This window comes from Azospirillum sp. UENF 111221, from assembly GCF_058780625.1.
Window position 1 is genome coordinate 232,859 of the sequence record NZ_JBSNCH010000003.1, and the last position, 57,671, is coordinate 290,529.

The 57,671-nt window shown below is 68.0% G+C and carries 40 protein-coding genes and 4 pseudogenes (2 of these 44 running past the window's edge); 28 read left to right on the top strand and 16 right to left on the bottom strand.

Features of this window, described 5'->3' with window-relative positions; all coding sequences use genetic code 11:
* The 5 genes from ACWPN3_RS09535 to ACWPN3_RS09555 form a co-directional block, all read left to right on the top strand.
* Positions 1-361: the end of a TRAP transporter substrate-binding protein gene (locus ACWPN3_RS09535; protein WP_109095742.1), read on the top strand. The gene continues 746 nt to the left of window position 1, outside the view; 361 of the gene's 1,107 nt are visible here — the last part of the coding sequence; its start codon lies beyond the left edge, outside the window; its stop codon occupies positions 359-361.
* A gap of 362 nt (positions 362-723) precedes the next feature.
* Positions 724-1,833 (top strand): ABC transporter ATP-binding protein, encoded by a 1,110-nt coding sequence (locus tag ACWPN3_RS09540; protein WP_109095743.1) that lies wholly within the window; start codon positions 724-726, stop codon positions 1,831-1,833.
* A gap of 67 nt (positions 1,834-1,900) precedes the next feature.
* Positions 1,901-2,947, top strand: a complete 1,047-nt coding sequence (locus tag ACWPN3_RS09545; RefSeq protein ID WP_109095744.1) for an ABC transporter substrate-binding protein — start codon at positions 1,901-1,903, stop codon at positions 2,945-2,947.
* 312 nt (positions 2,948-3,259) lie between these two features.
* Positions 3,260-4,510 carry an ABC transporter permease gene (locus ACWPN3_RS09550; RefSeq protein WP_109450921.1) on the top strand — a complete coding sequence of 417 codons (1,251 nt, stop codon included), beginning with the start codon at positions 3,260-3,262 and terminating at the stop codon, positions 4,508-4,510.
* The gene (locus ACWPN3_RS09555; protein ID WP_492243109.1) at positions 4,507-5,337 is read left to right on the top strand and encodes an ABC transporter permease; all 831 of its coding nucleotides are present in this window, start codon (positions 4,507-4,509) and stop codon (positions 5,335-5,337) included. The genes ACWPN3_RS09550 and ACWPN3_RS09555 overlap by 4 nt, the downstream gene beginning before the upstream one ends.
* A gap of 45 nt (positions 5,338-5,382) precedes the next feature.
* On the opposite strand, the pseudogene ACWPN3_RS09560 reads toward ACWPN3_RS09555, so the two are convergent.
* Positions 5,383-5,947, bottom strand: a pseudogene (locus tag ACWPN3_RS09560) (cupin domain-containing protein).
* Positions 5,948-6,167: 220 nt separating this feature from the next.
* Between ACWPN3_RS09560 and ACWPN3_RS09565 the strand changes: the two are divergent.
* The 3 genes and pseudogenes from ACWPN3_RS09565 (at position 6,168) to ACWPN3_RS09575 (ending at position 10,234) form a co-directional block, all read left to right on the top strand.
* A pseudogene (locus ACWPN3_RS09565) lies at positions 6,168-7,630 on the top strand (NAD-dependent succinate-semialdehyde dehydrogenase).
* 23 nt (positions 7,631-7,653) lie between these two features.
* Positions 7,654-8,943 carry a 4-aminobutyrate--2-oxoglutarate transaminase gene (gene gabT / locus ACWPN3_RS09570; protein WP_492243110.1) on the top strand — a complete coding sequence of 430 codons (1,290 nt, stop codon included), beginning with the start codon at positions 7,654-7,656 and terminating at the stop codon, positions 8,941-8,943.
* Positions 8,944-9,031: 88 nt separating this feature from the next.
* Positions 9,032-10,234, top strand: a complete 1,203-nt coding sequence (locus ACWPN3_RS09575) for a CaiB/BaiF CoA transferase family protein (protein WP_492261296.1) — start codon at positions 9,032-9,034, stop codon at positions 10,232-10,234.
* Positions 10,235-10,279: 45 nt separating this feature from the next.
* Here ACWPN3_RS09575 and ACWPN3_RS09580 read toward each other — a convergent pair whose 3' ends face one another.
* Positions 10,280-11,320, bottom strand: a complete 1,041-nt coding sequence (locus ACWPN3_RS09580; protein WP_492243112.1) for a zinc-dependent alcohol dehydrogenase family protein — start codon at positions 11,318-11,320, stop codon at positions 10,280-10,282.
* A gap of 135 nt (positions 11,321-11,455) precedes the next feature.
* On the opposite strand from ACWPN3_RS09580, the gene ACWPN3_RS09585 reads away from it, so the two are divergent.
* Positions 11,456-11,923, top strand: a complete 468-nt coding sequence (locus tag ACWPN3_RS09585; protein WP_109453195.1) for an Lrp/AsnC family transcriptional regulator — start codon at positions 11,456-11,458, stop codon at positions 11,921-11,923.
* 80 nt (positions 11,924-12,003) lie between these two features.
* On the opposite strand, the gene ACWPN3_RS09590 is transcribed toward ACWPN3_RS09585, so the two are convergent.
* Entirely contained in the window at positions 12,004-13,620 is a 1,617-nt protein-coding gene (locus tag ACWPN3_RS09590; RefSeq protein WP_492261297.1) for a methyl-accepting chemotaxis protein, read from the bottom strand.
* A 629-nt stretch (positions 13,621-14,249) separates the two neighbouring features.
* On the opposite strand from ACWPN3_RS09590, the gene ACWPN3_RS09595 reads away from it, so the two are divergent.
* On the top strand, positions 14,250-15,152 hold the full coding sequence (locus ACWPN3_RS09595) for a DMT family transporter (RefSeq protein WP_492243114.1): 903 nt from the start codon (positions 14,250-14,252) through the stop codon (positions 15,150-15,152).
* 9 nt (positions 15,153-15,161) lie between these two features.
* Here the strand turns inward: ACWPN3_RS09595 and ACWPN3_RS09600 are convergent, their stop codons facing one another.
* The 3 genes from ACWPN3_RS09600 to ACWPN3_RS09610 are packed head-to-tail and all read right to left on the bottom strand — an operon-like array spanning position 15,162 to position 18,007.
* Positions 15,162-15,536, bottom strand: coding sequence for a hypothetical protein (locus ACWPN3_RS09600; protein ID WP_109450935.1), 375 nt, complete (start codon positions 15,534-15,536; stop codon positions 15,162-15,164).
* A 49-nt stretch (positions 15,537-15,585) separates the two neighbouring features.
* Positions 15,586-16,809: a hypothetical protein gene (locus ACWPN3_RS09605; RefSeq protein ID WP_492261298.1), complete on the bottom strand. Its 1,224-nt coding sequence runs from the start codon at positions 16,807-16,809 to the stop codon at positions 15,586-15,588.
* Positions 16,697-18,007, bottom strand: coding sequence for a hypothetical protein (locus ACWPN3_RS09610; protein WP_492261299.1), 1,311 nt, complete (start codon positions 18,005-18,007; stop codon positions 16,697-16,699). Before ACWPN3_RS09610 ends, ACWPN3_RS09605 begins: the two co-directional genes overlap by 113 nt.
* Before the next feature lie 219 nt (positions 18,008-18,226).
* On the opposite strand from ACWPN3_RS09610, the gene ACWPN3_RS09615 reads away from it, so the two are divergent.
* The 4 genes from ACWPN3_RS09615 (at position 18,227) to ACWPN3_RS09630 (ending at position 23,129) form a co-directional block, all read left to right on the top strand.
* Positions 18,227-20,119, top strand: a complete 1,893-nt coding sequence (locus tag ACWPN3_RS09615; RefSeq protein WP_492261300.1) for an AsmA family protein — start codon at positions 18,227-18,229, stop codon at positions 20,117-20,119.
* A 203-nt stretch (positions 20,120-20,322) separates the two neighbouring features.
* A complete protein-coding gene (locus tag ACWPN3_RS09620; protein ID WP_109450944.1) occupies positions 20,323-22,098 on the top strand; it encodes an SLC13 family permease in 1,776 nt (591 codons plus the stop codon).
* 117 nt (positions 22,099-22,215) lie between these two features.
* A complete protein-coding gene (locus ACWPN3_RS09625; protein ID WP_492243117.1) occupies positions 22,216-22,695 on the top strand; it encodes a hypothetical protein in 480 nt (159 codons plus the stop codon).
* Between the two features lie 143 nt (positions 22,696-22,838).
* A complete protein-coding gene (locus ACWPN3_RS09630) occupies positions 22,839-23,129 on the top strand; it encodes a hypothetical protein (RefSeq protein WP_174469996.1) in 291 nt (96 codons plus the stop codon).
* Positions 23,130-23,184: 55 nt separating this feature from the next.
* On the opposite strand, the gene ACWPN3_RS09635 is transcribed toward ACWPN3_RS09630, so the two are convergent.
* Positions 23,185-24,216: a purine-nucleoside phosphorylase gene (locus ACWPN3_RS09635; RefSeq protein ID WP_109450949.1), complete on the bottom strand. Its 1,032-nt coding sequence runs from the start codon at positions 24,214-24,216 to the stop codon at positions 23,185-23,187.
* 193 nt (positions 24,217-24,409) lie between these two features.
* On the opposite strand from ACWPN3_RS09635, the gene ACWPN3_RS09640 reads away from it, so the two are divergent.
* The 3 genes from ACWPN3_RS09640 (at position 24,410) to ACWPN3_RS09650 (ending at position 32,389) form a co-directional block, all read left to right on the top strand.
* Positions 24,410-25,573, top strand: a complete 1,164-nt coding sequence (locus ACWPN3_RS09640) for an aminotransferase (protein WP_109450950.1) — start codon at positions 24,410-24,412, stop codon at positions 25,571-25,573.
* A gap of 230 nt (positions 25,574-25,803) precedes the next feature.
* A complete protein-coding gene (locus tag ACWPN3_RS09645; protein WP_492243118.1) occupies positions 25,804-27,396 on the top strand; it encodes a sensor histidine kinase in 1,593 nt (530 codons plus the stop codon).
* 187 nt (positions 27,397-27,583) lie between these two features.
* Positions 27,584-32,389 carry an alpha-2-macroglobulin family protein gene (locus tag ACWPN3_RS09650; protein WP_492261301.1) on the top strand — a complete coding sequence of 1,602 codons (4,806 nt, stop codon included), beginning with the start codon at positions 27,584-27,586 and terminating at the stop codon, positions 32,387-32,389.
* A 57-nt stretch (positions 32,390-32,446) separates the two neighbouring features.
* Here ACWPN3_RS09650 and ACWPN3_RS09655 read toward each other — a convergent pair whose 3' ends face one another.
* A complete protein-coding gene (locus ACWPN3_RS09655; RefSeq protein ID WP_109450953.1) occupies positions 32,447-32,635 on the bottom strand; it encodes a hypothetical protein in 189 nt (62 codons plus the stop codon).
* Between the two features lie 395 nt (positions 32,636-33,030).
* Here ACWPN3_RS09655 and ACWPN3_RS09660 point away from each other — a divergent pair, with 395 nt between their 5' ends.
* From ACWPN3_RS09660 to ACWPN3_RS09680, 5 genes and pseudogenes are all read left to right on the top strand, one after another.
* Positions 33,031-33,492, top strand: coding sequence for a MerR family transcriptional regulator (locus ACWPN3_RS09660; protein WP_492243195.1), 462 nt, complete (start codon positions 33,031-33,033; stop codon positions 33,490-33,492).
* Positions 33,489-34,626, top strand: a pseudogene (locus tag ACWPN3_RS09665) (thiolase family protein). The gene ACWPN3_RS09660 and the pseudogene ACWPN3_RS09665 overlap by 4 nt, the downstream one beginning before the upstream one ends.
* 26 nt (positions 34,627-34,652) lie before the next feature.
* On the top strand, positions 34,653-36,989 hold the full coding sequence (locus ACWPN3_RS09670; RefSeq protein WP_492261302.1) for a 3-hydroxyacyl-CoA dehydrogenase/enoyl-CoA hydratase family protein: 2,337 nt from the start codon (positions 34,653-34,655) through the stop codon (positions 36,987-36,989).
* A 16-nt stretch (positions 36,990-37,005) separates the two neighbouring features.
* Positions 37,006-38,796 (top strand): acyl-CoA dehydrogenase C-terminal domain-containing protein, encoded by a 1,791-nt coding sequence (locus ACWPN3_RS09675; protein ID WP_492243121.1) that lies wholly within the window; start codon positions 37,006-37,008, stop codon positions 38,794-38,796.
* Between the two features lie 391 nt (positions 38,797-39,187).
* On the top strand, positions 39,188-39,841 hold the full coding sequence (locus ACWPN3_RS09680) for a response regulator (protein WP_109047693.1): 654 nt from the start codon (positions 39,188-39,190) through the stop codon (positions 39,839-39,841).
* 81 nt (positions 39,842-39,922) lie between these two features.
* On the opposite strand, the gene ACWPN3_RS09685 is transcribed toward ACWPN3_RS09680, so the two are convergent.
* The 6 genes and pseudogenes from ACWPN3_RS09685 to mutY form a co-directional block, all read right to left on the bottom strand.
* Entirely contained in the window at positions 39,923-40,357 is a 435-nt protein-coding gene (locus ACWPN3_RS09685; RefSeq protein ID WP_492243122.1) for a CBS domain-containing protein, read from the bottom strand.
* Positions 40,358-40,510: 153 nt separating this feature from the next.
* Positions 40,511-41,218, bottom strand: coding sequence for an OmpW/AlkL family protein (locus ACWPN3_RS09690; protein WP_247873243.1), 708 nt, complete (start codon positions 41,216-41,218; stop codon positions 40,511-40,513).
* 156 nt (positions 41,219-41,374) lie between these two features.
* Positions 41,375-41,845 carry a hypothetical protein gene (locus tag ACWPN3_RS09695; protein ID WP_492261303.1) on the bottom strand — a complete coding sequence of 157 codons (471 nt, stop codon included), beginning with the start codon at positions 41,843-41,845 and terminating at the stop codon, positions 41,375-41,377.
* A gap of 80 nt (positions 41,846-41,925) precedes the next feature.
* On the bottom strand, positions 41,926-43,065 hold the full coding sequence (locus ACWPN3_RS09700) for an NAD(P)/FAD-dependent oxidoreductase (RefSeq protein ID WP_492261304.1): 1,140 nt from the start codon (positions 43,063-43,065) through the stop codon (positions 41,926-41,928).
* A gap of 33 nt (positions 43,066-43,098) precedes the next feature.
* Positions 43,099-43,815 carry a DUF1194 domain-containing protein gene (locus tag ACWPN3_RS09705; protein WP_109450967.1) on the bottom strand — a complete coding sequence of 239 codons (717 nt, stop codon included), beginning with the start codon at positions 43,813-43,815 and terminating at the stop codon, positions 43,099-43,101.
* A gap of 33 nt (positions 43,816-43,848) precedes the next feature.
* Positions 43,849-44,908, bottom strand: a pseudogene (gene mutY, locus ACWPN3_RS09710) (A/G-specific adenine glycosylase).
* A 208-nt stretch (positions 44,909-45,116) separates the two neighbouring features.
* On the opposite strand from mutY, the gene ACWPN3_RS09715 reads away from it, so the two are divergent.
* The 3 genes from ACWPN3_RS09715 to smc all read left to right on the top strand — a co-directional run bounded on the left by ACWPN3_RS09715 (position 45,117) and on the right by smc (position 49,860).
* Positions 45,117-45,590, top strand: coding sequence for a DUF721 domain-containing protein (locus ACWPN3_RS09715; RefSeq protein ID WP_109047699.1), 474 nt, complete (start codon positions 45,117-45,119; stop codon positions 45,588-45,590).
* A gap of 80 nt (positions 45,591-45,670) precedes the next feature.
* Positions 45,671-46,318, top strand: a complete 648-nt coding sequence (locus tag ACWPN3_RS09720) for a DsbA family protein (RefSeq protein ID WP_247873244.1) — start codon at positions 45,671-45,673, stop codon at positions 46,316-46,318.
* A gap of 80 nt (positions 46,319-46,398) precedes the next feature.
* On the top strand, positions 46,399-49,860 hold the full coding sequence (smc, locus tag ACWPN3_RS09725; protein WP_492243124.1) for a chromosome segregation protein SMC: 3,462 nt from the start codon (positions 46,399-46,401) through the stop codon (positions 49,858-49,860).
* 30 nt (positions 49,861-49,890) lie between these two features.
* On the opposite strand, the gene ACWPN3_RS09730 is transcribed toward smc, so the two are convergent.
* Together ACWPN3_RS09730 and ACWPN3_RS09735 are read right to left on the bottom strand one after the other, a co-directional pair.
* Entirely contained in the window at positions 49,891-50,955 is a 1,065-nt protein-coding gene (locus ACWPN3_RS09730; RefSeq protein ID WP_492243125.1) for a hypothetical protein, read from the bottom strand.
* Positions 50,956-51,021: 66 nt separating this feature from the next.
* Positions 51,022-52,302, bottom strand: coding sequence for an NAD(P)/FAD-dependent oxidoreductase (locus ACWPN3_RS09735; protein ID WP_492243126.1), 1,281 nt, complete (start codon positions 52,300-52,302; stop codon positions 51,022-51,024).
* A gap of 167 nt (positions 52,303-52,469) precedes the next feature.
* Between ACWPN3_RS09735 and ACWPN3_RS09740 the strand changes: the two genes are divergently transcribed.
* The 3 genes from ACWPN3_RS09740 to ACWPN3_RS09750 all read left to right on the top strand — a co-directional run.
* Positions 52,470-53,813 (top strand): glutamine synthetase family protein, encoded by a 1,344-nt coding sequence (locus ACWPN3_RS09740; protein WP_108549038.1) that lies wholly within the window; start codon positions 52,470-52,472, stop codon positions 53,811-53,813.
* 644 nt (positions 53,814-54,457) lie between these two features.
* The gene (locus ACWPN3_RS09745; protein WP_492243127.1) at positions 54,458-57,346 is read left to right on the top strand and encodes a UbiA family prenyltransferase; all 2,889 of its coding nucleotides are present in this window, start codon (positions 54,458-54,460) and stop codon (positions 57,344-57,346) included.
* A 41-nt stretch (positions 57,347-57,387) separates the two neighbouring features.
* On the top strand, positions 57,388-57,671 hold the 5' portion of the coding sequence (locus ACWPN3_RS09750) for an EamA family transporter (protein ID WP_109450976.1). It continues 91 nt past the right edge of the window; the window shows 284 of its 375 coding nt (coding positions 1-284); its start codon is at positions 57,388-57,390; the stop codon falls past the right edge of the window.

Below are 57,671 nucleotides of genomic sequence, written 5' to 3' on the forward strand. Positions count from 1 at the left end.
CCCGCTGATGTTCAACATGCAGGCCTGGGAACAGCTGCCGAAATCCTACCAGACCATCCTGGAGCAGGCCTGCTGGGAGGCGAACAGCTGGATGATCGCCAAGTATGACACGCTGAACGCCGCGGCGCTGAAGCGTCTGGTCGGTGCCGGCGCCATCCTGCGTCCCTTCCCGCGCGACATGATGCAGGCCTGCGAGAAGGCGGCGTTCGAATTCTACGACAAGCTGGCCGCCAGCAATCCCCGCTTCAAGAAGGTCTATGACGGCTGGAAGCCGTTCCTGGAGCAGGAGCGCCTGTGGTTCCGCGTCGCCGAGAACGGCTTCGACAGCTTCGTCTACAGCCAGGCGGCGCAGCAGCGCTGACCGCATTGCCCGAAGGCGCCGGCCACCGGTCGGTACCTTCGGGCAACGATATGAAGGCAGGGGCGGGTCGCCTGCGGCGATTTGCCCCTGCCTTCATGGCAAACACTGATTTTCACGCCGCCGTATGTCCGCTATCTCGATCATCGGTCTTCTCAATCGCACGCGGATGGAGCACACTGCCGGTCTAAGCGTGGGCATCGCCTTCGCATTTGCACAAAAAATCGGCAAACTGTTGAATTGATCAAGACATAGTCATTCCTCTTGTCTATTTTCTTAAACGCGTGTTACCGTCAGGGCCACAAAGACGGACCGGGCCGGGGTGGCGTACCCGGCCGCAGGTCGCCTGTGACGGGAGCGGACGGATGGACGGCGGGATGATCGCGACGACAGATACCCTGGTGCGCTTCACCGGGGTGCAGAAGACCTACGATGGCGAGCATCTCGTGGTGAAAAGCCTCGATCTCGACATCCGCAAGGGCGAGTTCCTGACGCTGCTCGGGCCGTCGGGGTCGGGCAAGACCACCACGCTGATGATGCTGGCCGGGTTCGAGGTGCCGACCCATGGCGACATCTTCATCGGCGACCGGCCGATCAAGAACGTGCCGCCGCACAAGCGCGACATCGGCATGGTCTTCCAGAACTACGCCCTGTTTCCCCACCTGACCATCGAGGAAAACGTCGCCTTTCCGCTGTCGGTCCGCGGCATTTCCAAGGCGGAAACCAAGGACCGGGTTCGGGCCGCGCTCGACATGATCAAGCTCGGCAACCTCGCCGGCCGCCGTCCCGGCCAGCTGTCGGGCGGCCAGCAGCAGCGCGTGGCGCTCGCCCGCGCCCTGGTCTTCAACCCGGCGCTTGTGCTGATGGACGAGCCGCTGGGTGCCTTGGACAAGCGCCTGCGCGAGCATATGCAGCTGGAGATCAAGCGCCTGCACGAGACGATGGGCCTGACCGTCGTCTACGTCACCCACGACCAGGGCGAGGCGCTGACGATGTCCGACCGCATCGCGGTCTTCAACGACGGCATCGTCCAGCAGATCGACCGGCCGGATGCGCTGTACGAGCGGCCGGTGAACAGCTTCGTCGCCAACTTCATCGGCGAGAACAATGTTCTGAGCGGGGTTGTCGAAAATATCGAACAGGGCTGGGCGCGGGTCGCGCTGGATGCCGGCGGTTCGGTGGTGGCGCAGGCGGTGAACATCGGCGGCGCCGGCAACCGCACCTCGCTGTCGCTCCGCCCGGAACGCGTGGCGATCGAGACCGGCGACAGCGGCGACAGCACGATGAACCGTCTGCCGGCGACGCTGACCGACCTGATCTATCTCGGCGACCACACGCTGGCGGTGCTGAGCACCCCGGCCAACCCGGAATTCATGGTCAAGCTGCCGGCCGGCTCCTATGCCGGCCTGGCGCCGGGCCAGGACGTCTACATCGCTTTCCGCCCGGAGGACTGCCGGGCGCTCGATCCGGTCTGAGGACGTGGTTCCTCAGCACCAGGGTGCCTTCCAGCAACAACAACCACGACGAATAAGGACGGGGATCATGTCGAAGATTAAGGTGGCTCTCGGTTTCGCTGCGACCTTCACCGCCCTCACGGCCCTGTCATCGGCGGCCAGCGCCCGCGACCTCACCGTCGTGTCGTGGGGCGGCGCCTATCAGGACGTCCAGAAGAAGGTGTATTTCGAGCCGTTCAAGGCCACCGGCACGGCGATGAACGACGAGTCCTGGGACGGCGGCGTCGGCGTCCTGCGCGCCAAGGTCCAGGGCGGCGCCTCGACCTGGGACGTGGTGCAGGTCGAGAGCGAGGAGCTGGCGCTCGGCTGCGACGAGGGCCTGTACGAGAAGATGAACTTCTCCAAGATCGGCGGCGAGGATTCCTATCTGCCGTCGACCGTCAACGCCTGCGGCGTCGGCGCCATCGTCTATGACTTCGTCCTGGGCTACGACAAGGACAAGCTGAAGGACGCGCCGAAGAGCTGGGCCGATTTCTTCGACACCAAGAAGTATCCGGGCAAGCGCGGCCTGCGCCAGGGTGCCAAGACCACGCTTGAAATCGCGCTGATGGCCGACGGCGTGGCGCCGGCCGACGTCTATAAGGTGCTCGGCACCGAGGCCGGCATCGACCGCGCCTTCAAGAAGCTCGACACCATCAAGAACGACATCGTCTGGTGGAAGGCCGGCGCCCAGCCGCCGCAGCTGCTGGCGTCTGGCGAAGTGGCGATGACCTCGGTCTACAACGGCCGCATCGACGCCGCCAACAAGAAGGAAAGCAAGAACTTCGGCATGGTGTGGAACGGCGCGCTCTACACCGTCGACAGCTGGGTCATCCTGAAGGGCAGCCCGAACGTCGATGCCGCCTACAAGTTCCTGAGCTTCGTCGGCAAGCCGGAGAACCAGGCCAAGCTGTCCGAAGGCATCGCCTACGGCACCTCGAACAAGAAGGCCCCGGCGCTGCTGTCCAAGGCGGTCCTGGCCGACCTGCCGACCGCGCCGGACAACATGAAGAGCGCGGTGGAGATCAACACCGACTTCTGGCTGGAGAACATCGACCGCCTGACCGAGCGCTTCAACAAGTGGGCGGCCAAGTAAGCTTTATCTGAGGGCCACCTCATACCCCCTCTCCCCCGCTCACGCGCAAACTTCGTTTGCGCTGACGCGACAGGCGGACCTTTGGTCCGCCGAAAGCGGGGAGAGGGTCGGGGTGAGGGGGATGCACAGCGGCACGCGTCGGGCCGATAAGCGCCTCCCCCACTTAAGTTTTTTTTGGCGGACTATTTCCCGCCCTTCGGTGACCGGACGCCATGCGTCCCCCTCGCCCTCACCCTCTCCCCGGGGGGAGAGGGGATGGTCCCGGCTTTTTGGGGCTCTATGCACCTGCGTCTTTCCAACAGGACAATGCCGATGACAGCCGCATTCGTTGCCGGCGCCGACGTGCCGTTGAAGCGTCGATTGAAACGGGCCGAGCGGGCCCGGCAGTTCCGTGCGCTGGGTCTGGTGCTGCCGCTGCTGGCCTTCCTGCTGTTCACCTTCGTCGTGCCGCTCGCCGGCATGATCTGGAAGTCCGCGGACGACTGGGAGGTGCCGCAGGTGATGCCGCAGACCGTCGCGGCGCTGGAGCATTGGAACGGCCAGGGCCTGCCCGACGAGGCCGCCTTCGCCGCGCTCGCCGCCGACATGCGCACCGCGCGCGAGGCCGGAACGCTGGCCGTCGCGGCCAAGCGGCTGAACTACATCGTCAACGGCTACCGCACGACGCTGCTGTCCACCGCGCGCAAGCTGAAGGAGCAGCCCGCTCCCGGCACCGCGAAGGAGACGCTGATCGGCCTCTCGCCCGCCTGGGGCGAGCGCGAAAGCTGGACGGCGATCAAGAGTGCCAGTGGCCCGGTCACCAGCTATTACCTGCTGGCCGCGGTCGACCTGACCCGCAACACCGACGGCGCCATCGTGGCCGCCCCGCCGGATCAGGCGATCTACCGCGACGTCTTCATCCGCACCTTCACCATCGGCTTCGGCGTCACCGCGCTCTGCCTGATCCTGGGATTCCCGGTCGCCTATCTGCTGGCGAACCTGCCGACCGGCCGGTCGAACCTGCTGATGATCTTCGTGCTGCTGCCCTTCTGGACCTCGCTCCTGGTGCGCACCTGCGCCTGGATCGTGATCCTGCAGAGCGAGGGCATCGTCAACGGCTCGCTGCAATGGCTGGGCGTGATCGACGAGCCGATGCGGCTGATCTACAACCGCTTCGGCGTCTACATGGCGATGACCCATGTGCTGCTGCCCTTCATGATCCTGCCGCTCTACAGCGTCATGCGCGGCATCTCGCCGGCCTACATGCGGGCCGCCGCCTCGCTCGGCGCGCCGCCGGCGACCGCCTTCATGCGCATCTACCTGCCGCAGACCATTCCGGGCATCGGCGCCGGCTGCCTGCTCGTCTTCATCCTGGCCATCGGCTACTACATCACGCCGGCACTGGTCGGCGGGGCGGCCGACCAGATGATTTCGTCCTTCATCGCCTTCTACACCACGGAAACGGTCAACTGGGGCCTCGCCTCGGCGCTGGGTGCGGTTCTGCTGCTCTCCACGCTGGTGCTGGCGGTTGTCTACGGCAAGCTGGCGCTCGGCCGCCAGACGACGGGAGGTCTGAAGAATTGAGCGCGAACCATTCCCCCCAGACCGCCAGCCAGCGTTTCGCCTGGATCGCGACAATCGTCGCCTCCACGCTGGTGTTCATCTTCCTGATGGCGCCGATCCTGGCGATCGTGCCGCTCTCCTTCAGCTCCAGCACCTACCTGACCTATCCGCTGCCCGGCCTGTCGCTGCGCTGGTACGAGGATTTCCTCGGTTCCGCGCGCTGGATGAACGCGCTGAAGAACAGCGTCATCATCGGCGTGGCGTCGTCCATGCTGTCGATGGCGCTGGGCACGCTGGCCTCGCTGGGGCTGGCCCAGTGGAAGAGCAAGTGGAAGCCGCTGGTGCTGGCCATCGTGCTGTCGCCGATGGTGGTCCCGGTCGTCATCACCGCGGTCGGCGTCTATTTCTTCTTCGCGCCGCTGGGGCTGACCGGCAACTATCTCGGCCTGATCCTGGTCCACACCGCGCTGGCGACCCCCTTCGTCGTCATCACCGTGTCGGCGACCTTGCAGAGCTTCGACATGACCTTGGCGAAGGCCGCCGCCTCGCTGGGGGCGCCGCCGCTGCTGACCTTCCGCAAGGTGATCCTGCCGCTGATCCTGCCGGGCCTGGCGTCGGGTGCGCTGTTCGCCTTCGCCACCAGCTTCGACGAGGTGGTGACGGTGCTGTTCCTCGCCGGGCCGGAGCAGCGCACGCTGCCGCGTGAGATGTTCAGCGGCATCCGCGAGAACATCAGCCCCACCATCACCGCGGTGGCGGTGGTGCTGACGGTGATCTCGGTCTGCATGCTGTCGACGCTGGAAATCCTGCGCCGGCGCAACGAGCGGCTGAAGGGGAACGCGGAGTAGGGGAGTCGATGACGGGGAGGAGAATGTACTCTTCCCCGATCCCGCTCACAGATAGGGCGGGGTGCAGGCGCTGATCAGTTCGCACTCGATGTCGCCGACGTTGCGGAAGCGGTGCGGCACGCGGCTGTCGAAGAAATAGGCGTCGCCGGGGCCGAGAAGCTGCTTGCGGTCACCCACCGTCAGCTCGATCTGGCCCTTGATGACGATGCCGCCCTCTTCGAACTCGTGTTGCAGCATGGTGCGGCCGGTGTCAGCGCCAGGGGCGTAGCGTTCGTGAAGGATTTGCAGGTTGCGGCTGCGCAGGTCGCCGACCTGACGGAAGGAAACCTGGCCGACCGTGCCCTTCAGTTCGCCGGCCAGTTCGATCAGCTCGCCGCCCTTGAAGAATCTGCTCGGGCGGCGGCAGGTCATCGGAGGAGAAGAATTCGGCCAGGGTCATCGGGATTCCCTGAAGCACCTTGCGCAGCGACGACACCGACGGGCTGCTGCGGTTCTGCTCGATCAGCGAGATCGTGCCGTTGGTCACTCCGGCTCGCTGGGCGAGCGCCCGCTGGGACAGCCCATGCTGTTCGCGGATCTGCTTCAACCTGGCGCCGACATCGAATTCCATCACCGGACTCCTGCTCCTCACCCGCTCTAGGCAATAGCCCATTCGCGCAACCCCGTCATCAGAATATGAACAGCTAAACAGGGGTTGTTTAATTTATTAAACATGGTAGGCTTCTCTCCAAGGTCCAGGCCCCCGCGCAGGAAATCCTTGATTGCCAAGGAAGTTTTCGCCGGGTGCGGCCGGCCGGTTCCATAAATCCTTCATCCAGGGCGGATCGAACATGCTGTCGCTGAACGACCAGGGCCTTCTCCGAACCAAGGGCTACGTGAACGGTGCGTGGCGCGCGGCCGAACTCCGGGAAGAGCTTCCCGGTCACCAACCCCGCCACCGGCGCCGTCATCGCCGAGGTGTCCGACATGGGCGCCGCCGAGACGCGCGAGGCCATCGACGCCGCCAATGCCGCCCTGCCGGGCTGGAAGGCCAAGACCGCCAAGGAGCGCGCGGCAATCATGCGCCGCTGGTACGAGCTGATCCTGGCGGCGCAGGAGGATCTGGCCCAGCTGATGACCGCCGAGCAGGGCAAGCCGCTGACCGAATCGCGCGGCGAGGTCGTCTATGGCGCGTCCTTCATCGAGTGGTTCGCGGAGGAGGGCAAGCGCGCCTATGGCGACGTGATCCCAAGCTTCGCCGCCAACAAGCGCATCGTCGTACTGAAGGAGGCCATCGGCGTCGTCGCGGCGATCACGCCGTGGAACTTCCCGAACGCCATGATCACCCGCAAGGTGGCTCCGGCGCTGGCCGCCGGCTGCACCGTGGTGGTCAAGCCGGCCGAGGACACCCCGCTGTCCGCCCTGGCGCTGGCCGAACTGGCCGAGCGCGCCGGTTTCCCGGCCGGCGTCTTCAACATCGTCATGGGCAGCGAGCCGGCCGCCATCGGCAACGAGCTGACCCACCAGCCCCATCGTCCGCAAGGTCAGCTTCACCGGCTCGACCGAGGTCGGCAAGCTGCTGATGCGCCAAGCCGCCAGCACGGTCAAGAAGGTGTCGCTGGAGCTGGGCGGCAACGCCCCCTTCATCGTCTTCGACGACGCCGACCTGGACGAGGCGGTCAAGGGCGCCATGGCGTCGAAGTACCGCAATGCCGGCCAGACCTGCGTCTGCGCCAACCGCCTGCTGGTCCAGGCCGGCGTCTATGACGCCTTCGCCGCCAAGCTGGCCGAGGCGGTCAAGGCGCTGAAGGTCGGCGACGGCACCGAGCCGGGCGTCACCCAGGGTCCGCTGATCAACGCCGACGCCATCGCCAAGGTCGAAGAGCTGATGGGCGATGCGCTGGAGAAGGGCGCCACCGTCGCTCTCGGTGGCAAGCGCCACGCGCTGGGCGGCACCTTCTTCGAGCCGACCATCCTGACCGGCATCACCACCGAGATGCGCGTCGCCCGCGAGGAGATCTTCGGCCCGGTCGCCCCGCTGTTCAAGTTCGAGACGGAAGAGGACGCCATCCGCATGGCGAACGACACCGAGTTCGGGCTTGCCGCCTATTTCTACAGCCGCGATATCGGCCGCGTCTGGCGCGTGGCGGAAAAGCTGGAATACGGCATCGTCGGCATCAACGAGGGCATCATCTCGACCGAGGTGGCCCCCTTCGGCGGCGTCAAGGAGTCCGGCATCGGCCGCGAAGGCTCCAAGTACGGCCTCGATGATTTCATGGAAGTCAAATATCTCTGCGTCGGCCTCGGCGCCTGACTGTCGTCAAAGGAAAACAGACCATGAGCACCAACCAGTCCTTCGTCGCCCGTCGCGAGGCCGCCGTCTCCCGCGGCATTTCCGCCGGCATGCCCTTCTACATCGACCGCGCCGAGAACGCCGAGATGTGGGACATTGAGGGCAAGCGCTTCATCGACTTCGCCGGCGGCATCGCCGTGCTGAACACCGGCCATCGCCACCCGAAGGTGATGGAGGCGGTGAAGGCCCAGCTCGACCGCTTCACCCACACCTGCGCGATGGTCACGCCCTATGACAGCTTCGTCGAGCTGGCGGAGAAGCTGAACGCGCTGGTCCCCGGCTCGACGCCGAAGAAGACCGCCTTCTTCACCACCGGCGCCGAGGCGGTCGAGAACGCCGTCAAGGTCGCCCGCGCCGCCACCGGCCGTCCGGGCGTGGTCGCCTTCTCCGGCGGCTTCCACGGCCGCACGCTGCTGACCATGGGCCTGACCGGCAAGGTCGTTCCCTACAAGGTCGGCTTCGGTCCGTTCCCGGCCGAGATCTTCCATGTGCCGTTCCCCAACGCCTACCGCGGCATCAGCGAGGCGGAGAGCCTGAAGGCGCTGGACACCCTGTTCAAGTCCGACGTCGATCCGGCCCGCGTCGCCGCGATCATCATCGAGCCGGTGCAGGGCGAGGGCGGCTTCAACATCGCCAGCCCGTCCTTCCTCCAGTCGCTGCGCGCGGTCTGCGACAAGCACGGCATCGTCATGATCGTCGACGAGATCCAGACCGGCTTCGCCCGCACCGGCAAGATGTTCGCCTTCGAGCATGCCGGGATCGAGCCGGACCTCGTCACCATGGCGAAGAGCCTGGCCGGCGGCTTCCCGCTGTCGGCGCTGACCGGCAAGGCGGCGCTGATGGATGCCCCGATCCCCGGCGGCCTGGGCGGCACCTATGCCGGCAGCCCGCTGGCGACCACCGCAGCACTGGCCGTCATCAACGTCATCGAGGAAGAGAAGCTGGTCGAGCGCAGCGAGCAGCTCGGCGAGCGCATCGCCGGCCGCTTCCGCACCATGGCCCAGCGCAACAGCCTGTCGGTGATCGGCGATGTCCGCAACCTGGGCGCCATGGTCGCCATGGAGCTGGTGACCGACCGCGAGACCAAGGAGCCGGCCGCCGACCTGACCAAGGCGCTGGTCGCCAAGGCAGCGGAAAAGGGCCTGATCCTGCTGTCCTGCGGCACCTACGCCAATGTCATTCGCATCCTGGTCCCACTGACCGCCTCGGACGCCCTGGTCGATGAAGGCCTGGACATCATCGAGCGGTCGCTGGAAGAACTGGTGTCGGCGTAATAACCTCCCCCTCCCGCTCCTCTATCCCTCTTGGGGTGGAGGAGCGGGAGGGACGTGGGGACCAGAAATAATTCAGGAGGAAGACACCTTGGCCGGACCCTTGTCGCACATCCGGGTGCTGGAGCTGTCGCGCGTGCTGGCCGGGCCGTGGTCGGCGCAGACGCTGGCCGATCTCGGCGCCGACGTGATCAAGGTGGAACGGCCGGGGGCCGGCGACGATACCCGCGCCTGGGGTCCGCCCTGGGCCGGCGGCCAGTCGGCCTATTTCCTCTCGACCAACCGCGGCAAGCGGTCGATCACCATCGACTTCGAGCGGCCGGAAGGGCAGGAGCTTGTCCGCAAGCTGGCCGCCCAGGCCGATGTGGTCATCGAGAATTTCAAGGTCGGCGGGCTGGTCGAATCCGGCCTCGACTATGACAGCCTGAAGGCGGTCAACCCGCGGCTGGTCTATTGCTCGATCACCGGCTTCGGCCAGACCGGGCCGTACCGCAACCGCGCCGGCTACGATTTCATGATCCAGGGCATGGGCGGGCTGATGAGCATCACCGGCCAGCCCGACGGCGAGCCGGGCGGCGGTCCGGTCAAGGTCGGCGTCGCGGTGACTGACATCTTCACCGGACTCTACGCCACCATCGGCATCATGGGCGCGCTTGCCCACCGCGACCGCACCGGCGAGGGGCAACAGGTCGATCTGGCCCTGCTCGACGTGCAGGTGGCGGTGCTGGCCAACCAGGCGATGAACTGCCTGGTCGGCGGCAAGGCGCCGCAGCGGCTCGGCAACGCCCATCCGAATATCGTGCCCTATCAGGCCTTCGCCACCCGCGACGGCTACATCATCCTGGCGGTCGGCAACGACGGCCAGTTCGCCAAGTTCTGCGCGGTCGCCGGCCGCCCCGATCTGGCGAAGGACGAACGCTACGCCACCAACCCGGCCCGCGTCGCCAACCGCAAGGAGTTGGTGGCCCTGCTGGAGGAGTTGATCCGTACCCGCGACAGCCACGACTGGCTGGACGCGCTGGAGCAGGTCGGCGTGCCCTGCGGCCCGATCAACGATCTGGCGGCGGTCTTCGAGGATCCGCAGGTCAAGGCCCGCAACATCCACCAGGATCTGCCGCACCCGACCCAGGGCAGCGTGCCGACGGTGGCGAGCCCGATCCGCTACAGCGGCACCCCGCTGGTCCACGACACCGCCCCGCCGACGCTGGGCCAGCACACCGACACGGTGCTCGCCGAAGCCCTCGGGCTGGGCGAGGCCGACATCGCCGCCCTGCGCGGGAAGGGCGTGATCTGACAGCCGGAGATGAGGCCGGAAAGCGGGAGCTTTCCGGCTTTGTCGTCAGAACTCCGTCACGACGGTGACGCCGGTGCCCTCGAAACTGTCCATGGTCATCAGGGCATCGATGGACTGTTCCAGCGTGATCGTCCGGCCGATCAGCTTCTCCAGCGCCAGCTTGCCGGACCGCATCATCTCCAGCATCGCATCGTAGCGGTGGGCCTGCATGCCGTGGCTGCCGAGGATTTCCAGCTCGTTGGCGATGACGCGGCTCATCGGAATGGCCGGCGTGCTGTTCTCGGCCAGCATCAGCCCGACCTGCACATGCTTGCCCCGCTTGCGCAGGTTGGCGATCGAGTTGAAGCAGGTGGTCGGATGGCCCAACGCGTCGAGCGAGACATGGGCGCCGCCGCGGGTGGTCTCGATCACCGCTTCGGCGACTTCCGCGACCTCCGACGCGTTCACCGTGGCGACGGCGCCGAGCGCGCGGGCCAGGGCGAGCTTTTCCTCCGAAATGTCGACGGCGACGACGTTGGCGCCCACCGCATTGGCGATCATGATCGCCGACAGGCCGACGCCGCCGCAGCCATGGACGGCGACCCATTGGCCGGCTGACGCCTTGCCCTGGTCGATGACGGCGCGGAACGAGGTGACGAAGCGGCAGCCCAGGCTGGCCGCCGTGGTGAAGTCCATGCTCTCCGGCAGTTCCACCAGATTGATGTCCGCCTGATGCAGGCCGACATACTGGGCGAAGGATCCCCAATGGGTGAAGCCGGGCTGGAACTGCCGGTCGCAAACCTGATGGTTGCCGGAGTGACATTCGGGACAGGCGCCGCAGCCGCCGACGAACGGGACCGTCACCCGGTCCCCGACCTTCCATTTCGTCACGTCCCTGCCGACCGCCTCGACGATGCCGGCCAGCTCGTGGCCGGGGACATGGGGAAGCTGGATGTCGGTGTCGTGGCCGACCCAGCCGTGCCAGTCGCTGCGGCAGACGCCGGTCGCCATCACCTTGACGACGACGCCATGCGGCTCCGGCGTCGGATCGGGCACGGTCATGATGTGCGGCGGGGCGGAAAATGCCTCGTAGACCACGGCTTTCATCGGGGGACTCCGTCTGGACGCTCCCCGCAGTCTACGCCGGGCCTGCTGAAATTGGCTTTCAATTGAAGAGAGGTCGGACCGGAGATATGAAAGAATTTTTCTTCTGATGGCTTGATTGCGAAGGAGTCCTTCAGCATGGACGCGCTGGACAAAATGGATGCCGCGATTGTCGACCGGCTGCAACAGGATGGCCGGCTGTCCAATGCCAGGCTTTCCGAACAGCTGGCGCTCAGCGAGGCGTCCTGCTGGCGGCGTCAGAAGCGCCTGGAGGAAAGCGGGGTGATCAAGGGCTATCAGGCGATTCTCGACCGCCGCAAGCTCGGCTTCGGCGTCATGGCCTTCGTGCAGATCGTCTGCACCCAGCATGGGGAGGACGTGACCGCGGCTTTCGAGGCGATCATCCAGGGCTGCCCCTCGGTTCTGAGCTGCCACAACACCACCGGAGAGGCGGATTTCCTGCTGGTGGTCGTCGCGCGCGATCTCGACGATTACAGCGGGTTCGTCGACCGGGTTCTGCGAAAGCTGCCGGGGGTGGCCAGCATCCGCTCGAACCTGTCGCTGCGGGAGATGAAGGCGACGAACAGGCTGCCTGTCATCGGGTAGGGCGGAGATCGCGCCATGCCTTTGCGCGATCTCCGATCCTGTACGATGCCGGGGCGGCGCTTTCGTGAAGGAACGCGGCATCAGGCCGCGCGGACACCCCGGAGGAACTCGTCGACCGCGGAACTGAGCGTCCTGGCTTCGCGCGACAGCTCTCCGGCGGCGTCCAGCACCTGGCCCGCCATGCTGCCGCTGAGGCTGGCGGCTTTCTGCACCTCGATGACGTTGGTGGAGACCTCCATGGTGCCGGAAGCCGCCTGGGTCACGTTGCGCGAGATTTCCCCGGTCGCCGCGTTCTGCTCCTCTACCGCCGAGGCGATCGCGGTGGCGATCCCGCTCATCTGCGTGATCGTTGCGCCGATCCCCTTGATGGCATCGACGGCTTCGCTGGTCACCGCCTGCATCGTGGCGATCTGTGCTGCGATCTCGTCGGTGGCGCGGGCGGTCTGGGTGGCGAGGTTCTTCACCTCCGAGGCGACCACCGCGAACCCCTTGCCGGCATCGCCCGCCCGTGCCGCCTCGATGGTGGCGTTCAGCGCCAGCAGATTGGTCTGGCCGGCGATGCTCTGGATCAGGTTCACCACTTCGCCGATCTTCTGCGCGGCGTTCGCCAGACCGGCGACGGTGTCGTTGGTCCGCTCCGCATCCTTGACCGCCTGGGCGGAGATCTGCGACGACGTGCTGACCTGCTTGGAGATTTCAAGCAGCGATGCCGACATCTCCTCGGTGGCGGCGGCGACGGTCTGGACGTTGGCGGAGGTCTGTTCGGCGGCGGCGGCCGAGGCGCTGGCCTGATGGCTGGTCTGCTCGGCCGTACCGACCATCGTCGTGGCGACCGACTGCATGTTGCCCGATGCCGTGGCGACGCTTTCCACCACCCCCTTGACGCTGGCCTCGAAACTCCGGGCCAGCGACGCCATCGACGCCTTGCGGTCGGCCTCCGCCTTCGCCTTCGATTGCTCCTGCTCGGCTTCCAGGCGGGCGTTCTCGATGGCGTTCCGCTTGAACACCTCGACGGCCTTCGCCATGGCGCCGATCTCGTCGCGACGCTCCTGCCCTTCGATCTGCACGCCGTTGTCGCCGGCCGCAAGCCGCCCCATGACGGCAGTCATGCCGCGGATCGGAGTGGCGATGCCGCGCGACAGCAGGATGCCGGCCGCGATCGCGAGGATGATCATGGCTCCGCCGCCGACGAGGTTGACGGTGTAGGAGGTCGAGAAGGCAATGGCCTGATCGGCCGCGCGCTTGCCGAGCAGATCGCGCTCCATCTTGTCGATCTCCGCGATTTTGCCGCGCAGCCCATCGATCGCTGATTTCCCGGCGCCGGAGGCTTCCAGCGCGCGCGCCTGCTCGCGGGTTTCAGGCTTGGCCATCAGTTCGATCTCTTTCTCGGCGACCGTGGCCAGCCACGTCCGATAGAAGCGGTCGACATCGGCGAAGCGGATCTGCTGCGTCGGGTTGTCCGCCGTCAGTTGCTTCGCTTTGGCAAGGGATTCCGCATAGTGGCGCTGGCCCTCGCGGTACGGCTCCAGGAACTTGTCGTCGCCGGCGATCAGATAACCACGGACACCGGTCTCCTGATTCACCACCGATCCCAGGATCCTGTTGACCTCTTCGAGCACCTCATAGGTGTGGGTCGTCCAACCGCTCGATGTCTCGATGAACGAAAGCTTCGAATAGCTGGAAAAGGCGACGGCCAAGGCGATTGCAACCATAGATGCAAATGCGCCGGAAATTTTCTTGGCAATCGACAGGTTTGCAAGGCTGAACATTGTCTCGTTCTCTCCCAATCCATACGCCCGGAGTGCGTTGAGGGTTTGCATCTTATGATGGCAGGCATAGAAGAAAAAACTGGGTCTAGTATTTCTATTGGAAGATCCCACAAAGTATTCTGGAGAAAAAAATTAATGAAATGTTAAAAACTTATATTCGGATTTACACCGATTTATTTTGTCAATGTCTGCTACATCCGAATGAATGTCGGTTCATTTTTCTAGAATTGGCAACAAAGCGCTTAGCCCCGCAATTAAATATTTTATGGTTTCAGAAGATGATTTCTCAGAACGGAGATTTTGTTCCGCAGCGGCGAAAACTTGGTGTGGTCATGAAGCGATCTCCGCGGTCAGGCTCCGGACGCGGTGAAAGACGGTGCCTCGTATTGCCCCGGGCGCATCGGCGCCGGCCGGCACGCGCCAGTGCCCATTCGGCATCGCTCCTGTCCGCCGGGCGGGGGTTGCGTTCGTCCGCCATTCCAGCAATATCGCTGCCCGCGCAGGTCTCCGGCCTGCTCCCGCGGACCCTGCCGTCAACCAACTCCCGGACCCCTTCCATGACCGCGGCCCCCGCGACCGACACCCGTGCCGGCATCCTGATGATGCTGGGCGGGATGACGCTCTTCACGCTGAACGACGCGCTCGGCAAATGGCTGGTGGCCGACCATCCGGTCGCCATGCTGCTGGCGGTGCGCAGCCTGTTCGGGCTGGCGGTGCTGGCGCCGATGATCTGGCGCGAGGGCATCGCCGCGGTCTTCGCGGTCGACCGGCTGCCGCTGCACATCCTGCGTGTGGCTCTGATGACGGTGGATGTCGCCTGCTTCTACTGGGCGGTCGGTTATCTGCCGCTGGCCGACGTGATGACCATCTACATGTCGGCGCCGCTGATCGTCACCGCGCTGTCGGTGCTGGTCCTGCGGGAAAGCGTCGGGTGGCGCCGCTGGGTGGCGGTGCTGGTCGGCTTCATCGGCGTCGTCATCGTGCTGAACCCGACCGGCCGTTTCGACCTGTGGCCGTCGCTGGTGGCGCTGATCGGCGCCTTCATCTTCTCAAGCGGCGTGATCTCCACCCGCGTCCTGCGCTCCGCCTCCAGCCTGACGCTGGTCGCCAACCAGATGGTCGGCGGTCTGCTGATCGGCGGGGTGACGCTGCCCTGGACCTGGGAGGCGCCGGGCTGGCTCGGCTTCATCCTGCTGGGGCTGCTGGGCGTCACCGCGCTGGCCGGCCACGCCATGATGAACCGCTCGCTGCAGCTCAGCCCCGCCGCGGTGGTGGTGCCGTTCCAGTATGTGTCGATCCTGTGGGCGGTGATCCTCGACCTCGCCGTCTGGGGCACGGCCCCCACGGCACGCATGGGGGTGGGGGCGGCGCTGATCATCGGCAGCGGCCTGTTCATCGTCTACCGCGAACAGCGCGTGAAACGAGGCGTCGCGGCAGAGGGGGTGACGGAAGTGCCGTAAGGTTCCGGCTTACAGCGCGAAATAGCGCGGCACCAGCCTGACCGTCACCGGGTCCACCGGACGCCAGCCATAGTCGCGGATGACGTCGTTGGATTCCACCGGGCGCCGCCCGTCCGCCAGCGACCAGGTGATGTGGTAGGTCGAGCCGTCCGGCCGGTCGCTGGCGCCGTCGACGGCGACGACCAGAGCCTGCACCCCCTCGCCGTCGTCGGCATAGCCGATCACGTCGGCCTCGGTGGCGGCGGGCAGCGGCTCCTGCGGGCCGACGCCGAAGCTCAGCGTCACATGGTCGCCGACCAGCCTTTCATAGCGGGGCGGAACCAGGGCCAGCAGGCGCCCGCGTTCGTCCGCCGGCAGTTCCCACCCGGTGTATCCCGATCCCATCGCCCCATCCTCCGCACCGCAAGGCGCCGGCCCACTCAATACAGCACGCTCACCGCCGGCCACCGCTCATGATCTCGTCCATGATCTTATTCGCTTCGGCCGGTCCGGCAATCAGTTCGATCATGCGGATGGCGGTGTAGCCGGTGCGGGTGCTTCCGGCCGGTCCGGCCAGCGCCTGCTGCGCCTTTTCCGTCAGCGAGGCGGTGGTCTTCTGCGTCATCTCCCGCAGCTCGCCGCGCAGCCCCAGCGTGTCGGCGATGGTCGCGCATTTGCGCAGCGCACGGGCGTGGTTCTCGGCCTGGGCCAGCTGGGCACGCCCCTCGCTGGCGCCGATGGCGCTGTTGTCGAGTGCGCCGATGGCGGCGACGATGCCGGCGTCGGCATCCTGCAGCACCTGGGTCTTCACCATGGCATGGACGGAGCTGCGCACCTGCTTCAGCCGCTGGTCGAACTCCTTGTTCCGGCTGTGCTCCATCGCCGACCGCGTGGCGTCCAGGCTGGCGACGAGGTCGAGGGCCAGATCGGCCACCGCCATGCGGTCATTGGCCGGGCTGTCCTGCCAGCTGCGCGAGCGGTCCTCGATCTGGGCGACGACGGTGCCGCTCAGCTGCATGAACAGGGTGGCGCGGTCGGCCGACTTCTGCCCCAGATCCATGTCCCACAGCCCGCTGAGCAGCACCGACGGATCGGTCAGGCGCGAGGCGGCGAGCAGGATGAAGATCCGCAGCGACGCCGGTCTGGCGCGGGACAGCCGGCGGCCGATGGTCTGGATCGCCTCGATATGGTCGCCGTGGAGCTTTGGCACCGGCTTGGGCGACAGCGCCGCCTTCAGCTCCATGATCTCGGGCGCGATGGACAGGAGGATGGCGATGTCCGCGAGCGCCCGTGTCCGGCTGGGGTTCATCCGCAGGTCGAGCGCTTCGCTGAAATGCCCGGCCACCGCCCCCTCGGCGATCTTCGACACCGCTGCGGCGCATTCGCCCCAGAAGGCTTCGGTCAGCGCCTTGCGATCCGGCCCGTTCTGTAGGGCGGGGCGGAAGGCGCGCATGCGCTCCTTGCCGACCTCGGCCTCCACCAGCGGCCACAGGCTGTTCATCAGCGACCGTTCGATCACGCTCAGCGGCACCGGGTCGGCCTTGCCCAGCGCCTCGAACAGGTCTTCAAAGGGATCGCAGAACAGCCGCTTCAGCGTCGGCCGGCGGTGCAGCCGCAGCTCGACCAGCCGGGGACGGATCACGGCGATGGTGCGCTGGATGTCGGGATGGTCGTTCATCTGCTCCAGCAGATCGACGATCTGGCGGAACTTGGCCTCGTCGATGTCCAGAAGCTTGTCGCCCAGTGCGACCAGAATCCCTCATCTCCATGGTCAGGCCGCTCTCCCTTTGATCGTCTCGATCCGCATCACCAGATCGACATCGAGCTGGCCGCTGCGCCAGTCGACATAAGCGCGCACCGACCGCTTGTGGCTGTTGATCAGCTTGTCCGCCAGCGCGGACTGCTCGGCGCGGCCCTCGTCCTTCGGCAGCAGGGGGATGACGCGGAAGATGTCGTGGACGGCCATGTCCTGGCTGTAGCGGTCCTGGGTCAGCGCGTCGTTCCACCAGCAGGATCAGATATTCCCAGCCGTCGAGCAGCCAGGACAGCCGGCTCGACGCCTTGCGGATCTGCGGGCGCTTGGTCTCCCACTGGCGCAGCAGCACCTCGAACGACGCCATCGCCTGATCGAACTGGCCGATGACGTTGCGGGCGTGGTTGACCGTATGCTCCGCCACCTCGGCGCAGAAGCCGCCGATGGGGGCCGCTTCCGACACGTTGTCGGTCGCCCAGTCGGTCATGCTGTCGCGGAACCCCTGGAGATCGCGCATCAGCCGCCGCAGCCGCGCCGGCTTGGGCGAACTGGCGAGCCCGATGGCCTCCATCATCAGCGCCAGCTCGGCGATGCGGCCGTAGAGTTCCTTCGGTTCCAGGGCCAGGCGCTGCGCCGCCTTCATCATCAGGTCGCGCGTCAGCTTCTGCCCTGCGGCGGAGGTCAGGCCGACCTTCAGGATCTCCGTCGATTCCAGCCCGACCGCCTTCAACGCTTCGACGATCAGCTGGTAGTTGATGAGAAGCCGCTGGTCCTCGTCGTCGCTCAGCGCCGCTTCCGCCGCCGCCACGGCTCCGCCGCCGGCCAGCCCGCAGCGCGCCGCCTCCAGCACCGCCTTGCGGATGTCGTCGGGCGAGCAGCCCTCGGCCTTGGCGATCAGATCGTGCAGCATCCGGTCATGCACGGTCATCGGGAAGGCCAGCGGCAGCGACTTCCAGGGAACCACATAGACGCCGCGCCCCTCGGAAAGGTTGGGCACCAGAACCTCCAGCTGGTCGCGGCTGTCCTTGCGCACGCGGGTCTGCGCCAGCACAGGCGTGGTGAAGGCCACGGCGGCACCGCGCTCCTCGAAGGTGGACGGGGCGAAATTGGTCAGAGAACGCATCTTGTCCTGCGGCCCTGGCTGCGGGGTGGGGTGTGGGGCGTCGTCGATTACGGCACTGCGATACTGAATTTTGCGTTAAATCCAATACAAGCGCCAATGGAATATATGACTTTCGGACTGACGGAACGGATCTCTTGCGGTACTCCCCGCCTCCGGCCTTCGCTGTTCCGCCCCCTCGTCCGTTGTCAGGGGAAGGGACGGTGCGCGGAGGGCAGGGGGATGAAAGCGGGTGCGGGATCGGTGTTCAAATGGATCGGCTACGGCCTGCTGGGCCTCGTCGGTCTGGTCGTCGTCGGGGTCGGCGCGGTGGTGCTGCTGTTCGACTGGAACGACGCCCGCGGCTTTGTCGCCCGCCGCGCCTCGGCGGCGCTGAACCGCGAGGTCGCCATCGACGGCGACCTGCGGGTGCATCTCGGCAACCCGATCCGCATCCATCTGGAAGGGCTGCGCGTCGCCAATGCCGAGTGGGCGCAGGACAGGACGATGGCGGAGATCAGGGCGCTGGACGCCTCGCTGCGCCCGTGGCCACTGCTGCGCGGCAACTGGGAACTGCCGGAGCTGAAGGTCGAGGGGCCGAAGCTGATCCTGGAGAAGAACGGCAAGGGCGAGGCGAACTGGAACTTCGGCCCGCCCAACGCGGAGAAGGAGGTGGCGAAGGAGGCCGTGACCCCCGACAAGCGCGGCGACATTCCGGTGATCGGGCGGCTGCTGATCGCCGACGGCAGGATTCGCTACCGCGACCCCACCAGCGACATCGACATCGACAACACCATCAACACCGCCACCGGCGACAACGACAGCGACACCGTGCAGCTGAACGGCAAGGGCAACTTCGCCGGCAAGCCCTTCACCCTGGCGGTGGAGGGCGGCTCGCTGCTCACCCTGCGCGACGATCCCAAGCCCTATCCGCTGAAGATCGACGCCGCCGTCGGCAAGACCAAGGGCCGCATCGAAGGATCGGTGGCGGAGCCGGTGAAGCTGGAGGGCGTCGACCTGTCGGTGGCGCTCAGCGGCAACGATCTGGCGGAGATCTTCCCGATCCTCGGCATTCCGACGCCGAAGACCCGGCCCTATTCCATTTCCGGCCATTTGTCGCGCGAAGGCGGCCTGTGGGCCTTCCACGGCATGAACGGCAAGGTCGGCGAAAGCGATTTGTCCGGCGACCTGTCGGTCGACACCAACGGGGAGCGGCCGATGGTGAAGGCCGACCTCACCTCCAACCGGCTGGCGGCCCTGGATATGGCCGGCCTGATCGGCGCCTCGCCGCGCGGCAGCGACGACTACCCGACCCGCGGCAACGGCCGCGTCATCCCCGCCACCCCGGTGAATGTGGAGATGCTGCGCAACACCGACATGGATGTCCGCCTGCGCGGCAAGCGGGTGGAGGCGCCCTTCGCTCCGCTCCAGGATCTGGACATGCGGGTCAGGCTGGCCAACGGCGATTTGCATTTCGATCCGCTGTCGCTGGGCATCGGCGGCGGGCGGATCGCCGGCACGGTCCAGGTGGACGGCAGCCGCAAGGTGCCGGCGATGCGCACCAACCTGGACATCCGCGCGATGAAGCTGTCCAGCTTCTTCAGCGAGACCTCGCTTGCCGGCCAGATCGGCGGCACGGTGGCCGGGCGCATCCAGCTTGCCGGCTCCGGCAAGACGGTGGCCGACCTGCTGGGCAGCTCCGACGGCAAGATCGGCGTCGCGGTGGACGGCGGCCGCGTCACCAGCCTCGCGGTCAAGGGGCTGAAGACCAACATCCTGGAAACGCTGGGCGTGGTCATTTCCGGGTCGAAGCCGATGCCCTTCAACTGCCTGGTCGGCAACATGTCGGTGCGGAACGGCGTCGCCCAGGTCGAGGCGCTGGTGCTCGACACGCCGGAAACGCTGGTCACCGGCAAGGGGCAGATCAGCCTGCGCAACGAGGCGCTGGACCTGCGCATCGTCGGCAATTCGAAGTCGCCGCAGGTCTTCGCCACCCATGTCCCGGTGCTGGTCGGCGGCACGCTGGGCAACCCGGACATCGGCGTCGATCCCACCGAGTTCGGCGGCGCGGGGGGCTGCGGCGGTGGCGTTGGGCGTGCTGCTGACCCCGCTGGCCGGCGTGCTGCCCTTCCTTGACCCGGGCAGTGAGGAACAGCCACAGTGCGGCCGGCTGGTGCAGGATGCCCGGTCCCCCGACAAGGGGGCGGCGGCTTCAGGCAAGTCGGGCAATGGCCGCGGGGACGGAAAGGCGTCGGGTTCGGCGCGCTGACCGGACGCAAATCCGCGTTCCCCTGTCCGATCCGGCATCGGATCACAGGATAAGGACGCTGCCTTTCCCAATGACCATCGACCAGATGTTATCGTTCGGGATCATCGGCGCGGTGATCGCGCTGCTGATCTGGGACCGGCTGCGCTACGACCTTGTCGGGATGATCGCCCTGCTGGCCTCGGTCGCCGCCGGGATCGTGCCGGCGAAGGAGGCGTTCCAGGGCTTTTCCGACGACATCGTCATCATCGTCGGCTCGGCCCTGGTGGTCAGCGCCGCCGTCGGCCGCTCCGGCGTGGTGGAGGCGGCGATGCGCCCGCTGACCGCGCGGATGACCGGCGTCTGGACCCAGGTGGCGGTCCTGGCCGGGGCGGTGACGCTGCTGTCGGCCATCGTCAAGAACATCGGCGCGCTGGCCATCTTCATGCCCATCGCCCTGCAGGTCGCGCGGCGGAGCGGCACGCCGGTGTCGCTGCTGCTGATGCCGATGGCCTTCGGCTCGCTGCTGGGCGGGTTGATGACGCTGGTCGGCACCTCGCCCAACATCATCGTGTCGCGGGTGCGGGCGGAGATGACGGGCGAGCCCTTCCACATGTTCGATTTCACGCCCGTGGGGCTGGTGATCGCGGTGGTCGGCGTTGCCTTCCTGACGGTCGGCTACCGGCTGCTGCCGAAGGGGCGGGCGGCGGGGGCCGGCCCGGCCTTCAACATCGACGACTACACGGCGGAGGCGCTGCTGCCCGCCGGATCGCAGTTCGTCGGCCGCACGGTGGAGGAGCTGGAGTCCTTCGGCGAGAGCGAGGTGACCGTCGCCGCCATCGTGCGCGAGAATTACCGCCGCTATGTCCCGTCGGGCCATTGGGTGCTGTTCGCCGACGACATCCTGGTGCTGGAGGGCGACACCACGGCGCTGGGCGATCTGGTCAAGCGCGCCGGCCTCCGGATGATGCACGACAAGGGCCAGGAGGGGGTGGAGGACGAGGACGACGTCGCCGTGGTCGAGGCGGTGGTGGAGCAGCGCTCCGCCATGATCGGCCACAGCATCGAGGAGGTGAACCTGCGCGAGCGGTTCGGCGCCAACCTGGTGGCGCTCAGCCGGCGCGGCCGGCCGATCCGTCAGCGGCTGCGCCGCATCCGCCTGCAATCGGGCGATCTGGTGGTGCTGCAATGCCGGCAGGCCGCCGTCTCCGACACGCTGGCCGAGCTGGGCTGCCTGCCGCTGGCCGAGCGCAACCTCGCCATCGGCCGCACGCCGAAGCGCGCCGTGGCGGTGGCGGTGCTGGGGCTGACCGTCACGCTGGTCGCCACCGGGCTGGTGCCGGTCGCCATCGCCTTCTTCGGGGCGGCGGTGGCGATGACCGCCCTGAAGGTGGTCAGCCTGCGCGATGCCTACGAGGCCATCGAATGGCCGATCCTGGTGCTTCTGGGCTCCCTGATCCCGGTCAGCGAGACGCTGCGCACCACCGGCGGCACCGAGCTGATCGCCGGTTTCCTGTCGGACCTGTCGCAGGGCCTGCCGCCGGTGGGGGCGCTGGCGATGATCATGGTGGCGGCGATGGCGGTGACGCCCTTCCTGAACAACGCCGCGACGGTGCTGGTGATGGCGCCCATCGGCGCCAGCCTCGCCACCCATCTCGGGCTGCGGCCGGACGCCTTCCTGATGGCGGTGGCGATCGGGGCGGGCTGCGATTTCCTCACCCCCATCGGCCACCAGTGCAACACGCTGGTGATGGGCCCCGGCGGCTACCGCTTCGGCGATTACTGGCGGCTCGGCCTGCCGCTGTCGATCATGGTGGTGGTGTTCGGCACGACGGCCATCGCGATCTTCTGGCCGCTGGTGCCGCGCTGAGGGGCAGGCGCGCCGGAACACGTCCGTTCACGGGATCGTGTGTTCATGACAGGTTCCGTGTTCCCTCCGTCTGGTGTAGGCTTCCCGTCGGGGGCTGAAGCCTGACGGGAGGCGGGAATGTCGGTGTGGCGCCGCTATCTGGTGAAGGACGTGACCGGCCGGCTGGTCGATCTGCCGAGCCGCCTGCTCGACCGTGCCGACGACGGCACAGCACCGCTGCCGCATTTCGCCGGCCGTTGCGTGGAGATGGTGGCGGCGGTGATCGTCGGCGACCGCAAGGCCCAGGCCCGCGTCACCGAACTGGCCTTCACCAAGCTCTATTTCGACCAGATGGGCTATGTCGACGCCGCCAAGCGCGAGCGGATGATCCGCCTGATGCTGGAAAGCTGCGCCGACCGCCGTTGCCCGCCGCCGAGCCGGAGTGCCTCGCCGGACGGCTGCGCCCACCTGTCCCGCCGCGCCGTCGCCGCCCGCGACCAGCTGATCCGCGAATTCGGCTGGGAACCCAAGCCCGCCGAACGCGACGCCGCCCTCAGCCGCCTGGACCCGGCCCGCCTGCGCGCCGCGACGGTGGAGCCGACGCGCACGCTGCATTGAAAATCGGGGCATTAAGTCCAGCCCCTTTCCGGGGCGGGAGAAGACGCGCTCCCACACCTGCAAAGGGGAGGGGGGCCTTTTCGAGCCGCTCCCCCAGGCCCATATGCGGACGACCGCAAAGCTTGGAGCCTGTCGAACCGCAGATGAGTCCTCCCGATACCGCCCAGACGCTGTCTTTCGCGCGCGTGCGACAGCTGGCCCTGATCGGCGCCGGATGCACGATCATCCTGCTTGGCCTGCTGATCGCCCCCCTGCCCGGTCCCGGCGGCCTGCCGGTGATGCTGCTCGGCGGCGTGCTGGTGCTGCGCAACTCCGCCGACGCCCGCCGTCTGTTCGTGCGGGGCAAGCGCCGCTACCCCCGCATCTTCAGCCCGGTCGAACGCATCCGGCTGAAGTTGCGCAACCGCCGCCTGCGCAAGATCTACGGCGAGTAGGCCGCCGGCGCCTGCCGGGCGGGCGCTTGCCCCCCGGCAGGCGCCGGCAATGCCGTCAGGGAGCGGGCAGGGCCGGAACGCCGTCCTTCCACTGGTCCCAATGACCGACGATGTGGTCGACCATCCGCGACCCGACCAGTTCCACATTCTCCACCGTCTCGGCGAAGCCGCCGGCGGTCTCGCCCGGCTTCGGGTCGAGGTGCTGGAGCGTGGTCTCGTTCGGGTTGCCCTGGTCGAAATTGACCGCGCCGCGCAGGCTCATCACCCGGTCGGAGCCTTGCAGCCGCTTGATGACCAGCGTGATCGCCGCCGCCTCCATCTCGGTGATGACGTAGTCGTCGGCGCCATAGAGCTTGGCGATGTACTGCGCCTGGGCCGACATGCCGGGGCCGTGGAAGAAGGTGTCGCCCGTCATGTGGGTGCCGGTGCCCACAAAAGGAGCACGCTGCGCCGCTTCCTGCGGATAACGCTTGCGGTAGGCGCGGGCGGCGTCGCTGTCCTTCAGCGGCGTGTCGGCGGTCAGGCGCATCGCCCAGGACACCAGCGCCGGATTCATCGGGAACAGCCGCACCGCCTCGTAGCCCTTGCGCGGCATGAAGGTCGGCTCGCCCGCCTTGTTCTCCTCCGGCGCCCAGCGGTGGCCGAGGTCATAGTCGACCACCCAGGTCGCCCAGCTCACTTCGCCGATGGTGCCGCGCGACGGCGGGGTGCCGGCCACGCCGGTGACCATGAAATAGGCTTGCGACAGGTCGAGCTGCGGGTTCAGCAGGATCGCCTGCATCGAGGCCGACGAGCTGACCTTGCCCATGCCCAGCACCGATCCGCAGACGCCGTCGGCGTTGCAGTAGACCGGGTTCAACGCGCCCTTCACCGTGATCGGCTCGGCCGTCTGCCAATAGCGCTCGTACCAGTGCTGGAACTCGCCGGCGCGGTCGCCGGTGTTCTTGCCGATCTCGAACATCGAGCCGACGAACACCTTGACCTTGATCGGTTCCGCAGCCTGCGCGGAAGCGGCCAGCCCGAACAGGACCAGGGCCGGGACCAAAGCCGACAGGGCGGCACCGCGGCAGCGGGAAGAAAACGACATCGGAATTTCACTCCTTGGGACGGAAACTTACCTGAGTATGCAACAGCCATACCATGGCCGTCTCCATCGCTCGGTGGGAGTCCGAACGATTCCGTGATCAACCCGCAACCGTCAGCCCTGCGGAAGCGGGCACTGGACAGCATTGCCCCGCAGCGGCCATCTTGTGCGTCCGTTCGCATGAGGAGGTTTTGCGGTGAAGTCGGGCAACGCGCTGCTGTCCAGCTATGGCACCACCATTTTCGAGGTCATGTCCCGCCTGTCGGAGGAGCATGGCGCGATCAATCTGGGCCAGGGATTCCCCGACGACCGCGGGCCGGCCGACGTGCTGCAAGCCGCGGCCGATGCGCTGCTGACCGGGTGGAACCAGTACCCGTCGATGATGGGCACGCCCGACCTGCGTCAGGCGCTGGCCGCCCACGCCGGCCGCTTCTACGGGCTCGACGTCGACTGGAAGACCGAGACGATGGTCACGTCCGGCGCGACCGAGGCGCTGACCGCCTGCCTGCTCGGCCTGATCAATCCGGGCGACGAGGTGGTGCTGTTCCAGCCGATGTACGACAGCTACCTGCCCATCGTCCGGCTGGCCGGCGGCGTGCCGCGCTTCGTCTCGCTGAAGGCGCCGGACTGGAGCTTCAGCCGCGCCGACCTGGAGGCCGCCTTCTCTCCCCGCACCAAGCTGGTGCTGATCAACGATCCGCTGAACCCCGCCGCCAAGGTCTTCGACCGCGCCGAGTTGGAGCTGATCGCCGAGTTCGTGCAGCGCCACGACGCTCTGGCGGTCTGCGACGAGGTCTATGAGCACATCGTCTTCGACGGCCGCCGCCACATCCCGCTGATGAGCCTGCCGGGCATGCGCGACCGCTGCCTGAAGATCGGGTCGGCCGGCAAAACCTTCTCGCTGACCGGCTGGAAGGTCGGCTACGTCACCGCCGCCCCCCACCTGTTGCAGCCGGTCGCCAAGGCGCACCAGTTCCTGACCTTCACCACCCCGCCGAATCTCCAGACCGCCGTCGCCTACGGGCTGGGCAAGGAGGAGGCCTATTTCACCGGGCTCGCCGCCGGTCTCCAGGCCAAGCGCGACCGGCTGTCGGCAGGCCTCGCCTCGGTAGGGTTCGAGGTGTTGCCCAGCGCCGGCACCTATTTCGTCGCCGCCGACATCTCGCGTTTCGGCTTCGACGGCGACGACCAGGCCTTCTGCCGCTGGCTGGTGGCGGAGGCGAAGGTCGCCGCCATCCCCGTCAGCGCCTTCTTCGTGGAAAACGCGCCGACCAACGTCGTGCGCTTCTGCTTCTCAAAGAAGGATGAAGTGCTCGACACCGCCATCGACCGGCTGCGGCACCGCTTCGTGTCAAAATAGAAATCCACGGGCACAATTGGTAGGTGGACAAACAGTCAGGATATTTGACAAGTCTTAACAAATTGGCGCGATGATCGGCTCCACCCCCGCCGCATCGCGCCCGACGTTACAGATCGGCGCTGCGGACCGGATGCAGGGGGCGGTGGAACGGCGGAGCGCAGGGCATGCCACGTCTCCCGACCTTTCGTTTCCCCTTTGTCAGGGCGCTGTCCATCCGGAACGGCATCCTGATGGCAACCGCCCTGGCGCTGGCCGGGGTGTGGGCCGGCTATGCCCTGATGGCGTCCTCCATGCTGGACGGCCAGATACGGGAGGCCATCGTCAATGCCCAGACGACGGCACGCGCCTATGAGAGCAGCACCAGCCGCACCATGCACGACGTCGACACCACGCTGCGCTCCTTCGCCGAACGCTATGCCGAGGGCGGCTTGCCCCGCGCCCGCCGAATCATCGACGATGGACTCTACGACGCCGGCCTGATCCATCACTTCAGCGTCTTCGGTCCCGATGGCGCCCAGCTCTTCCGCAGCGAGGGAAAGGGGCCGCCCGAAGGGTTGGAGGACAGCGGCCTGATCGCCTATCACCAGGGGGAGGGGCGGTCGCTGATGAAGATCGGCCTGCCCTTCAATGGGTCGGCGACCGGGCAGCCGCTCTTACGCTTTTCCCGGCGGCTGGAGGATGCGGCGGGGGAATTCGCCGGCGTGGCGGTCGCCAATGTCGATCCCGATCACCTGTCCGATTTCTACCGGCAGGCCGACGTCGGCCGCAACGGGGTGGTCACGCTGGTCGGGCTCGACCGGGTCATCCGCGCCCGCGGCTCCAAGGACGGAAAGGATTCCGTCGGGCTCGACGGCTCCGGCTCCAATTTGTGGGTGGCATTGCAGCAGTCATTGAGCGGGGTTTTCTGGCAGGACAGCATCGCCGACGGCATCCGCCGCGCCTACGCCTACCGGCCGGTCGAGGGCTATCCGCTGATTCTCGTCGTCGGCATCGCGGTGAAGGACATCGACGCCGCTGTCGCCGGCTTCCGTGGGCAGATGCGGATCATCGCGGCGCTGCTCAGCGTCTCCATCCTGCTGGTCGCCGCCTTCCTGCTGGTCCAGCAGCGCAACGCCGAACGGCTGGCGGCGGCGCTGGCGGTCAACCGCGACTTCCTTGCCCGCGTCAGCCACGAGCTGCGCACGCCGCTGAACGCCATCCTCGGCTTTTCCGAGATCATCAAGGACCAGATGTTCGGGCCGGACGCCGGGGAGCGCTATGCCGATTATGCCAAGGACATCCATGCGTCCGGCCAGCATCTGCTGACCCTGATCGACGACATCCTCGACCTGTCGCGCCTGCAGGCCGGCAAGTTCGCCCTGCTGATGGAGGATGTCGACCCGGTCGCCGCCGCCGAATGGGCGCTCCGCATCGTCACCCCCCAGGCGGAGCAGAAGTCGATCCGGTTGGAGATCAACCGCCCGCTGTCGCCCACGCTGGTGCGCGCGGACGAGCGGGCGCTGAAGCAGATGCTGCTGAACCTGCTGGGCAATGCCCTGAAATTCACGCCCGAGAACGGGCGGGTGCTGGTCAGCGTCGCGCGCGGGGTGAATGGCCGCTGCGTCGTCCGCGTCACCGACAACGGCATCGGCATGACGGCGGAGGAGTTGCGGCAGGCCTCCATCCCCTTCGGCCAGACCTCCGCCCTCACCACCCAGCCCGGCCGCGGCACCGGCCTCGGCCTGCCCATCGTCAAGTCGCTGATCGAGGCGCATGGCGGCAGCCTCCGCATCGACAGCCGGCCGGGGCAGGGCAGCCAGGTCACGCTGGAATTCGCCGCCTGACCCTCGCGCCAGCACTCATTTCCGGCACGCGATCAAGGCGATCTTCGGGACGGCGCCGCAAAGCCATGGCGAAACCCCTGCCGCTTGGGCATACTCCGCGCCGGTTTTATCCAGGTCCGAGCCGACGCCAGGGCTGCCCCCGGCCGCGTGCCTTCGGATCCACCCGCGGAATTGGGGCCTGTCTATAATGTTGCGTGCGCTGGCGCGTGTCTGTGCCGTTCTTGCCGCGTGCTCCGGCACGCTCACCGTATCCCAGACCTTCGCCGCCGACCCGCCGGCCGAGCCGGTGCCCTTCGGCGTATCCAGCGTCGAAGTGGTGGCGGAGCGCGATACGCCACAGGCCTGCTTCACCTTCACCGACCGGCTGGAGCGGTCGCGCGCCGTCAACTACCGCGACTATGTCACGGTGGAGCCGTCGGTCGACGGCGCCGCCATCGCCCGCGACCGCACGCTCTGCGTCGAGGGGCTGCGCCACGGCGACAGCTACCGCGTCACGCTGAAGGACGGGCTGCCCGGCGCCGACGGCAAGCGCCTGCCGGCCGCCGACACCCGCGAGGTGCAGGTGCCCAACCGCAAGCCGTCGCTGGCCTTCCGCGGCGCCGGCTACATCCTGCCGCGCGTCGGCGCCGAAGGGCTGCCGCTGCGCTCGATCAACCTGGACCGGGCGAAGCTGCAGGTCCTGCGCATCGCCGACCGGGCGCTGGTCGAGAAGATCTATTTCGGCCGCATCACCCAGCAGATGACCGACTACGACATCGGCGAGATCCTGGACAAGTCGGGCCAGGAGGTCTGGCGCGGCGAGATGGGGATCGGCAACCAGCCGAACCGCACCGTCACCACCGCCTTCCCGATCGACGGCGTGCTGGGCAAGCTCGAGCCCGGCGTCTATGTCGCCATCGCCGGTGCCGACGAGATCAAGCCGGGCGGCTGGGACCGCAAGGCGACCCAATGGTTCGTCGTCTCCGACCTCGGCCTCAACACCATCCTCGGCGACGATTCGCTGGTGGTGTTCTCCCGCTCCGTCCAGACCGCGGCACCCGCCGCCGGGGTGGAGCTGCGTCTGGTCGCCCGTAACGGCACCGAACTGGGACGCCTCCAGACCGGCGAGGACGGGCTCGGCCGCTTCGACCTCGCCGCCTTGCGCGCCGCCGGGGCCGAGCCGGTCCAGGCGCTGTTCGCCGCGCGCGGCGACGGCGACTTCGCCGTTCTCGACCTGACCGCCGGCGGCGCCCCGCCTGCCGAGGCCCAGGACAAGCCGGTCGGCGTCGTCCGCCCGGCCGCCGGGGAACTCGACACCTATCTCTACACCGAGCGCGGCATCTACCGGCCGGGCGAGACGGTGCAGCTGACCGCCCTGCTGCGCGATGCCGACCTCAACCCGCCGCCGGCCGGCAAGCAGCTGACCATCCGCGTCCTGCGCCCCGACGGGCTGGAGGTGGAGCGGCGCAGCCTGGCCGACAGCGGGGCCGGCGGCTATGCCACCCGCATCGACCTGCCGATGAACGCCTATCCCGGCAACTGGGTCGTCACCGCCCATGCCGAGCCGGACGGCCCGGCCATCGGCCGTGTGGAGTTCCTGCTGGAGGATTTCGTGCCGCCGCGGCTGGACGTGGCGCTCGCCTCCCCGACGACGGAGCTGGCCTCCGACGGCGAGGCCGACATCGCGCTCGACAGCCATTATCTGTACGGCGCGCCGGCTTCCGGCCTGCCGGGCGAGCTGACGGTGACGCTGCGCGCCGCCGCCAACCCCTATCCCAGCCTGCCGGGCTATCATTTCGGCCTGGTTCAGGAAGAGGTGAAGCCGGCCCGCGCCGACCTGCCGGGCTTCATCACCGATTCCAACGGTTCCGCCCGCCTGAAGGTCAAGCTGCCGCGTCCGCCCGACAGCACCCGCCCGCTGGAGGCGGTGGTGCGCGCCACCCTGTTCGACATCGGCGGCCGCCCGGTCGGCCGCGATTTCGTGCTGCCGGTGCGCCACCAGCCCTTCGCCGTCGGTATCAAGCCGCGCTTCGAAGGCGACGGCGTGCCGGAGGGGGCCACCGCCGGCTTCGACGTGATCGCCGTCGGCCCCGACGGCAAGCCGACCGACCGCGCCGACCTCTCCTACGAGCTGTTCGAGGAGGAGTACGATTATGCGTGGTACGAGGCCAACGGCCGCTGGGACTACAAGGTCACGGTGAAGGACCAGCGGGTGACCGGCGGGTCGCTGTCGGCCCAGGCCGCCGCCCCGGCCTCGGTGGAGACCCCGGTCGCCGCCGGCCGCTACCGGCTGGAGGTGTTCGATCCCAAGACCGGCGTCGCCAGCAGCTTCCGCTTCGCCGCCGGCTGGTGGATGACTCCGACCGCCGGCGAACGGCCGGACGCGGTCGACGTCTCGGTGATGATGCCGGCCTACCGCTCCGGCGAAACCGCCTGGGTCTTCGTCAAGCCGCCCTATGACAGCCAGGTGCTGGTGGCGGTTGCCGATCGCGGCGTCAGCTATGCCGTCACCCGCGCCATCGGTCCGCAGGGCGCCTTCCTGGAAATCCCGGTCGGGCAGGGCTGGACCAGCGGTGCCCATGTGCTGGCGACCGCCTTCGCCACCTCCGACCCGCAGTCGAAGAAGCCGCCGCGCCGCGCCGTCGGCCTCGCCTGGCTGGCGATGGACAAGGCCCCGCGCACGCTGGACGTCCGCCTCTCCGCCCCGGCGGAGACGGAGCCGCGCCGCGCCATGACCGCCGACATCGCGGTGGAGGGCGTCGCCGAGGGCAAGCAGGCCTTCGTCACGCTGGCCGCCGTCGACGAATCGGTGATGCAGCTGACCGACCAGCCCTCGCCCGATCCGGCCCGCCATTACCTGCGCAAGCGCCCGCTGACCGTGGAGCTGCGCGATTCCTACGGCCGCCTGATCGATCCGGCCAGCCTGGACGCCGCCCGGCCGCCGGTGCAGCCGACGCCGCGCCTGCGCCAGATCTCCGGGATGGTTCCGCCCAAATCGGAACGGGTGGTCTCGCTCTATTCCGGCATCCTGACCGTCGGCGCCGGCGGCAAGCTTTCGGTTCCCCTCGATCTGCCCGATTTCCAGGGGCGCCTGCGCCTGATGGCGGTGGCCTGGAGCGAGGGGCGGATCGGCCAGGCCGAAAGCCAGATGCTGGTGCGCGACCCGGTGGTTGCCGACGCGGTGCTGCCGCGCTTCCTCGCCCCCGGCGATACGGCGCAGGTCCTGCTGTCGCTCGACAACCTGAACGGCCCGTCCGGCGACTACCGCATGACCCTGACCGCCGAGGGCGCCGTCTCCATCGTCCGGACGGAGTCCAGCGGTGAGGCGGCCGGCGAATCGGGCAACGAGCTGGCCGTGCCGAAGCTGGCGCGCGGCAAGCGGGCGACCGCCGGCCGTGTGCTGACCGCCACCGCCGTCGGGGCCGGCCATGTCACGCTGGACGTCACCGGTCCCGACGGCGTGCGCGTCACCCGCCGTTGGGATGTGACGGTGCGTCCGGCCACGCCGCCGGTGTCGCGCCGCAACGTTGCCGCCCTGCCGACCGACAAGGGCCTGACCGTTCCCGCCGACATCGCCGCCGGCCTGCGGCCGGAAACCGTCGCGGTCGGTGCGGAGATCGCGCCGCTGCCGGACCTGGACGTGCCGGGCCTGCTCTTCGCGCTCGACCGTGCCGCCGCGGGCGGAGCGGAGCAGACCGCCAGCCGCATCCTGCCGCTGCTGTCGCTGAGCGACGTCGCCGCCGGCCTCGGCATCGCGCCGGAGGACCGCATCAAGGCGCGTGTCCAGCGCAGCGTCGACCGGCTGCTGACCTTCCAGCGCATCGACGGAGCCTTCGCCCCCTGGTCGCCGAAGGGCGATCTCGATCCCTGGCTGACCGCCTATGCGGTGGATGTGCTGGGCCGGGCCAAGGCGGCGGGCTACCGCATTCCCGACCAGCCCTACCGCAAGGGTCTGGACTGGCTGAAGCAGGCCATCGACAACGCCTGGGTCGAGACCGCCGACCTGCCGGGCCGCGCCTATGCACTCCATGTGCTGGCACGCGCCAAGATGATCGACGCCGGTGCGGTGCGGTACTTCCGCGAGAACTATTGGGACCGGCTGCCGACCGACTTCGCCCGGGCGCAGATCGCCGCGGCGGCCGCCGTGCTCGGCGACCAGCCGGGTGCTGCCGAAGCCTTTTCCAAGCTGTCCGGCGCCCGCATGGTCACATCCAGCCTGCGCGACCACGGCTCCTCCCTGCGCGACGAGGCCGGTGTCGTCTTCCTGATGGCGGAGAGCGGTGCCGTGGAGCGCGACCGCATCTTCCAGGCCGCCGAGCGTGTGGCGAAGACCTTCGCCGCCGTCCGCACCACCAACCTGCAGGAGCAGGCCTGGCTGCTGCTGGCGTCCAAGGCGCTGATCGACCGGGCGGCTCCGATGAAGCTCGCCATCGGCGACCAGACGGTGGAGAACGCCAAGCCGCAGATCCTGGCCGTCGATCCCGCCGCCCCGCCCGCCATCCGCAATCTGGGCGGCGAGGTCAGGCAGATCCTGTCGGTGACGGGCGTGCCAGACCAGCCGGCCGGCGCTGAGGAGCAGGGGATGACCATCCGCCGCCGCCTGTTCGACATGGCCGGCCGTCCGGTCGATCCGGCCGGCATCCGCCACAACGACCTGCTGGTGGTGATCCTGGAGGGCGAGGTCGGCGACCCGCTCGACCATTCGGTGCTGGTCAGCGATCCGCTGCCGGCCGGCTTCGAGATCGAGAATGTCCGGCTCGCCAACAGCGGCCAGCTCGGCAAGCTGTCCTGGCTGGGCGAGCTGTCGTCGGCCCGCAATGTCGAGTTCCGCGAGGACCGCTTCCTGGCCGCCGTCGACCTGCCGAAGGCGGCCCCCCGCTTCCGGCTGGTCTATCTGGTCCGCGCCGTCACCCCCGGCGACTTCGCGGCCCCCGGCGCCCAAGTGCAGGATCTCCAGCGTCCCCACCTGTCCGCCCGCACCGCCGCCTCCCGGCTGCGCGTGCTGCCGGAGTAAAGCAGGCACAAGCGGAGGGGGCGCCGGCACCGGCGCCCCCAACCGAGTTGACGACGTCTAAAGGTAGCTCTGTTCGCCCCGGTGGCTCTCCCGCCGCCGGGCGAGGAGGGTCAGGCCCGCCACCACCACGGCGAATGCCAGGGTCAGCATCAGGTAGAAGGCCAATGCGAGGCCGACGGTCATGGTGCCGATCAGCACCATGGCCAGTATCCAGACGCCCAACGATACGATGGCGCGCGCCGACATGGGTTGTCTCCTGTCCCCTGTCCTGATCCGCCCGAAAACTTCAAAACCCGCCCTGAACCCGTCACGGCCTTGCGGCCGTCTGTTATTCGCCGCCCCCGCTTCCCACATCCGAGTGTGGGCAACGGCGAGGAGGCGTGCATTCACCGCGAAGCCTGCCACAGCCGCCGTCATCGGCGGGGCGTGGCATCCTGTCACTGTGCGGGCGCGCCGCACCCGTTAGGGACTGAACTGTCGCCGTCCCAAGGCGCCGATCCGTGCCTCCGGCCTGCTGGCCTGCCAACTGGTTGGCATGGTCAACAAGTCTGTTGACAGCAAGCGGCATCGACCTTACCTTTACGTAAACGTCAAGGAAGGGAGCAGGCGGAGTGGATCGGCTTTCGTTCGGCAACGGCGCGATGGAGACGGGGGAGGGTGACGGCGATGGCTGCCTGTCCGGCCCCAGGCTCGCCATCGGCGAACTGGCCGGGGAGTTCGGTCTGACCCACCGCACCATCCGCCATTACGAGGATGAAGGGCTGCTGTCGCCGGAGCGGATCGGCACCGCCCCTGGGGGCACCCGTGTCTACGGCCACCGCGACCGCGCCCGGCTGGCGCTGATCTGCCGGGGCAAGCGGCTGGGCTTCAGCTTGGCCGAGATCAAGGATTTCCTGAACCTCTACGACACCGACGACGCCCAGATCGAACAGATGCGCTACATGCGCTCCATCGCGCGCCGCCGGATTTCCGCACTTGAACAGCAGCTTGCCGACGTCGAACAGACGCTGGCGGAGTTGTGCACCATCGACACCCAGATCTCCGAGCATCTCAGCCGCAACGGCATCACGGAGACGCAGGACATGGAGGAGAAGCACTCATGAAGTCGGTCGTCATCGCCGGTTATGCCCGTTCGCCCTTCGCCTTCGCCCACAAGGGCGAGCTGACCAAGGTCCGCCCCGACGATCTGCTGGCCCGCGTCATCGCGGCGCTGGTCGAGCGCACCGGCCTGAAGACCGAGGACGTCGAGGACGTCATCGTCGGCTGCTCCTTTCCTGAGGGCGAGCAGGGGCTGAACGTCGCCCGCAGCATCTCCTTCCTGGCCAAGCTGCCGCAGACCGCGGCGGCCACCACGGTGAACCGCTATTGCGGCTCCTCCATGCAGTCGATCCACCAAGCGGCAGGCGCCATCCAGATGGGCGCCGGCGAGGTCTTCGTCTGCGGCGGCGTCGAATTCGATGACCCGCGTGCCGATCATGGGCTTCAACCCGATGCCGAACCCGGCGCTGAAGGAGTCCTATCCGGAAGCCTACTGTTCGATGGGCATCACAGCGGAGAATGTCGCCCGCAAATACGCCATCTCCCGCGCCGAGCAGGAGGCGCTCGCCGTCGCCTCCCACGCCAAGGCCGCGGAGGCGCAAGCCGCCGGTCGCCTGGCCGATGAGATCGTCGGCATCCAGACCCCGGCCGGTCTGGTCGACAAGGACGGCTGCATCCGTCCCGGCACCAACGCCGACAGCCTGGCGGGCCTGAAGCCGGCCTTCACCGCCGACGGCACCGTGACCGCCGGCACCTCCTCGCCGCTGACCGACGGCGCGTCGGTCGTGCTGGTGACGACGGAGGAGTATGCCCGCGCCCACGGCCTGCCGATCCTGGCGAAGATCCGCTCGGTCGCCGTCGCCGGCTGCGCGCCGGAACTGATGGGGCTGGGTCCGGTCCCGGCCACCCGCAAGGCGCTGGCCCGTGCCGGCCTGTCGATCAACGACATCGACATCATCGAGATCAACGAGGCCTTCTCGTCCCAGGCCATCGCCTGCATGCGCGACCTCGACATCGACCCGTCCCGCATCAACCCGGACGGCGGCGCGCTGGCGCTCGGCCACCCGCTGGGGGCCACCGGCGCCCGCATCACCGGCAAGGCCGCGGCCCTGTTGAAGCGCGAGGGCAAGCAGTTCGCGCTGGCGACCCAGTGCATCGGCGGCGGCCAGGGCATCGCCACCATCCTGGAAGCGGTCTGACGAACGGGATCGGGGAGGAAACGACCATGAAGATCGAACGCGCCGCCGTGATCGGTGCGGGCGTGATGGGTGCCGGCATTGCCGCCCATTTCGCCAACGCCGGCATCCCCTGCGTCCTGCTCGACATCCCGGCGAAGGAGGGCGACCGCAGCGCCATCGCCAAGGGTGCAGTGGCAAAGATGCTGAAGACCGATCCGGCCCCCTTCATGCATCCCAAGAACGCCAGGCTGATCACGCCCGGCAATCTTGAGGATGACCTGACCCTGCTGGCCGACGTCGACTGGATCGTCGAGGCCATCGTCGAGAACCCGGCGATCAAGGCCGACCTCTATAAGCGCATCGACCCGGTGCGCAAGGCGGGCTCGGTGGTGTCGTCCAACACCTCCACCATTCCGCTGGCGGTGCTGACGGAGGGGCAGAGCGAGCAGTTCGCCAAGGACTTCCTGATCACCCACTTCTTCAACCCGCCGCGCTACATGCGGCTGCTGGAGATCGTCGGCGGCGCCGACACCCGCGCCGATGCGCTGGCCGCCATCGCCGACGTCTGCGACCGCCGGCTCGGCAAGGGCGTCGTCCATTGCAAGGACACGCCGGGTTTCATCGCCAACCGCATCGGCGTCTTCTGGATCCAGGCGGCGGTGAATGCCGCGGTCGATCTGGGGCTGACGGTGGAGGAGGCGGACGCCGTCGGCGGCCGTCCGATGGGCATCCCCAAGACCGGCGTCTTCGGCCTGATGGATCTGGTCGGGCTCGACCTGATGCCGCACATCGCCAAGAGCATGTCGGCCACCCTGCCGGCGAACGACGCCTATCGCGGCCAGATGCGCGAGCACCCGGTCATCACGAAGATGATCGCGGAGGGTTATACCGGCCGCAAGGGCAAGGGCGGCTTCTACCGCATCAACAAGGCCGGCGGCGGCAAGGTGAAGGAGTTGGTCGACCTCCGGACCGGCGAGTACGCTCCGTCGGAGAAGGCACGGCTGGACAGCGTGTCCTCCGCAGGCCGCGACCTGCGCAAGCTGTGCGAGCACCCCGACAAGGGTGGCCTCTTCGCCCGCCGCGTCCTGGCCCAGACTCTGGCCTATGCCGCCAGCCTGGTGCCGGAGATCGCCGACAGCATCGTCGCCGTCGATGAGGGCATGCGGCTCGGCTACAACTGGAAGCAGGGCCCGTTCGAGCTGATCGACCGGCTGGGCACCGACTGGTTCGCCGAGCTGTGCCGCTCGGAAGGCATTCCGGTCCCGGCGCTGGTCGAGACCGCCGCCGGCCGTCCCTTCTACCGGGTGGAGGGCGGCAAGCTCCAGCACCTGACCACGGCCGGCGTCTATGACACGGTGGTGCGCCCGGACGGCGTGCTGCTGCTGTCCGACATCAAGCGCGCCGCCGGCAAGCCGGTGTGGAAGAACGGCTCGGCCAGCCTGTGGGACATCGGCGACGGCGTGCTGTGCGTCGAGTTCACCAGCAAGATGAACGCCGTCGATGCCGACATCATGGCCGCCTACGAGAAGGCGATGCGCCTGATCGGCGACGGGAAGGGCGACTGGAAGGCGCTGGTCATCCACAACGAGGCCGACAATTTCTCGGTCGGCGCCAATCTGGGCCTCGCCCTGTTCGCGCTGAACATCGGCCTGTGGCCGCAGATCGAGGAAATGGTGGAGGGCGGCCAGCGCACCTACCGCGCGCTGAAATACGCGCCCTTCCCGGTGGTGGCGGCCCCCAGCGGCATGGCATTGGGCGGCGGCTGCGAGATCCTGCTGCATTCCGACCATGTCCAGGCCCATGCCGAGACCTATGTCGGCCTCGTCGAGGTCGGCGTCGGGCTGATCCCGGCCTGGGGCGGCTGCACCGAGATGCTGGCCCGTCATCAGGCCAACCCGAAGGCGCCGCGCGGACCGATGCCCGGCATCGCCAAGGCCTTCGAGATCATCAGCACCGCCACCGTCGCCAAGTCGGCGGCCGAGGCCAAGGAACTGCTGTATTTCCGCGCCACCGACGGCATCACCATGAACCGCGACCGGCTGCTGGCCGACGCCAAGGCCAAGGCGCTGGAACTGGCGGCGGACTACACCGCGCCGGAGAAGACCACCAGCTACGTCCTGCCCGGCCCCAGTGCCAAGGCGGCGATGGAGCTGGCGGTGGAAGGCTTCGCCCTGCAGGGCAAGGTCACGCCGCACGACAAGGTGGTTTGCGCCGCCCTGGCCGAGGTGCTGAGCGGCGGCGAGGAGGCCGACATCTCCAAGCCGGTCGGCGAGGACCACATCCTGCGGCTGGAGCGCGAGGCGTTCATGGGTCTGGTGCGCACCGGCGGCACCATCGACCGGATCGAGCACATGCTGCTCACCGGCAAGCCGCTGCGGAACTGAGGGGGAGGAACGAGAGATGCCGATCTACAAGGCTCCGCTTGAGGATGTGCGCTTCGTCCTGGACGAGATCGTCGGGCTGGACAAGCTGTCGGCCCTGCCGGGCTATGAGGACGCCACGCCGGAACTCGTCGGCCAGGTGCTGGAGGAAGGCGCCAAGCTGTGCGAGGAGGTGCTGTTCCCGCTGAACCAGTCCGGCGACGGCGAGGGCTGCCATTTCGAGAATGGCGAGGTCCGCACGCCCAAGGGCTTCAAGGAAGCCTACAGCACCTACATCGAGGCCGGCTGGCAGGGGCTGGCCTGCGACCCGGCCTATGGCGGGCAGGGGCTGCCGAAGCTGGTCAACACCATGCTGGAGGAGTTCATCTGCTCCGCCAACCTCAGCTTCGGCATGTATCCCGGCCTGTCGCTCGGCGCCTACAACGCGCTGGCGATGTACGGCTCGGACGAGCTTAAGCAGCGCTTCCTGCCCAAGCTGGTCGACGGCACCTGGTCCGGCACCATGTGCCTGACCGAGCCGCATTGCGGCACCGATCTCGGCATCATCCGCACCAAGGCGGTACCGGATGAGCAGGGTGCGTTCAAGATCACCGGCACCAAGATCTTCATCTCGGCCGGCGAGCATGACCTGACCGAGAACATCCTGCATCTGGTGCTGGCCCGCCTGCCCGACGCGCCGGCCGGAACCCGCGGCATCAGCCTGTTCCTGGTGCCGAAGTTCATGCCCGACGCCGACGGCACGCCGGGTGCCCGCAACGGCGTCGCCTGCGGTTCCATCGAGCACAAGATGGGCATCAAGGCGTCGTCGACCTGCGTCATGAACTTCGAGGACGCCACCGGCTGGCTGGTCGGCGAGCCGCACAAGGGCATGCGCGCCATGTTCGTGATGATGAACGCGGCCCGTTTGGCCGTGGGCATCCAGGGGCTGGGTCTGGCCGAGGTGTCCTACCAGAACGCCGTCAACTATGCCCGCGAACGGCTCCAGGGCCGGTCGCTGTCGGGGGTGAAGGCGCCGGACAAGCCGGCCGACCCGATCATCGTCCATCCCGACGTGCGCCGGAACCTGCTGACCGCCCGCGCCTTCACCGAAGGGGCGCGTGCGCTCGGCGCGCTGACCGCCTACAAGCTCGACGTGGCGGAAAAGCATCCCGACGAGCGGACCCGGCGGGATGCCGACGAGTTCGTCCAGCTGATGACGCCGATCGTCAAGGCGCTCTTCACCGACATCGGTTTCGAGTCGGCCAACATCGCCGTGCAGGTCCATGGCGGCCACGGCTTCATCTGGGAAACCGGCGTCGAGCAGTATGTCCGCGACGCCCGCATCTGCCAGATCTATGAGGGCACCAACGGCATCCAGGCGCTCGACCTCGTCGGCCGCAAGCTGCCGCAGGACATCGGCCGTCTGCTCCGCCACTTCTTCCACCCCGTCGGCCGCGACATCGAGGCGGCGATGGAGAAGGACGAACTGGGCGAGTTCGTGATGCCGCTGGCCAAGGCCTTTGCCAAGCTCCAGCAGGCCACCGCCCTGATCGCCCAGAAGGGCCTGAAGGATCCGGAGGAGGCCGGTGCCGCTGCCAGCGACTATCTGCGCCTGTTCGGGCTGGTGGCGCTGGGCTGGACCTGGCTGACCATGGTGGAGAAGGCGCAGGCCAAGCTCGAAGCCGGGGAGGGCAATGCCGCCTTCTATGAGGCCAAGATCAAGACCGCGCGCTTCTTTATGGCCAAGCTGCTGCCGCAGACCAACAGCCTGTTCATCACCATCGCCGCCGGCGCCAAGCCGCTGATGGAACTGGAAGACGCCGCCTTCTGACGAACGGCGCGATCCTTTGTCCGATTGTTCTCCGGATTGTGAATCTTCAAAACCGGTCCGGTGCCGTAACATGGCGCCGGACCGGTTTTTTTCTTTTGCGACAGATCCAGCGGCGCATTCGCACATTGGCCTAAAATTGTCATAGCTCTTTGGAAATATCACTGCTGGGAAGTGCAGCCTCTGTCCCCTAGGCCATCGGAGCGGTGACAAAAGTTAATTTCCGGTTGTCGGTCATCGTCCCTGCGTGTTACATCTCAACAGAGATTACGTTCGGCCGGTGCCTGCTATATCCTTTGGATTTTAGGGAATATGCGGGTGGCGACAACCCCCTCCTTTTCTCAAGCCCTTTGGGCGTCTTTTGGAGGGGCAGCATGGTTCAGGAGTTTGAGCGATGAAGATCCTGATCGGTGATGATCACGTCCTGTTTCGGGAAGGTCTTCGCCGTCTGCTTGAGCAGCTTCGAGATAATGCCACCTTTGCGGAGGCAAGCAATTTCGATGAGCTTCTGGACATGGCGGCATCGAAGGACGAGACCTATGACCTCGTCCTGACCGACCTGCGCATGCCGGGATGGCCCGGCTTTTCCGGCATCGGCATGCTGCGCGACCGGCAGCCGAACGCGAAGGTCGTGGTGATCTCCGCGTCCGAAGCGCAAGCCGATGTGCGCGAGGCGCTGGAAAACGGTGCCGCCGGCTATATTCCGAAATCGTCCAGCGTGAAGATCATGCTGAGCGCGCTCGACCTGATCTTCTCCGGCGGCGTCTATGTGCCGGCGACGGTTCTGCGCGAGGGGAACGAACCCGACCAGCGTGGCGGCGGCTCGGTCATTCCGCCGACCGATCCGCAGCTGGAACAGCTGCTGACCCAGCGCCAGCGCGAAGTGCTGGACCGTCTGCGCGAAGGCAAGTCGAACAAGCAGATCGCCCATGAGCTGGGCCTGTCCGAAGGCACGGTGAAGATCCACATGACGGCGATCTTCAAGTCGCTGGGCGTGCGCAACCGCACCCAGGCGGCGATGGCCTTCCCGCAGTCGCACTCGGCCTGACGCCGCTTTTCCCGAGACAAGGAAAACGCCCCGCCGGAGCGATCCGGCGGGGCGTTTGCTTTTCAGGCTGCGGGAGCCGGGTCAGCCCATGCCGGCGACGTAGCCGCGCAGCGACTCGACCTCCAACTCGGCATCGTCGATGCGGGCCTTCACCACGTCGCCGATGCTGATGACGCCGACCACCCGGCCGGCCTCGACGATGGGCACATGGCGGATGCGCCGTTCGGTCATCACCGCCATCATGTCGGCGACGGTGTCGGTCGGGGCGGCGGTGATCAGCTCGCGCGTCATCAGGTTGGCGGCCGGGCCGTCCAAGGCCGCGGCGCCGTTGCGGGCGATCGCCCGCACGACGTCGCGTTCCGACAGAATGCCGACCGGCTGTCCATCGTCATCGATCACCAGCACGGCGCCGATCCGATGCTCGGTCAGCAGGCGGGTGACGGCGGCAACGCTGTCGTCCGGTGCGGCGGAAACGATCCTGTTGCCCTTGCGCTTCAAAACGGCTGCAACATGCATGGCGGTACGGCCTCCCTTCCGATGACCCCTATATCGGAATCATGGGAATGACCGTACAATCCGCAAGGCTGACGGTAAAAAGAAAAAAGGCCGCCTCCCCCAAATGGGGGAGGCGGCCCTTCGGATGCCCGGGACCGGTCCCGAAACCCGGTCTTAGAAGCGGTAGCCGACGCCGACGCCGACCAGCCACGGGTCCAGCGTGACCTTCGAGGTGACCGGCAGGACGGCGGTGCCCAGGCGGGCGTTGGCGGTCACGTCGGTCTTCAGGAAGACCTTCTTGACGTCGAAGTTCAGCGACCAGTTGCCGGTCAGGGCAACGTCGACACCGGCCTGCAGGGCCCAGCCGAAGCGGTTCTTGTAGTTGGTGTCGGTGATGCGCAGGCCGCCGGCGTTGGGGCTCTCGGCCGCATCCTCGTTGTAGAACAGGGTGTAGTTGATACCGGCGCCGACATACGGGCTGACGCGCTCCTTCGGCATGAAGTGGTACTGCACGGTCAGGGTCGGCGGCAGCAGCGAGACCTTGCCGATCTCGGTGACGCCACCGGCGGCGGCGATCAGGTTGCCCTTCACGCGGTGGCGGCTGGTGCCGGCGATCAGCTCGGCGGCGATGTTGTCGGTGAAGAAGTAGGTGAAATCGACTTCCGGAATGTAGTCGTTGCCGACCTTGGCCGAGCCGACGTCACCCAGCGTGGTGTTGTTGATCGTGCCCTTTTCCTGAGGCAGCACGGCCAGGCCGCGCGCACGGACGACGATGTCGCCGGCCGACTTACCCTTGAAGTCCTGAGCGAGCGACGGGGAGGCGATGGCGACGAGGGCCGAGGTCGCCAGCAGGGCGGCGGCGGCGCGCGACAGGATGGTCATGGGGTCTGCTCCAGGCAATGCGTTGTTGCTGTTCTGTGGCATCAGCCGATGGAGCTATTACCAGACACCGAGTACGGGTACTAGAGGGGCTACAACCCTTCCTCTCCTGATGCAGCAGCTATGCAACAGTGACGAGTTGTCGCATGGACAAGCCAGTCAAGGAGTTGGTTTGATTGTCCGTTGCGGAACCAGCGCCATGCAGTTCTGGACGATGGCGTAGCATTGACCAAGTCGCGCCGAACCGCCGGTGGCACCGCCATACACGACGCGCTCGACAACGCCATTTCTCAAACTGAAGGTTGCTTCACAGTCGAAGCTGTTGACTTCATAGCCATAGGACGGCCAGCCGGCGCCATAGCCGTAATAAGGCCAACCCCAGCCGCCGTAATACCCCACCGGCGGCGGGCTTGGGTAGGAGACGAGGCGGGAACTGCGGTAGGTGAAGAACTCGCGGTTGTCGACGCTGGCCTGCCGTTCCGGCACCCCGGCGCAGGACAGCAGCGTTTCCTTCGGCATGCCGACCAGGGCGGTCTGCGCCACCAGCGCCTCGTCCGCCGCCGGGTTGGCACAGCCACCGAGCGCGCCGGTGGCGGCCAGTGCCGCCACGGCAAGGGCACGCCCGCTCATCGTCCCCAATCGACGCACAACCGACCGACGCACACGCATCGCACGCCTCCTGTGCCCTGACGGGCGATCCGATTTCCTTTTCAGCGCTTCCTGGCCGGCGACAGATCCTGCTCGGTCACGCCCAGTGCCCGCACATCCTCCGGCAGGCCGCGTCCGGTGGCCAGCCCGGCCGCCACCCGGCCCATGGCCGGCGCCGTCTGGATGCCGTAGCCGCCCTGGCCGGCCAGCCAGAAGAACCCCTCCGCATCCGGCGCGAAGCCCACCACCGGCACCTTGTCGGCGACGAAGCTGCGCAGGCCGGCCCAGCGGTGGGCCAATCTGCGAACGGAAAAGCGCGCGGCTTGTTCCAGCCGGTCCACCGTGATGGCGACGTCGATGTCTTCCGGCTGCACGTCGCAGGGCTCGATCGGCGTCTGGTCGGCGGGGGAGGCCAGCAGGCGGCCGGCATCCGGCTTGACGTAGAAGGTCTCGGCCACGTCCGACACCATCGGCCAGCCGTCCAGCCCGGTCTTGTCGGCCGGAGTCTCGAAGACCGGATCGAAGGTGATGGCGGTGCGCCGCTTCGGCACCAAACCGACGGTGGCGACGCCGGCCAGCTTCGCCAGCTCGTCCGCCCAGGCTCCGGCGGCGTTCACCACCACCGGTGCGGCAAAGCTGCCGGCCCCGGTCTGCGCCACCCACAGCCCGTCCTGCCGGGTGAGCGTCCGCACCTCGGCATCGGTCACCACCCGGCCGCCGCGCGCCTTCAGCCCGCGCAGATAGCCCTGGTGGAGCGCATGCACGTCGATGTCGCGGGCATCCGGCTCCCAAACGCCGCCGGCGACATAGTCCGGGCGCAGGAAGGGCGCACGGGCCAGCACCTGCTCGCGGTCGTAGCGTTCCACCGACGGCGTCAGGCTGCGGCCCTGGTCGTATTCCGCGTCCAGCCGGTCGATCTCGGTCTCGCGTCCGACGATGAGGACACCGCGCGGGGTCAGCATCGCATGGTCGGCGAAGCCGGCGGGCGGGGCGGTGTAGAAGTCCCAACTGGCCACCGTCAGCGCGCGGATCGGCGCCGGGCCGTAGGTCTGGGTGTAGAGCGCCGCCGAGCGGCCGGTCGAGTGATAGCCGGGCTGCGATTCGCGCTCCAGCACCAGCACCCGGCCCTGTGCGGCCAGCTCGTAGGCCGCGGATGCGCCGGCAATGCCGGCCCCGATCACCAGGAAATCGACGCGCTCCAACGGTCCCGCTCCTCTCGCCTTGTTATCGGCCGCCTATCTTGCGGCGACGCTTTGGTTCGGCATTTGATCCGGCAGGGCGACCATTTCAAGGATCAGTTTCTGCCGCAATGCCGCGACGAAGCTGTCCTTGTCCATGGCGCTCTTCACGAAGCTGCCCGGTCCGCCGATCACCGATTCCTCGAAATACTCCTCCAGCCAGGGGAATTCGTCGAGGATGGCGAGGCCGTTGACGGTGATTCCGCGCTTCGTCACCCGGTCGCGCGCCTCGGCCGGTTCGATCCCGGCATTGGAAAACCCGTTGGACACCAGATCGATCACCTGCCGCGGCGCCTTGCCTCCCCGGTCGAACAATTTCGCCGCCTCGACGAGGGCGCTGCCGATGGCGGTCGAGTCGCCCTGGAAGCCGCGGGGCAGGGCGTCGATGCGGTCGGCGAAGCGGCCGGCATCCTCCGGCTTGTCCAGCGCGGTCCAGGGTATCAGCACGCGCAGGCTGTTCGGCCCGGAATAGGCGGCCAGCGTCACCCGCGCCCCGGCCGAGGCCAGCGCGTCGGCAACCGCCGGATCGCGGAAGGCGGCGGCATGGCCCTGCAGCTGGAATTCCAGATCGCCGGTGGTGATCGAGGCCGATCCGTCGAGCGCCAGGACCAGCGCCACCCCCGCCTTTCCCTCCGTCCCGCCGGGCGGGGCGGCAAGCGCCGCTCCGCACAGGCCGAGCAGGGCGACCAGAAGGGCGATCACGGCACGCGGCATTCCCATCGGCACTCCCTCAGGCGTCAGCCCCGCTCAGGCATGCGAGAGGGCGTGGCGCACCACCTTCACCATCACCGACGGCAGGGCGTGATCGCCCAGCCGGTCCACCGGCACCCAATTGCCGTCGGCCAGATGCCAGTCGGCACCGGCTTGGCCGACGACCACCTCAAGCTCCAGGTGAAAATGGGTGAATGTATGGCGGACCATGCCGGGCAGCCGGCGCCAGCGGGCGGGCAGGGGCTGCTGCGCCGCCACCGCCGCCTCGCCGGGCAGCTCCGGCCCCCAGGATGTGGACGGCACCTCCGCCATGCCGCCCAGCAGCCCTTCCTCCGCCCGGCGGCGCAGCAGGACGGAGCCGTCGGGGTTCAGCAGCCAATAGGCGACGCCGCGCCGGGTCGGCTTCTCCGCCTTGGCGACCTTGCGCGGCAGGGTTTCGGCGATGCCGGCGGCGCGCGCCTCGCAATAGTCCGCCCATGGGCACAGCATGCATTTCGGCTTGCGCGGCGTGCAGATGGTGGCGCCCAGAATCGATCATCGCCTGGGCGTAGTCGCCGGGCCGGACGTCCGGCGTCAGGGTGGCGGCCAGCCGGCGCAGCGTCGGCTTGGCATTGGGCAGCGGCTCCTCCACCGCGAAGATGCGGGCGATCACCCGCTCGACATTGCCGTCCACCACGGTCGCCTTGCGGCCGAAGGCGATGGCGGTGATTGCCGCGGCGGTGTAGGCGCCGATGCCCGGCAGCTCCAGCAATTCCGCCTCGTTGCCCGGGAACCGCCCGCCATGAAGGTCCACCACCGCGCGGGCGCATTTGTGCAGGTTGCGCGCCCGCGCGTAGTAGCCGAGCCCCGCCCAGGCGACCAGCAGGTCGTCGAGCGGCGAGTCCGCCAGATCGCGCACGGTCGGCCAGCGTTCGGTGAAGTTGCGGAAATAGGGTGCCGCGGCGGGGACGGTCGTCTGCTGCAGCATGATCTCCGACAGCCAGACCCGGTAGGGATCGGCGGTCTCCCCCGGCTTGGCGCGCCAGGGCAGGTCGCGGCGGTGGCGGTCGTACCAGGACAGCAGCCGCCGGGCGGCCTCGATGGAATCTGGAATCATGATGGAAGAAATAGAGGGTTCGGAGCGTCTGGGGAAGGGAGTGGGCAGGTGCCCGTCCAAGCGTCCGTCCGGGTGTTCGGCCAATCCCCGGCCCAACCCCGCTGGCCGGGCGCTGGGCATCGGCCCACGCTTGCGCTAGGGTGCCGCCAACCCACATGACCCGGAACCGGTCGCCAAGGCCGGGGCCGCACAGGAGTGATCGCAGAGCATGAGCGGACCGCGTCGCATCGGCCAATCCGTTCCGGAGGTCGCCGGCAAGGTGCTGGGCAAGCGCGGGCTTGCCTTCGGTGCGCTGATCACCGACTGGCCGTCCATCGTCGGCCAGCAGCTGTCGCTGCGCACCGCGCCCGACAAGCTCAGCTTTCCCCGCGGCAAGCGGGAGGAGGCGACCCTGCACATCCGCGCGATGGGCGCCATCGCGCTGGAGTTGCAGCATCTGGAACCGCAGATCATCGAGCGCATCAACAGCTTCTTCGGCTATCGGGCGGTGGCGAAGATCAAGCTGATCCACGCGGCCCTGCCGTCCACGCCGTCGCCGGTGGTGCGCCCGCGCGCCCTGACGATGGACGAGGAGATCGGCATCACCACCACCACGGCGACCATCGAGGACGAGGAGCTGCGCGCCACGCTGGAACGCTTCGGCCGCTCTCTGATGGCCCGGCCGAAGCGGGCTGCGCGCTAACCGGCCTGCTGGACGCACCCTGCTGGACGCAGCGGTGCGTCATTGTCTATACGTCAACATCTGGTAGGAACGAGGGCAAAGTGAACCGCAAAATTCTGGGAATCGCCGGTCTTCTGGCCATTGGCTTCACCGCCGCGTTCGGCACCGCGATGACCGCGGCGCCGTCGGCGGCACAGGCCGCGGCCACCCTGCCGCCGGTGTCGGAGCTGATGGCCGACCGCGTGATGGGCGATCCGAAGGCGCCGGTGACGATCCTCGACTATTCGTCGATGACCTGCCCGCACTGCGCCCATTTCCACACCGACATCCTGCCGAAGATCAAGGAAGCCTACATCGACACCGGCAAGGTGAAGCTGATCTTCCGCGACTTCCCCTTCGATCAGGCGGCGCTGAGCGCCAGCATGCTGGCCCACTGCGCCCCGGCCGAGCGCTACTATCCGCTGACCGACGTGCTGTTCAAGAGCCAGGCGACCTGGAGCCGCGCGTCCGACCCGGCCAAGGCGCTGGGCCAGTACGGCAAGCTGGCCGGCATGAGCCAGGAGACCATCGACGCCTGCCTCGCCAACAAGGAGCTGGCCGACGCCATCCTGAACAGCCGCCTGACCGGCCAGAACCAGTACAAGGTCGAAGCGACCCCGACCTTCATCCTGAACGACGGCAAGGCGCGCATCGAAGGCGCCCAGTCGTTCGAGGAATTCTCCAAGGCGATCGACAAGCTGCTGAAGTAAGAGGTGGCCGTGTTCGGGGCCAGCTCGGCCCCGGATGCGGCACCTCATCCAAGCCCGGTACACCGAAGGTTCTTATCCCAGTGCAGTTCACGCGTCTCCGCCTGTCGGGCTTCAAGTCTTTCGTCGATGCCACCGACCTGGTCATCGAACCCGGCATGACCGGCATCGTCGGTCCCAACGGCTGCGGCAAGTCCAATCTGGTGGAGGCGCTGCGCTGGGTGATGGGCGAGACCTCGGCCAAGCGCATGCGCGGCGACGACATGGACGACGTCATCTTCGGCGGCACCTCCAGCCGGCCGGCGCGCAATCTGGGCGAGGTGACGCTGGCGGTCGACAACCGGTCGCGCACCGCGCCCGCCGGCTTCAACGAACATGACGAGCTGGAGATCACCCGCCGGATCGAGCGCGGGTCCGGGTCCGACTACCGCATCAACGGCAAGCTGGTGCGGGCGCGCGATGTCCAGCTTCTGTTCGCCGACAACGCGTCGGGCGCCGGCTCCCCGGCGCTGGTCAGCCAGGGCAAGGTGGCGCAGATCATCTCCGCCAAGCCGCAGGACCGCCGCGCCCTGCTGGAGGAGGCCGCCGGCATCACCGGCCTGCATTCCCGCCGGCACGAGGCCGAGCTGCGGTTGAAGGCGGCGGAGACCAACCTGACCCGTCTCGACGACGTGATCGGGGCGATGGATACCCAGCTGCAAAGCCTGAAGAAGCAGGCGCGGCAGGCATCCCGCTACCGCAACCTGTCCGACCAGATCCGCAAGGCGGAGGCGGTGCTGTGGCATCTGCGCTGGCTCGCCGCCCAGGAGGAGCGCGCCCGCGCCCATGCCGCCTTCGCAGCCGCCGAGGCCGAGGTGCGCGACCGCATGCTGGCCGTCAACCAGCTGGCCGCGCGCCGGACCGAGGCCGCCGCCGGCCTGCCCGAGAAGCGCCAGGACGAGGCGCGGGCCGCCTCCGCCCTGCAACGGTTGGTGATCGCCCGCGAACAGCTGGACGCCGAGGAGAAGCGCGTCGCCGACCAGCAGCGCGCCCTGGAGGCGCGGCTGCGCCAGATCGCCGGCGACCTCGGGCGCGAGGAGGCGCTGGCCGCCGATGCCGGCGAGGCGCTGGCCCGGCTGATGGCCGAGCGCGACCGGCTGATCGAGGCGCAGGCCGACGAGGAGATGCTGGAGGAAGCCGCCGGCGAGGCTCTGGCCGAAGCGCGCGAGCAGGTCGATGCGCTCGACCGCGAGCTGACCCGGGTGACCGAGGCGGTCGCCACCGACGAGGCCCGCCGCGCCGCCACCCAGCGTCAGGCCGCCGAACTGGAGACCCGCGCCGCCGGCCTCGCCAAGCGGTTGGCCGAGCAGCAGGCCCAGCGCGCCGCACTGGAGACGGAGATCGCCGCCCGCGCCGACCTGTCGGAGGCAGAACTGGCGGTCGAACTGGCTGACCAGCGGCTGGAGCAGGCCCGCGACGCCGCCGAGGCCGCCGAACTGGCGAAGGCGGAGGCCGAGCCGGCCCAGTCCCGCGCCCGCGAGGCTCTTTCTGCCGCCGACAGCGCCCGCGCCCGGCTGCGGGCCGAGGAACGCGCGCTGGCCGAACTGCTGGAAGCCGGTGCCGGCGGGCAGTTCCCGCCGCTGGTCGATGCGGTGACGGTGTCGCCCGGCTATGAGGGGGCGCTGGCCGCCGCGCTGGGCGACGCGCTGACCGCGCCGCTCGACACGGCGGCCCCGGTGCATTGGCGCATGCTTCCCGCCTATGAGGCGGCAGCACCGCTGCCGGCCGGTGCCGTGCCGCTGTCGAACCATGTGCAGGGCCCGCCTGCCGCCGGCCGCGCGCTCGCCCACATCGCGGTGGTCGCCGACGCCGCCCAGGGTGCGGCTTTGGCGGCGACGCTGGCGCCCGGGCAGGTGCTGGTCAGCCGCGACGGCGGGGCGTGGCGCTGGGACGGGCTGACCGTGCAGGCCGGCGCCCCGACTGCCGCCGCCATCCGCCTGAAGCAGCGCAACCGGCTGGCCGAACTGCGCGGCGAGCTGGAGCTTGCCGAGGAACAGGTCGAGCTGGCGCGCGAGGCGTTGGACGCCGCCAAGCGGACGGTCGAGGAGGCGGCCCAGGCCGACCGCCGCGCCCGTGACGCCGTGCGCGACGGCTTCGCCGCGCTGAACGCCGCCCGCGACCGCCATGCCAAGCTGGCGCGCGAGGCCGACGCCGCATCCACCCGCCTCGCCGCGCTGGCGGAGGCGGTGGAACGGCTCGCCGCCGAGGAGGGCGAGGCCGCCGCCCGCCGCGACGAGGTGCTGGAACTGCTGGAGCAGCTGCCCGACCCGCGCGAAGGGCGCGAGCAGGTCAACGACCGGCGCACCGCCCTGGCCGAGCGCCGCGCCGTCCTGGCCGAGCGGCAGAACGCGCTGGACCGGCTGACCCGCGAGGCCCAGGCCCGGCGCCAGCGCCTTGCCGCCATCCAGTCGGAAACCGCCTCCTGGGACACCCGCTCCGCCGGGGCCGGGGGACGCGTCGCCGAACTGCGCCAGCGCGCCGCGGAGGCCGACAGCGAGATCGCCCTGCTGTCCGGCCGCCCGGCGGAGATCGCGGCGGAGCGCCAGGACCTTCTCGACCGCATCGCCCTGGCCGAGCGCGACCGCAAGCGCGCCGCCGAAGCACTGACGGAGGCCGAATCCCGTCTGGCCGCGACCGAGCAGGCGCTGCACGATGCCGAAGCGGCGCTGGCCGACGGGCGCGAGGCGCGCGCCCGCGCCGAAGCCGCGGTCTCCGCGGCGCTCCAGCAGGAGCGCACCCTGACGGAGCGCATCGCCGAACGTCTTGACTGCCGGCCGGAGGACACCCGTGCCGCCGCCGACCTCGACCCTGCCGAACCGATGCCCGATGCGGGCGCGGTGGAAGCGCGGCTCGACAAGCTGACGCGCGAGCGCGAGAACATGGGGCCGGTCAATCTGCGCGCCGAGATCGAGGCGGAGGAACTGGAGGCCCAGATCGGCGGCCTGAACGGCGAGCGCGAGGATCTGACCGCCGCCATTGCCCGCCTGCGCCAGGGCATCGCCAGCCTCAACCGCGAGGCGCGCGAACGTCTTGTCGCCAGCTTCGACGTGGTCAACCGCGACTTCCAAGAGCTGTTCACCCGCCTGTTCGGCGGCGGCAAGGCCTATCTGGAGCTGGTCAACGCCGAGGACCCGCTGAATGCCGGACTGGAGATCTACGCCAGCCCGCCGGGCAAGAAGTTGCAGGTCCTCTCGCTGCTGTCGGGCGGCGAGCAGGCGCTGACGGCCTTGTCGCTGCTGTTCGCCGTTTTCCGGTCCAACCCGGCGCCGATCTGCGTGCTGGACGAGGTGGACGCCCCGCTGGACGAGGCCAATGTCGGCCGCTTCTGCGATCTGGTCGAGGACATCGCGCGGCAGGGCGACACCCGCTTCCTGATCATCACCCACCACCGCCTGACCATGGCCCGCGTCGACCGCCTGTTCGGCGTGACGATGGTGGAGCGGGGCGTGTCGCAGCTGGTCAGCGTGGATCTGAGCAGGGCGGAGGAGCTTCGCGGGGTGGCGTGACGGGAAGGGGGCGACGGTGGCTTTCCGCGCTCATCCCCCCCGCTTCCACACCGTCGTCTCGATGTAGCGGCTCGCCAGGAACCGGTAGGTCTGCTTCTGCAACGCCTCCACCTTGGGGGAGCGCTCCATCGAGATGTCGTCCCAGCCGCGCAGCAGGTCTTCCCACTCCAAGAGCTTGGCGCGCAGATCGTCGCGGATCTTGCGGATGAACTGGATGGTGGGGTGGAAATTGCGCAGCGCGCCGACGATGTCGCCGGTCTGGGCGTCGGCCTGATCGAAGATCATGTCGTATTCGCGCACCGGCTTGCGGATCAGCCCCTGCATCCGGTTCAGTTCGCTGCAGAAGGTGCGGTCGGTGCGGTAGATGGTGGCGAGCTTGCCCATCGCCTGCTCGATGCGGCGGATGTGCCGGAAGCGGTCGCGCAGCGCCTCGATGTAGGACAGCTCCTGCGCCAGATCGTCGATGCGGTCGGTCAGGTACTGTTCGGGGTTGTTGGTCAGTTTCAGCCGCTCGGCGATCTTGGCGAAGGCCGCCTTCATCTTCTCCTGCGTCTGCGGGTCGTCCAGCAGCTGTTCCAGCTGCGACTGGTCGGAAACGATGATCTCGTTGCCGGTGAAGGACGAGACGATCTGCATGGTCAGCCGCCCCTTGGCGGCGATGCGGTGCTTGTCCTCCACCGACCAGGAGGCGCGGCCGTCCAGCAGCTCGCCGGGGATTTCCTCGCCCGGCCGGATCTGCTTCACGAAGGCCAGACCCTGTTCGATGACCTCCAGCAGGCGGGCATCGTGGGTGCCGTCCTCGATCTGGAAGGACTCCATCAGGGTGGGGAAGGCCAGCGCCACCTTCAGGTCGCCCAGCAGCATGTTCAGCACGGGATCCTTGCTGTTCGGATCCTGGCAGAAGAAGGCGCCGGGCAGGCTGAAGACCTTGTGCTGGAAATCGAAATGCGTGTCCCGCATCGGCTGGACCAGGACATTCTCCTGCGCCGCCTTCTCGGCGATGGCGGCGTCCGGGGCAGCGTCCGGGGCGGCGTCCTTGCCCGGTGCGGCATCCGAAGAGGGGGGAGTCTCGTCGCTGCTGGAGATGTCGGTCATGGGTGGGGGCGGTACTCGGCGGGGGACGGAGGTGGATGCGTGGAGGCCATGGATTGCTTCCCCAGCCTACAGCAGATCACGCAGACGGAACCACATCATTGCGAGGACCAGCGCCGGGGTGCGGAAGCGCCGTCCGCCGGGGAAGGGGGTGTGGGGGATGCGGGCGAACACGTCGAAGCGCCCGGCGGTGCCGCTCACCGTCTCCGCCATCAGCCGCCCGGCCATGCCGGCCAGCGCCACGCCATGGCCGGAATAGCCGTGGGCATAGAGCGTGGTGGGCGACAGCCGGCCCAGATGCGGCATGCGGTTCATGGTGATGGCGACCCGCCCGCCCCAGAAATACTCGACGCGGGCGTCCTTCAGATCCGGATAGATCGCCAGCATCTTCATCCGCATCGCCTGTTTCAGACCCGGCCCGTCCACTCCGGAATAGCTGACGCCGCCGCCGAACAGCAGCCGGTGGTCGGCGGAGCGGCGGAAGTAATCCAGCGAGAACTTCATGTCCGACACCGCGATGTTGGTCGGCAGCAGGGTCCGTGCCCGCTCCTCGCCCAGCGGTTCGGTGGCGATCATGTAGGTCGCGACCGGCATGATGGTGCGGTCCAGCGCCGGGGCCAGCCCGCCGAGATAGGCGTTGCCGGCGAGGATCAGGTGCTTGGCCGTCACCCGCCCGCGTTCGGTGCGGACCCAGGGCTTCGCCCCGCTGTCCATGGCCAGCACGCGGCTGTTCTCGAAGATGCGAACCCCGGCGGCATCGGCGGCGCGGGCGAGGCCCAGCGCGTAGTTCAGCGGGTGCAGATGGCCGCTGCCCTCGTCCAGCAGGCCGCCGATATAGGCGTCGCTGCCGACATGGGCACGGATGCCGGCGCGGTCCAGCCGCTGCACCCGGTCATAGCCGTACCCGTCGCGCATCTCCTGTTCCAGCGCCGCCACGTCCTGCATGTGGCGCGGCTTCAGTGCTGCATAGGCGAAGCCCCAGGTCAGGTCGCAGGCGATGGCGTGGCGCTCCACCCGCCCGGCCAGTTGGGCCTTCGCCTCCTCGCCGAACTCCCACAGGCGGCGGGCATCCTCCTTGCCGACCCAGCCCTCGACGGTCGCCATCGGCTTGTTGTAGCCGGTGATGATCTGTCCGCCGTTGCGGCCCGAAGCACCCCAGCCGCAACTTTCCGCCTCCAGCAGAACGACGTCGAAGCCGCGCTCCGCCAGTTCCAGCGCCGCGGTCAGGCCGGTGTAGCCGCCGCCGACGATGCAGACGTCACAGGCGGCCTCGCCCTCCAGGGCCGGGCGGTCGATGCGGGGGGCGGCGGAGGCCGCGTACCAGCTGTTCAGGTAGGAGGCTTTCGGCATGGCCGCAGTTAAGTCCGAGCCGATGGGGAGGTCAACGGAAAGGCGGATATTTCACCGAACCGTCATGCGGAACCCTCTGGCGCGTTCCGCCGGAACGGCGTCATAGTGTCGCTGTCGTCCACAGCACGGAGGGGGCTGCCCATAGTCCGGAGCGGTCCGCCATACCCATGGGTTTTATGGAAGACTTCATCAAGAAGAACCGCATTACCGAAGTCGAATGTCTTGTGCCCGACATGTCGGGCATCGCGCGGGGAAAGATCGTCCCCGCCGAAAAGTTCCTCCGCATCCTGCGCGACCGCGGCCTGCGCCTGCCCGAGGCGATCTTCGTCCAGACCGTGACCGGTGAATTCCCCGACGACGAGGACATCACCTCGGACGAGAATTCCGACATCTACATGATTCCGGACGAACGGACGATCCGCTTCGTCCCCTGGTACACCGAGCCGACGGCCCAGGTCATCACCGACTGCGTCTATGCCGACGGCAGGCCGGTCGACGTGTCGCCGCGCCATGTGCTGAAGCGCGTGCTGTCGCTGTACGAGGAGCGCGGCTGGAAGCCGCTGGTGGCGCCGGAGCTGGAATTCTTCCTGGTCCAGGTCAACAAGGACCCCGATTACCCGCTGGTCCCGCCGGTCGGGCGCAACGGCCGGATGGAAAGCGGCCGGCAGGCCTTCGGCATCGACGCGGTCAACGAATTCGACCCGATCTTCGAGGCTGTCTATGATTTCTGCGAGAAGCAGGACATCGACATCGACACGCTGACCCACGAGGCCGGCGCCGCCCAGATCGAGATCAACTTCAACCACGGCGACGCGCTGGAACTGGCCGACCAGGCCTTCCTGTTCAAGCGCACGGCGCGCGAGGCGGCGATCCGCCACCAGATCTACGCCACCTTCATGGCGAAGCCGATGCAGGGCGAACCCGGCAGCGCCATGCACATCCACCAGTCGGTGGTCGATACCGTCACGGGCCGCAACCTGTTCAGCAATCCCGACGGCACCGACAGCGACCTGTTCATGGCGCACATCGCCGGGTTGCAGAAATACCTGCCTTATGTGATGCCGCTGTTGGCGCCCAACGTCAACAGCTACCGCCGGCTGGTGCCGAACTCCGATGCGCCGATCAACGTGCATTGGGGCCGCGACAACCGCACCACCGGCCTGCGCGTTCCCGTCTCCCAGCCCGACGCCCGCCGGGTGGAGAACCGGGTGGCCGGCGCGGACGCCAACCCCTATCTCGCCATCGCCGCGTCGCTCGCCTGCGGCTATGTCGGCATGACCCAGGGGCTGGAGCCGAACGACCCGATCAAGGGGTCGGCCTACCGCCTCGCCTTCACGCTGCCGCGCCACCAGTCGGAGGCGCTGACCAAGTTCAACGCCTGCAAGCCACTGAAGGAAATCCTCGGCGAACGCTTCATCGACGCCGTCACCTGCGTGAAGCAGACGGAGTACGAGGCCTACAACCGGGTCATCAGCTCGTGGGAGCGTGAGAATCTGCTGCTGAACGTCTGAGCCTTGGCGTCACGATTGAAAGGGCTGCCGGCGGGGACATCCGCCGGCAGCCCTTTTACGTATTTGGTTCCCTGTTCCTGCGCCAGTCCCGCTCGCCGATGTCCGTCCACTCCGTAGCGGGTCGCGCCGGCTGACCAGCCGTTCGTGAGCCGTCCCGCCCCGGAGATCCGAAAGTTCGGTCCGAAAGCCGGGTCCATCCGCGCCCCCCATCGCCCGTCCTACCCCGAGCGGTGCGATCCCCCTCGCCGGCCGGTCGCCGGGCACGGTGCTCTGCCACCACCGTGCAGCCCGGTTTTGGCGGATGCGCTTAAAAACGCAAGGTCGTCGTTCATCCCTTTATGGCCGCCGGCACACGTAATCGAAGACTTTCAAAGCAAAACCGCAGTGTATTTTCGACCCTGTGAGGAGAGGCAGGGGAAGATACGGTCGCCATGCGGCGGTTTGGCGCCGGCTGGGCGTCACTGCACTTTGTTATCTCCTTTGAAAATAGTCAAGGCACGGGGCCGTAGCTTTCGCGGGACATGGCGTTTCTGCCGCCGCGGCACGCCTTCGATTGCCTTGGCCGATTGCCCCGCCCGGGCGGATGAGCCGGAGCCGGGGCAGTGTCGCGACAAAAGTGATGGGCAACCGATGGATGGCCAAGCATGAGCATGCAACCTGCGATCCCGTCCCTTCGAACAGGCCTGCGAAGCGTTGGCTGGGTTCAGCGCAGCATCATTTTGGCGTCGCTGTTCATCGTGCTGACGACCGGGCTGCTGGGGCTGGCGCTGCACCGCGGCGGCCATGCCAGCAACCTGACCGACATCCAGAACCTGTTCGTGCTGGAGAACCCCGACCTGATCCCGGTCGACAGTTGGGACCCGATGATCGCCGCACTCGACTGGCTGCATGAACGGCCGGGCGAGAATGTCTATGACGGCGTGTTCTTCAAGCAGCACATCAAGTTCCAATATCCGGTGACCTCGCTGCTGCCGCTGGAGGCGATGAAGGCGCTGGGGGTGCTGAACCTCGTGGCGTTCGAGCGGGTCAACCTGCTGTTCGTGCTGGCGACCGCGGCCGGCATGGCGATCCTGGTGCTGGAGATGGCGGCGCGGCTGCGCCTGCCCGGCGCGCGGGACGACCGGCTGACCCAGGTGCTGCTGGGCGGCTTCGGCTTCGTCGCGACGCTGTGCTTCTATCCGGTTCTGAAGGCCTTTTCGCTGGGGCAGGTGCAGGTCTGGCTGAACGCCGCCTTCGTCTTCGCCTGCATCGCCCTGCTGCGCGACCGGCGGGTGCTGTGCGGAGCCCTGCTCGGCGCCTCGACGCTGATGAAGCCGCAGATGTCGCTGTTCCTCGCCTGGGCGGCGCTGCGCGGCGACTGGCGGATGGCGGCGGGCTGGGCGGCGGTCGTGGTGCCGGGGGTGGCGCTGGCGACCCTGGTCTACGGCTTCGCGCCGATGATCGATTACCTGGAGGTGCTGCTGTTCATCGGCCGGCACGGCGAGAGCTATCACGTCAACCAGACCGTCAACGGGCTGGTCAACCGCCTGCTGCACAACGGCAACAATCTGGAATGGTCGGCGGAGGCCTTCGCCCCCTATCACCCGGCGGTCCATATCGCCACGCAGGTTTCGGGCCTCGCCTTCGTCGGCTTCGGCCTGCTGTGGCGGCGGCGCGACCGCGGGGCCGAACGGATCCTGGCCTTCGTCGTCGCCGGCATCTGCTTCACCGTCGGTTCGCCGGTCGCCTGGGTGCATCATTACGGCATCCTGCTGCCGGCCTTCGCGCTCGCCTTCCTGATCCTGCTGGAGCCCGGGCTGCGACGTCCGGCCGGGGCGGTCACGCTGCTGGCGGTGGCCTATTTCCTGGCCGGCAACGTCCTGTTCTGGCCGGTCAACGCGCTGGCCGACAGCCCGCTGAACGTCCTGCAATCCTATCTGTTCTTCGCCACCCTGATGCTGCTGGGCCTGATCACTGTGCTGGCTCCACGGCACGACCGCGCCGCAGCAGCCCTGTGGGGCGTCGAGGGAGCGGTCGGGCGCGGTCATGCCCCGCCGGCCGAGGAGGCTGCGCCCTCCGTCGTCGCCCTCCCGCGTGCCGCCACTGCGACGCCGGTCCCGCCCCCGGTCGCCGAGGAGCCGCCGCTGTTCGTCGATCTCGACGGCACGCTGCTGAGGACCGACCTCCTCTATGAATCGCTGTTCGGCCTGATCAAGGCGCAGCCCTGGGCGGCGCTGCTGGTGCCGGTCTGGCTGGCCGGCGGCAAGGCGCGGCTGAAGGCGGAACTGGCCCGCCGGGTGGAGATCGACCCGGCCGGCCTGATCTACAACCCCGCCGTCCTGCAACGGCTGGAGGAGGAGCGCAGGCGCGGCCGGCGTCTGGTGCTGGCGACCGCCGCCCACCACCGCTATGCCGACGCCATCGCCCGTCATCTCGGCCTGTTCGATCAGGTGCTGTCCAGCAGCGACGGCCTGAACCTGAAGAGCGAGCGCAAGCTGGAGGCGATCCGGGCGCAAGTGCCGTCCGGCATCTTCGACTATATGGGCAATGACGAGGCCGATTATGCCGTCTGGCGCGCCGCCCGCCGCGGCATCGCGGTGGACGCCGCGGCCGGGGTGGTTCGCCATGCCGCCACGCTGTGCCCGCTGGAGACCATCGCCACCCCGCGCCGGCCGCGCCTGCTGCTGATCCTGAAGGCGCTGCGCCTGCACCAGTGGCTGAAGAACCTGCTGGTCTTCGTGCCGCTGGTGGCCGGCCAGAAGCTGGGGGAGGTCGGGCCGACCCTCCAGGCCGTCGCCGCCTTCCTCGCCTTCGGGCTGTGCGCGTCGAGCATCTATGTGCTGAACGACCTGCTGGACCTGCCGGCCGACCGCCGCCACCCGCGCAAGCGCCGCCGTCCCTTCGCGGCCGGCGACCTGCCGCTCGACCTCGGCCTGTCGTTGATCCCCGGCCTGCTGCTGGCCAGCCTCGTCCTGTCGCTGGTGGCGCTGCCGCCGCTGTTCCTGGCGGCGCTGGCGACCTATGCCGCCTCGTCGCTGTTCTACAACCTGTTCGCCAAGAACCGGGTGATCTGGGACGTGATGCTGCTGGCCGGGCTCTATTCGCTGCGGGTGCTGGGCGGCGCCACGGCGACGGCCATCGTCCCGTCCTTCTGGCTGCTTGCCTTCTCGATGTTCCTGTTCCTCAGCCTCGCCATGGTGAAGCGCTATTCCGAGATGGACAGCATGCTGAAGCTGGGGCTGGGGCAGGCGGAGGGCAGGGGCTATGTGACCGCCGACATGCCGGTGCTGCAATCCATCGGTGTGTCGGCCGGCTTCCTCTCGGTGCTGGTGATGGCGCTCTACATCAACAGCCCGGAGGTCGGGCGGGTCTATGACCAGCCGCAGGCGCTGTGGATCATCTGCCCGCTGCTGCTCTTCTGGATCGGGCGGGTGTGGCTGCAAACCCACCGCGGGCTGATGCACGACGATCCGGTGGTGTTCGCCGCGCGCGACAAGTGGAGCATCGCCATCGGGCTGGTCTGCGGCGCCGCGCTGATGCTTGGCCGGGCGTGAGCCGCCGCCCTCCATCCTTCCGTCATTTTCCCGGAGCCGCCATGCCCATCGCCGTCGTCGGACTGATCCTGCTGAGCGTCACCCTGTCCGCCATCGCACAGATTTCCCTGAAGATCGGCATGTCCAGCCCCGCGGTGTCGACCGCGCTGGCACGGGGGGAGGCCGGGCAGATCGCCCTGTCTGTGGTCGCCACGCCGCACATCCTGACCGGGCTGGCCTGCTACGGGCTGGGCATGGTGGTGTGGCTGGCGGTCCTGGCGAAGGTCGATGTTTCCATGGCCTATCCCTTCGTCGGGTTGGGCTTCCTGGTCACGCTGGCGCTCGG

Coding starts and splice junctions, on each gene's coding strand:
- ACWPN3_RS09625 (WP_492243117.1), top strand. CDS start 22,216: ATGTCGGTGTGGCGCCGCTATCTGGTGAAGGACGTGACCGGCCGGCTG.
- ACWPN3_RS09655 (WP_109450953.1), bottom strand. CDS start 32,635: ATGTCGGCGCGCGCCATCGTATCGTTGGGCGTCTGGATACTGGCCATG.
- ACWPN3_RS09550 (WP_109450921.1), top strand. CDS start 3,260: ATGACAGCCGCATTCGTTGCCGGCGCCGACGTGCCGTTGAAGCGTCGA.
- ACWPN3_RS09695 (WP_492261303.1), bottom strand. CDS start 41,845: ATGAGCGGGCGTGCCCTTGCCGTGGCGGCACTGGCCGCCACCGGCGCG.
- ACWPN3_RS09545 (WP_109095744.1), top strand. CDS start 1,901: ATGTCGAAGATTAAGGTGGCTCTCGGTTTCGCTGCGACCTTCACCGCC.
- ACWPN3_RS09735 (WP_492243126.1), bottom strand. CDS start 52,302: ATGCCGAAAGCCTCCTACCTGAACAGCTGGTACGCGGCCTCCGCCGCC.
- gabT (WP_492243110.1), top strand. CDS start 7,654: ATGAGCACCAACCAGTCCTTCGTCGCCCGTCGCGAGGCCGCCGTCTCC.
- ACWPN3_RS09605 (WP_492261298.1), bottom strand. CDS start 16,809: ATGAACGACCATCCCGACATCCAGCGCACCATCGCCGTGATCCGTCCC.
- ACWPN3_RS09660 (WP_492243195.1), top strand. CDS start 33,031: ATGGAGACGGGGGAGGGTGACGGCGATGGCTGCCTGTCCGGCCCCAGG.
- ACWPN3_RS09600 (WP_109450935.1), bottom strand. CDS start 15,536: ATGGGATCGGGATACACCGGGTGGGAACTGCCGGCGGACGAACGCGGG.
- ACWPN3_RS09680 (WP_109047693.1), top strand. CDS start 39,188: ATGAAGATCCTGATCGGTGATGATCACGTCCTGTTTCGGGAAGGTCTT.
- ACWPN3_RS09580 (WP_492243112.1), bottom strand. CDS start 11,320: ATGAAAGCCGTGGTCTACGAGGCATTTTCCGCCCCGCCGCACATCATG.
- ACWPN3_RS09675 (WP_492243121.1), top strand. CDS start 37,006: ATGCCGATCTACAAGGCTCCGCTTGAGGATGTGCGCTTCGTCCTGGAC.
- ACWPN3_RS09645 (WP_492243118.1), top strand. CDS start 25,804: ATGGCAACCGCCCTGGCGCTGGCCGGGGTGTGGGCCGGCTATGCCCTG.
- ACWPN3_RS09630 (WP_174469996.1), top strand. CDS start 22,839: ATGAGTCCTCCCGATACCGCCCAGACGCTGTCTTTCGCGCGCGTGCGA.
- ACWPN3_RS09615 (WP_492261300.1), top strand. CDS start 18,227: ATGAAAGCGGGTGCGGGATCGGTGTTCAAATGGATCGGCTACGGCCTG.
- ACWPN3_RS09585 (WP_109453195.1), top strand. CDS start 11,456: ATGGACGCGCTGGACAAAATGGATGCCGCGATTGTCGACCGGCTGCAA.
- ACWPN3_RS09540 (WP_109095743.1), top strand. CDS start 724: ATGGACGGCGGGATGATCGCGACGACAGATACCCTGGTGCGCTTCACC.
- ACWPN3_RS09690 (WP_247873243.1), bottom strand. CDS start 41,218: ATGACCATCCTGTCGCGCGCCGCCGCCGCCCTGCTGGCGACCTCGGCC.
- ACWPN3_RS09635 (WP_109450949.1), bottom strand. CDS start 24,216: ATGTCGTTTTCTTCCCGCTGCCGCGGTGCCGCCCTGTCGGCTTTGGTC.
- ACWPN3_RS09745 (WP_492243127.1), top strand. CDS start 54,458: ATGAGCATGCAACCTGCGATCCCGTCCCTTCGAACAGGCCTGCGAAGC.
- ACWPN3_RS09740 (WP_108549038.1), top strand. CDS start 52,470: ATGGGTTTTATGGAAGACTTCATCAAGAAGAACCGCATTACCGAAGTC.
- ACWPN3_RS09685 (WP_492243122.1), bottom strand. CDS start 40,357: ATGCATGTTGCAGCCGTTTTGAAGCGCAAGGGCAACAGGATCGTTTCC.
- ACWPN3_RS09595 (WP_492243114.1), top strand. CDS start 14,250: ATGACCGCGGCCCCCGCGACCGACACCCGTGCCGGCATCCTGATGATG.
- ACWPN3_RS09650 (WP_492261301.1), top strand. CDS start 27,584: ATGTTGCGTGCGCTGGCGCGTGTCTGTGCCGTTCTTGCCGCGTGCTCC.
- ACWPN3_RS09610 (WP_492261299.1), bottom strand. CDS start 18,007: ATGCGTTCTCTGACCAATTTCGCCCCGTCCACCTTCGAGGAGCGCGGT.
- ACWPN3_RS09620 (WP_109450944.1), top strand. CDS start 20,323: ATGACCATCGACCAGATGTTATCGTTCGGGATCATCGGCGCGGTGATC.
- ACWPN3_RS09715 (WP_109047699.1), top strand. CDS start 45,117: ATGAGCGGACCGCGTCGCATCGGCCAATCCGTTCCGGAGGTCGCCGGC.
- ACWPN3_RS09670 (WP_492261302.1), top strand. CDS start 34,653: ATGAAGATCGAACGCGCCGCCGTGATCGGTGCGGGCGTGATGGGTGCC.
- ACWPN3_RS09705 (WP_109450967.1), bottom strand. CDS start 43,815: ATGCCGCGTGCCGTGATCGCCCTTCTGGTCGCCCTGCTCGGCCTGTGC.
- ACWPN3_RS09730 (WP_492243125.1), bottom strand. CDS start 50,955: ATGACCGACATCTCCAGCAGCGACGAGACTCCCCCCTCTTCGGATGCC.